47 protein-coding genes and 1 pseudogene are annotated in these 57,671 nt (G+C 40.9%); 26 read left to right on the forward strand and 22 right to left on the reverse strand.

The window, feature by feature from the left end; translation table 11 throughout:
- Positions 1–1,129 precede the first annotated feature (1,129 nt).
- Positions 1,130–1,327, forward strand: a complete 198-nt coding sequence (locus AC5JL8_RS21755) for a hypothetical protein (RefSeq protein WP_495881771.1) — start codon at positions 1,130–1,132, stop codon at positions 1,325–1,327.
- A 16-nt stretch (positions 1,328–1,343) separates the two neighbouring features.
- Positions 1,344–2,984 carry a PRC-barrel domain-containing protein gene (locus AC5JL8_RS21760; protein ID WP_495881772.1) on the forward strand — a complete coding sequence of 547 codons (1,641 nt, stop codon included), beginning with the start codon at positions 1,344–1,346 and terminating at the stop codon, positions 2,982–2,984.
- 161 nt (positions 2,985–3,145) lie between these two features.
- Here AC5JL8_RS21760 and AC5JL8_RS21765 read toward each other — a convergent pair whose 3' ends face one another.
- Together AC5JL8_RS21765 and AC5JL8_RS21770 are read right to left on the reverse strand one after the other, a co-directional pair.
- On the reverse strand, positions 3,146–3,574 hold the full coding sequence (locus tag AC5JL8_RS21765) for a transposase family protein (RefSeq protein ID WP_495881842.1): 429 nt from the start codon (positions 3,572–3,574) through the stop codon (positions 3,146–3,148).
- A complete protein-coding gene (locus AC5JL8_RS21770) occupies positions 3,487–4,083 on the reverse strand; it encodes a helix-turn-helix domain-containing protein (RefSeq protein WP_495881773.1) in 597 nt (198 codons plus the stop codon). The genes AC5JL8_RS21765 and AC5JL8_RS21770 overlap by 88 nt, the downstream gene beginning before the upstream one ends.
- 85 nt (positions 4,084–4,168) lie before the next feature.
- Between AC5JL8_RS21770 and AC5JL8_RS21775 the strand changes: the two genes are divergently transcribed.
- Positions 4,169–4,678, forward strand: a complete 510-nt coding sequence (locus tag AC5JL8_RS21775; protein WP_495881774.1) for a transposase — start codon at positions 4,169–4,171, stop codon at positions 4,676–4,678.
- Here the strand turns inward: AC5JL8_RS21775 and AC5JL8_RS21780 are convergent.
- The gene (locus tag AC5JL8_RS21780) at positions 4,667–4,855 is read right to left on the reverse strand and encodes a hypothetical protein (protein WP_495881775.1); all 189 of its coding nucleotides are present in this window, start codon (positions 4,853–4,855) and stop codon (positions 4,667–4,669) included. The genes AC5JL8_RS21775 and AC5JL8_RS21780 overlap by 12 nt on opposite strands.
- Before the next feature lie 350 nt (positions 4,856–5,205).
- Between AC5JL8_RS21780 and AC5JL8_RS21785 the strand changes: the two genes are divergently transcribed.
- Positions 5,206–5,913, forward strand: coding sequence for a Uma2 family endonuclease (locus AC5JL8_RS21785; RefSeq protein WP_495881776.1), 708 nt, complete (start codon positions 5,206–5,208; stop codon positions 5,911–5,913).
- A gap of 373 nt (positions 5,914–6,286) precedes the next feature.
- On the opposite strand, the gene AC5JL8_RS21790 is transcribed toward AC5JL8_RS21785, so the two are convergent.
- From AC5JL8_RS21790 to AC5JL8_RS21800, 3 genes and pseudogenes are all read right to left on the reverse strand, one after another.
- Complete coding sequence (locus tag AC5JL8_RS21790; protein ID WP_495881777.1) at positions 6,287–6,658, reverse strand: hypothetical protein; 372 nt, start codon at positions 6,656–6,658, stop codon at positions 6,287–6,289.
- 657 nt (positions 6,659–7,315) lie between these two features.
- Positions 7,316–8,750: pseudogene (locus AC5JL8_RS21795) on the reverse strand (ATP-binding protein); the annotation flags it as partial.
- Positions 8,686–9,096, reverse strand: coding sequence for a GAF domain-containing protein (locus AC5JL8_RS21800; protein ID WP_495881843.1), 411 nt, complete (start codon positions 9,094–9,096; stop codon positions 8,686–8,688). The gene AC5JL8_RS21800 and the pseudogene AC5JL8_RS21795, both read right to left, overlap by 65 nt.
- 440 nt (positions 9,097–9,536) lie before the next feature.
- Between AC5JL8_RS21800 and AC5JL8_RS21805 the strand changes: the two genes are divergently transcribed.
- The 4 genes from AC5JL8_RS21805 to AC5JL8_RS21820 all read left to right on the forward strand — a co-directional run bounded on the left by AC5JL8_RS21805 (position 9,537) and on the right by AC5JL8_RS21820 (position 13,883).
- On the forward strand, positions 9,537–10,136 hold the full coding sequence (locus tag AC5JL8_RS21805; protein WP_495881778.1) for a cytochrome b/b6 domain-containing protein: 600 nt from the start codon (positions 9,537–9,539) through the stop codon (positions 10,134–10,136).
- Between the two features lie 41 nt (positions 10,137–10,177).
- Positions 10,178–10,894 (forward strand): molybdopterin-dependent oxidoreductase, encoded by a 717-nt coding sequence (locus tag AC5JL8_RS21810; RefSeq protein WP_495881779.1) that lies wholly within the window; start codon positions 10,178–10,180, stop codon positions 10,892–10,894.
- Positions 10,895–11,073: 179 nt separating this feature from the next.
- Complete coding sequence (locus tag AC5JL8_RS21815; RefSeq protein ID WP_495881780.1) at positions 11,074–12,507, forward strand: bifunctional orotidine-5'-phosphate decarboxylase/orotate phosphoribosyltransferase; 1,434 nt, start codon at positions 11,074–11,076, stop codon at positions 12,505–12,507.
- Positions 12,508–12,824: 317 nt separating this feature from the next.
- Entirely contained in the window at positions 12,825–13,883 is a 1,059-nt protein-coding gene (locus AC5JL8_RS21820; RefSeq protein ID WP_495881781.1) for a Rieske 2Fe-2S domain-containing protein, read from the forward strand.
- Between the two features lie 28 nt (positions 13,884–13,911).
- Here AC5JL8_RS21820 and AC5JL8_RS21825 read toward each other — a convergent pair whose 3' ends face one another.
- From AC5JL8_RS21825 to AC5JL8_RS21840, 4 genes are all read right to left on the reverse strand, one after another.
- The gene (locus AC5JL8_RS21825; RefSeq protein ID WP_495881782.1) at positions 13,912–14,412 is read right to left on the reverse strand and encodes a gamma-glutamylcyclotransferase; all 501 of its coding nucleotides are present in this window, start codon (positions 14,410–14,412) and stop codon (positions 13,912–13,914) included.
- Between the two features lie 254 nt (positions 14,413–14,666).
- Positions 14,667–20,708: a hybrid sensor histidine kinase/response regulator gene (locus tag AC5JL8_RS21830; protein WP_495881783.1), complete on the reverse strand. Its 6,042-nt coding sequence runs from the start codon at positions 20,706–20,708 to the stop codon at positions 14,667–14,669.
- Between the two features lie 207 nt (positions 20,709–20,915).
- On the reverse strand, positions 20,916–22,349 hold the full coding sequence (locus AC5JL8_RS21835; protein WP_495881784.1) for a DUF8738 domain-containing protein: 1,434 nt from the start codon (positions 22,347–22,349) through the stop codon (positions 20,916–20,918).
- Positions 22,350–22,812: 463 nt separating this feature from the next.
- Positions 22,813–23,337, reverse strand: coding sequence for a hypothetical protein (locus AC5JL8_RS21840; protein ID WP_495881785.1), 525 nt, complete (start codon positions 23,335–23,337; stop codon positions 22,813–22,815).
- Between the two features lie 529 nt (positions 23,338–23,866).
- Between AC5JL8_RS21840 and AC5JL8_RS21845 the strand changes: the two genes are divergently transcribed.
- Entirely contained in the window at positions 23,867–25,117 is a 1,251-nt protein-coding gene (locus AC5JL8_RS21845) for a glycoside hydrolase family 10-like protein (RefSeq protein WP_495881786.1), read from the forward strand.
- Here AC5JL8_RS21845 and AC5JL8_RS21850 read toward each other — a convergent pair.
- Both AC5JL8_RS21850 and AC5JL8_RS21855 read right to left on the reverse strand, forming a co-directional pair.
- The gene (locus AC5JL8_RS21850) at positions 25,114–25,512 is read right to left on the reverse strand and encodes a hypothetical protein (RefSeq protein WP_495881787.1); all 399 of its coding nucleotides are present in this window, start codon (positions 25,510–25,512) and stop codon (positions 25,114–25,116) included. The two genes, AC5JL8_RS21845 and AC5JL8_RS21850, sit on opposite strands and share 4 nt — an antisense overlap.
- An 85-nt stretch (positions 25,513–25,597) precedes the next feature.
- Entirely contained in the window at positions 25,598–27,097 is a 1,500-nt protein-coding gene (locus AC5JL8_RS21855; RefSeq protein ID WP_495881788.1) for a site-2 protease family protein, read from the reverse strand.
- Positions 27,098–27,666: 569 nt separating this feature from the next.
- Between AC5JL8_RS21855 and AC5JL8_RS21860 the strand changes: the two genes are divergently transcribed.
- The 8 genes from AC5JL8_RS21860 (at position 27,667) to AC5JL8_RS21895 (ending at position 36,215) form a co-directional block, all read left to right on the forward strand.
- A complete protein-coding gene (locus tag AC5JL8_RS21860) occupies positions 27,667–30,033 on the forward strand; it encodes a heavy metal translocating P-type ATPase (protein ID WP_495881789.1) in 2,367 nt (788 codons plus the stop codon).
- Positions 30,034–30,047: 14 nt separating this feature from the next.
- Positions 30,048–30,593, forward strand: a complete 546-nt coding sequence (locus AC5JL8_RS21865; RefSeq protein ID WP_495881790.1) for a cupredoxin domain-containing protein — start codon at positions 30,048–30,050, stop codon at positions 30,591–30,593.
- 93 nt (positions 30,594–30,686) lie between these two features.
- Positions 30,687–31,100: a heavy metal-responsive transcriptional regulator gene (locus AC5JL8_RS21870; RefSeq protein WP_495881791.1), complete on the forward strand. Its 414-nt coding sequence runs from the start codon at positions 30,687–30,689 to the stop codon at positions 31,098–31,100.
- Positions 31,101–31,422: 322 nt separating this feature from the next.
- Positions 31,423–31,800 carry a hypothetical protein gene (locus AC5JL8_RS21875; RefSeq protein WP_495881792.1) on the forward strand — a complete coding sequence of 126 codons (378 nt, stop codon included), beginning with the start codon at positions 31,423–31,425 and terminating at the stop codon, positions 31,798–31,800.
- A gap of 36 nt (positions 31,801–31,836) precedes the next feature.
- Positions 31,837–32,013 carry a hypothetical protein gene (locus AC5JL8_RS21880; RefSeq protein WP_495881793.1) on the forward strand — a complete coding sequence of 59 codons (177 nt, stop codon included), beginning with the start codon at positions 31,837–31,839 and terminating at the stop codon, positions 32,011–32,013.
- A 388-nt stretch (positions 32,014–32,401) separates the two neighbouring features.
- Entirely contained in the window at positions 32,402–33,115 is a 714-nt protein-coding gene (locus tag AC5JL8_RS21885) for a 2Fe-2S iron-sulfur cluster-binding protein (RefSeq protein WP_495881794.1), read from the forward strand.
- Positions 33,112–34,107, forward strand: a complete 996-nt coding sequence (locus AC5JL8_RS21890) for an FAD binding domain-containing protein (protein ID WP_495881795.1) — start codon at positions 33,112–33,114, stop codon at positions 34,105–34,107. The genes AC5JL8_RS21885 and AC5JL8_RS21890 overlap by 4 nt, the downstream gene beginning before the upstream one ends.
- Positions 34,104–36,215: a xanthine dehydrogenase family protein molybdopterin-binding subunit gene (locus tag AC5JL8_RS21895; protein WP_495881796.1), complete on the forward strand. Its 2,112-nt coding sequence runs from the start codon at positions 34,104–34,106 to the stop codon at positions 36,213–36,215. The genes AC5JL8_RS21890 and AC5JL8_RS21895 overlap by 4 nt, the downstream gene beginning before the upstream one ends.
- Before the next feature lie 94 nt (positions 36,216–36,309).
- On the opposite strand, the gene AC5JL8_RS21900 is transcribed toward AC5JL8_RS21895, so the two are convergent.
- From AC5JL8_RS21900 to AC5JL8_RS21910, 3 genes are all read right to left on the reverse strand, one after another.
- Positions 36,310–37,362 carry a methyltransferase gene (locus tag AC5JL8_RS21900; protein WP_495881797.1) on the reverse strand — a complete coding sequence of 351 codons (1,053 nt, stop codon included), beginning with the start codon at positions 37,360–37,362 and terminating at the stop codon, positions 36,310–36,312.
- Between the two features lie 244 nt (positions 37,363–37,606).
- Positions 37,607–38,641 carry a methyltransferase gene (locus AC5JL8_RS21905; protein ID WP_495881798.1) on the reverse strand — a complete coding sequence of 345 codons (1,035 nt, stop codon included), beginning with the start codon at positions 38,639–38,641 and terminating at the stop codon, positions 37,607–37,609.
- A gap of 237 nt (positions 38,642–38,878) precedes the next feature.
- Positions 38,879–39,904, reverse strand: a complete 1,026-nt coding sequence (locus AC5JL8_RS21910; RefSeq protein WP_495881799.1) for an NAD-dependent epimerase/dehydratase family protein — start codon at positions 39,902–39,904, stop codon at positions 38,879–38,881.
- A gap of 910 nt (positions 39,905–40,814) precedes the next feature.
- On the opposite strand from AC5JL8_RS21910, the gene AC5JL8_RS21915 reads away from it, so the two are divergent.
- Positions 40,815–41,987 (forward strand): XdhC family protein, encoded by a 1,173-nt coding sequence (locus AC5JL8_RS21915; protein WP_495881800.1) that lies wholly within the window; start codon positions 40,815–40,817, stop codon positions 41,985–41,987.
- A gap of 40 nt (positions 41,988–42,027) precedes the next feature.
- The gene (locus AC5JL8_RS21920; RefSeq protein ID WP_495881801.1) at positions 42,028–42,630 is read left to right on the forward strand and encodes a Uma2 family endonuclease; all 603 of its coding nucleotides are present in this window, start codon (positions 42,028–42,030) and stop codon (positions 42,628–42,630) included.
- A 169-nt stretch (positions 42,631–42,799) separates the two neighbouring features.
- Here AC5JL8_RS21920 and AC5JL8_RS21925 read toward each other — a convergent pair whose 3' ends face one another.
- A complete protein-coding gene (locus AC5JL8_RS21925) occupies positions 42,800–43,783 on the reverse strand; it encodes a Rieske 2Fe-2S domain-containing protein (protein ID WP_495881844.1) in 984 nt (327 codons plus the stop codon).
- 60 nt (positions 43,784–43,843) lie between these two features.
- On the opposite strand from AC5JL8_RS21925, the gene AC5JL8_RS21930 reads away from it, so the two are divergent.
- Entirely contained in the window at positions 43,844–44,638 is a 795-nt protein-coding gene (locus AC5JL8_RS21930) for a TetR/AcrR family transcriptional regulator (RefSeq protein ID WP_495881802.1), read from the forward strand.
- The gene (locus AC5JL8_RS21935) at positions 44,635–45,288 is read left to right on the forward strand and encodes a nucleotidyltransferase family protein (protein ID WP_495881803.1); all 654 of its coding nucleotides are present in this window, start codon (positions 44,635–44,637) and stop codon (positions 45,286–45,288) included. The genes AC5JL8_RS21930 and AC5JL8_RS21935 overlap by 4 nt, the downstream gene beginning before the upstream one ends.
- Positions 45,289–45,352: 64 nt before the next feature.
- Here the strand turns inward: AC5JL8_RS21935 and AC5JL8_RS21940 are convergent, their stop codons facing one another.
- Entirely contained in the window at positions 45,353–46,192 is an 840-nt protein-coding gene (locus tag AC5JL8_RS21940) for a prephenate/arogenate dehydrogenase (protein ID WP_495881804.1), read from the reverse strand.
- A gap of 82 nt (positions 46,193–46,274) precedes the next feature.
- Between AC5JL8_RS21940 and AC5JL8_RS21945 the strand changes: the two genes are divergently transcribed.
- The 3 genes from AC5JL8_RS21945 to AC5JL8_RS21955 all read left to right on the forward strand — a co-directional run bounded on the left by AC5JL8_RS21945 (position 46,275) and on the right by AC5JL8_RS21955 (position 49,458).
- The gene (locus tag AC5JL8_RS21945) at positions 46,275–47,840 is read left to right on the forward strand and encodes a pentapeptide repeat-containing protein (RefSeq protein WP_495881805.1); all 1,566 of its coding nucleotides are present in this window, start codon (positions 46,275–46,277) and stop codon (positions 47,838–47,840) included.
- A 66-nt stretch (positions 47,841–47,906) separates the two neighbouring features.
- The gene (locus AC5JL8_RS21950; protein ID WP_495881806.1) at positions 47,907–48,500 is read left to right on the forward strand and encodes a DUF1517 domain-containing protein; all 594 of its coding nucleotides are present in this window, start codon (positions 47,907–47,909) and stop codon (positions 48,498–48,500) included.
- A gap of 70 nt (positions 48,501–48,570) precedes the next feature.
- Entirely contained in the window at positions 48,571–49,458 is an 888-nt protein-coding gene (locus AC5JL8_RS21955; protein WP_495881807.1) for a hypothetical protein, read from the forward strand.
- 240 nt (positions 49,459–49,698) lie between these two features.
- On the opposite strand, the gene AC5JL8_RS21960 is transcribed toward AC5JL8_RS21955, so the two are convergent.
- Positions 49,699–50,112, reverse strand: coding sequence for a hypothetical protein (locus AC5JL8_RS21960; RefSeq protein WP_495881808.1), 414 nt, complete (start codon positions 50,110–50,112; stop codon positions 49,699–49,701).
- Positions 50,113–50,785: 673 nt separating this feature from the next.
- Here AC5JL8_RS21960 and AC5JL8_RS21965 point away from each other — a divergent pair.
- Complete coding sequence (locus tag AC5JL8_RS21965; RefSeq protein ID WP_495881809.1) at positions 50,786–51,391, forward strand: transposase; 606 nt, start codon at positions 50,786–50,788, stop codon at positions 51,389–51,391.
- A 176-nt stretch (positions 51,392–51,567) separates the two neighbouring features.
- Here AC5JL8_RS21965 and namA read toward each other — a convergent pair whose 3' ends face one another.
- Positions 51,568–52,635 (reverse strand): NADPH dehydrogenase NamA, encoded by a 1,068-nt coding sequence (gene namA, locus AC5JL8_RS21970; protein ID WP_495881810.1) that lies wholly within the window; start codon positions 52,633–52,635, stop codon positions 51,568–51,570.
- Positions 52,636–53,596: 961 nt separating this feature from the next.
- Between namA and AC5JL8_RS21975 the strand changes: the two genes are divergently transcribed.
- Positions 53,597–54,673: a phosphatase PAP2 family protein gene (locus AC5JL8_RS21975; RefSeq protein ID WP_495881811.1), complete on the forward strand. Its 1,077-nt coding sequence runs from the start codon at positions 53,597–53,599 to the stop codon at positions 54,671–54,673.
- A 29-nt stretch (positions 54,674–54,702) separates the two neighbouring features.
- On the opposite strand, the gene AC5JL8_RS21980 is transcribed toward AC5JL8_RS21975, so the two are convergent.
- From AC5JL8_RS21980 to AC5JL8_RS21990, 3 genes are all read right to left on the reverse strand, one after another.
- Positions 54,703–55,098, reverse strand: a complete 396-nt coding sequence (locus tag AC5JL8_RS21980) for a hypothetical protein (protein ID WP_495881812.1) — start codon at positions 55,096–55,098, stop codon at positions 54,703–54,705.
- A 109-nt stretch (positions 55,099–55,207) separates the two neighbouring features.
- Complete coding sequence (locus AC5JL8_RS21985) at positions 55,208–55,741, reverse strand: HAD-IIIA family hydrolase (RefSeq protein WP_495881813.1); 534 nt, start codon at positions 55,739–55,741, stop codon at positions 55,208–55,210.
- A gap of 258 nt (positions 55,742–55,999) precedes the next feature.
- Positions 56,000–57,043: a hemerythrin domain-containing protein gene (locus AC5JL8_RS21990; protein ID WP_495881814.1), complete on the reverse strand. Its 1,044-nt coding sequence runs from the start codon at positions 57,041–57,043 to the stop codon at positions 56,000–56,002.
- Between the last annotated feature and the right edge of the window lie 628 nt (positions 57,044–57,671).

Here is a 57,671-nt window from a genome sequence, read left to right on the forward strand (position 1 = left end):
TGATTTTCACCTCCACTTACTAGTTCATCTGTTCTTACAAAGCTGAGATGCTCCCCAAAAAGCAGAAAATCAGATTTTTTCTAGTAATCGAATCTTCATTGAACACATAATTCGGCTTATCAAGATTTTCCGCATTGCCTCTTGACGATTTCGACTTCATTCTCCGGTGTACGAGCAAATAATTTTTACTGTTTGTGGTTTAGTTAGATTAAGAATTGGTAGTTTAGTTTTACCAACTTAATCAAAAGTGATAATTACATGCTCACACAAGATAAAGGGGGGGCATATTTTTTGGTCTAAACTATCACTAACTATCTTTAACCGTGATTACTACGTTTCTATGAAGATATCAAAGCTGGCTTTCAAAGCTTTGCACAGACACGCTTGTAAATTTTCGGACAGGTCTATTGATCAAGAATAACATTATTAGAATCTATCCCACTAATACCAGCAATATGATAATCTGCTGTTGATGAAGGTAAGTTGTATTAGGGTATGGCTGGGCGATTTGAAGGATTAAGCGACCAGTCATTACAGTTGTTTGAAGATATATTCCCCAAGGAGCCAGAAAAGAAAGGGCGGGGAATGCCCCATCGATGATTCTTTTATAGAGGATGAAAACCAATCGAGTAAGTGGGTGACATATTTTTTCTTTTTCTATTTGAAGGCAAAACAATAAAGCCACTCTGTCCCTGAATTCGGGAATTTTTTACTTTAAGCCACAATATCTTCGCTACTTTTACACCTTTTTGGTCAGTTTTTGCTTCTAAGCAAACCCTGCTGTTTGAATTAGGTTTAAGGAAAGTATGAATAGCCTAAAAGATGTATATCGTGTACTAAAAAATTAAATTTTTAACAAGAGCATACCAGTAAATTAACTAAAATAATCTTTTAAGTACTACAATAGAGTTATGGCTAAAAATATTAATTTTGAATATAGATTCAACAGCTTGAAATCAACTAAATCAAAAATCTATATTGAGAAATATATCTTTTGAATTTATTTTCAAAAAAAAGTGAGCGAAGGTATATTCCGAGAAATAGATAAATTATACTCTTTTTGTAAATAATCTTGTCTAATATTGACAGCAAGTTTAGCTATAAAAACAACAATAAATAAAAGGAAAAAATGCCAAGACTCGTAGGAAATCGCTCTCATGCTGGAGCAAACATCACCATTATCATCATCCTGATCGCCACGTTTGGGGTACTCCTCGAATACTTTGGCGTGGTTGACATTGTTCCTGGTTTTGGTCGAGAGGGACGATATTTTCAGCTAAAAAGTCAGCTAACTAACGAACAAGTCACTGAACAACCCAATCAATAAAAACTGCGAGGAATAAATGCGTAAAGGTAGTGATATTATCGATAAAGTGGTCGTCACATACGACGCTGGTAAGAAAATTGAGCGAATTCGAGATTTAATTTTCGATCAAAAACGCAATCAACTTTTGGGCTTCTTGGTAAAAGAGAAGGGACTGTTTCGGGATGCAAAAGTGATTCCTTTGCAAGAGGTGCAAGCTATAGGATTAGATGCGATCGTAGTTAACTCTAAAGAATCTGTTGTTGAGGCACATCGTGTTCCGGCAATTAAAGAGATTTTGCACCAGAATATCGTGCTCAGAGGCACGAGAATTCTGACTACTCAAGGACTCGATCTTGGCGGACTGGTTGATTTGTTCTTTGATGAGCACAGTGGACTGGTGGAAGGATACGAAGTTTCCGGTGGTGTGTTTGCCGATGCTTACTCTGGGCGATCATTCGTTCCTGCTCCCGAAACGCTGAAAATTGGTGACGATGTTGCTTTTGTGCCTCCAGAAACTGCTCAAATGATGGCAGAACAGGTCGGTGGTATCCGAGGAGCCGTTAACGCAACTGAAGATAGATTCCAAGACTCGGCTGAGACTGCTAACCGCAGACTGCAAACAGCAGTTCAAACCGTAAATGAGCAACTGCAAAGCTCGGTAGAGAACGTGAACCGTAGTCTACAGGAAGCAAGGCAGAATGCAAGTGAGCAATTGCAGACGGCAACTGATGCTACTAGCAGCAAACTGCAAGACCTGAATCGAGATGCGACTGCTTCGCTGACTAATAATTTGGTTGACCCTGCGGAGCAAAAGGTATATGTGATTGGCAAGCACGTTGAGCAGGATGTGCTGACTCCAGACGGAAATGTATTGCTACTGCAAGGGCAGGAAGTCACCCTAGTCGATGCAGAAGCGGCTGATCGCCTGGGTATCCTTGATGAACTCTATCGAGCCACCAATGGCAGTCTAACTGCAAACATCAGCCGCAATATGCAAGCAGCAATCGAATCTACTAGCAATCGAATTGGGAGCGCAACTCACAGTAGCGTCGCTAATCTGCGTCACTCAGTTGATGGGCTGGCTGCACATGTAGCGATCCAACAAACAAAAGGGCGCAGAGTCTTGCAAACAGTGCGTGCTAACGAAGGCTTAATTATTGCAGCATCTGGGCAAATTGTGACCGAATCCGTTCTCGATCGTACCCAGACTTACGGTAAAGAAGCAGAATTACTCAATGCTGTCGGTCTAGATTTGGCAACCGTAGCCCGTTCTAGCGCTAATGACACTTGGTTAGAAACCAAAGTTCAACTGCGCGACGGAGCAAGCATCGCCCAAAAGAACCTCAACAGTTTCTGGCAAGCCTTGAAAAAGCAGTCTGAAAAGCTACAAGGACGCAGCACACGGGCAATGAAGAAGCAACGAATTGAACAAGCATTGGGTCGTCCAGTTACCCGTGTCATTCTTGACCCAGAAGACAACGTAATTCTCAATGTGGGTGAACTAATTACCCATCGCGCCGTCCGTCAGGCTGAAGAAAGTGGAGTTCTGAATATCTTACTGAGTTCAGTCTATACCAAGGAGCCAGAAATCTCTGACAAGGAGTTACGTGCTTCAGAACACGGAATGGCAGCCTTAGTGCATCACGGTAATGGGCGATCACAACTTGAATCTAAATAGACTTGTCCGAAAACTCCTTGCGCCAGAGTGTTCAAAGCTTTGAGACAAAACTTTGAGATTTTTGCGAAAACGCAGTTACAAGGGTTTGATATAGTTAGTGATAGTTTAGAGGCATAAAAATAAACTCCTAGTTTCTAAAAATTTATGATTATTGTTACTAATTAAGTTGGTAAAATTAAACTGCCTATTCTCAACCTAACCAACCCACAAACTGTTAAAATAATCTGCTCATAACTATCAATTTTTAAGCGGAATCTTTGTGAGACTATGCGAAATATTTTGAGTAAACGAATCAAATGCTCAATAAATATCCGATTACTAGATAAAGCTTTGTTTTCATCTTTTTGTTGTTGGGTTAGTTCTTGTTTCGGTTTTCTTTTATGAGGAGTAATAATATTCTCACCACCTTGATACGCTTTATTTCCTGAAAATGGCTGAGATTTATCAAATTTCTCTTGAGATTTACGAAACAACTTTATATCTGCTGTTGGCCCACGAGCGCCTACTTCTGCCTGACAATATCTTTGGCTTCTGGTAGCCCAATTACTTGACTTTTTAAAGTATGTTGTCTCTTCTTTCCAGAAAAATATTCTTGTTGCTCTTTTTGGCCGGAAGGTCTATATATTAACTGTTCCAGGCTATCGACTAATAGCCTAAAATTCGTTAACACTTCTTGAAAAAATAGTAAATTGCTTTCATTATCTGAGACTTGTTCTAATAAACTAGATGGTAAGATATCTCGAAGGATTGGTACCCAATAATGGAATGTATCATTAGCTTCTGTCTTAGAAACTCCAAACAACATTCCTAATACTTGAAATGTCGGCATCTGCCGTAAATAAAATAAGCATAAACATACTGGCTCTTGGATTAATAGTAATTCTTTGCGCCCCCCGCCAGCCGCATTGATTCTGATTTTATGGCTTGACTGTTTAGTTTTAATTTCGTTGTGACGATTTCTGGCACAATTTAGCAGCGATTGTAATTGTTCGTAACTAATCCCTAAAATTTGTTTTGTTCGTAGTGGATACTTTTGGATATAATCAAAAACCATAACTAATATTGAAAATGGTAGACACTCATTTAAACGTTTTACCATTTTTCTTTTCCTAAGTTAATATTTCGGACAAGTCTACTAGGAATTGCTCAAGAGAAGGGTTTAATTAACTGGAGTTACGGTGCCGTTGACGGGTCTTTTTCCCCCTGGAAAAGGTGGCGGTGAGGGTGTTAAGTATGGCCATAAAGGCAAAGGGATTTTGATACATACGCTAACTGATGGTAATGGTATGCCTTTGGCCAATCGCACAACTCCAGCCAACGGTAGCGAAAGAGATCAAGTTATACCACTGTTAGATAGTGTCAAAGTCAACACGAACAAACCCGGTAGACCGCGTAAACGAGTAAAAGTGTTGGCGGCAGATAAAGGTTACGATTCCAAAGATAAACGTGCTGCTTTGCGTAGACGCGGTATCAGACCACAATTACCCAAGCGTGTTTGGAAGAGCAAGAAGAATCGCGGCAGACCAATTAAAATCTCAGTTCCACGTTTTCAACAAGAGCGTTGTTTCGCCTGGTTCCAAAGAAAATATCGCAGGCTTGTGGTTCGATGGGAGCGGATTTCTGCCTGCTTCAACGCTTTTCTTTCTCTAGCTAGAATTCACATTTGGATTAATAGAATTTTATTAGTGGGATAGGTTCTTAGCATCTTCACCCCATCCCAGTCCAAGAATAAGACCATTAGCATAAGCTTTATCTCCAAGTTCAGCTATTTCTAAAATTAGAGATTTATACTTAGGTTCTAGTTTTCCTGCTTGAATCATCTTATCTAATCTGGCTTCAAATTCGGTGTATGATTCAATCTTCTGGGTCATTGTTTTGAATTATATTGTAACTGAGATTTTGTGACGATACTCATCAACTTGGGTGAAACAATCTTTGCCACAATCTTGTGTAACGTGCTGATCATTTATAATCTACACAGCCAGGGATACCATTTTTTTGGAACCACTAATAATTATTAGCTTGGTAGCATACCTAGAATCTGAGTTATGAATTGTGCTGGCAAATGCCAGTAAGGTTTCAACTATGTATATTATTAGTAATAGCGATAGCAATTGATCAGGAAAAATACTTCAAATCCTATCGAATGTGCAAATAGTAAATAAAACAAAAACAGAAATTACACTCAAAGGTACATACAATAAATTACGAGAATTGGCAAATGGTTAGAGAATACTCACCCCAAACACAATCCAATTCGCCTCTAGAAAATCTGCCCCCGCTTCAAAGTGGCGATCGCCTGACTCGCCCCGAATTTGAACGACGTTACGCGGCTGCTCCTCATATCAAAAAAGCAGAACTGATTGAAGGAATCGTTTACGTGGCATCTCCATTAAGACATGAACAGCATGGTAAACCTCACAGCCGGATGATAACTTGGTTAGGAGTTTACCAATCATTAACTCCTGGTATTGACTTAAGTGATGCTCCAACTGTCAGACTCGATTTAGATAACGAACCACAACCGGATGCAGTGCTGTTTGTTGAAACAGCTGCGGGTGGACAGACAAAATTGAGTAGCGATGGTTATATTGAAGGTGCGCCTGAGTTAATTGTAGAAATAGCCGCAAGTAGTGCCGCGATCGATAGGGGCAGCAAAAAACAGGTTTACCGCCGTAACGGGGTGTTGGAATACATAATCTGGCAATCTTACGAGAATCAAATAGAATGGTTTTACCTCAGTGATGGCGACTATCAATTGCTATCTCCTGGTGAAGATGGGATCATTCGCTCTCAAGTTTTTCCAGGGTTGTGGTTAGCTGTGGAAGCATTGCTAGACAATCAGATGGTGCGGGTGTTACAGGTGTTGCAGCTGGGATTAAATTCCTCTGAACATGGTAATTTTGTCGAGCAATTGGCGAACAGATAAATGCGCCATCGCTACCAGCCATGACAAAGTTTGTAGGCGGATGTCTATGGGACTTGTCTGAGACATTTTTTACCCGATCAAGGGAAGAATCTTAGACAAAATTAATTGGGAAGCAATGCGATTTTGTGAGGTGTTTCCAAAATTAGGGCGATCGCCAATCTTCATGCTTAAGCGCGAAGTACTTTAAAATACAATATAAAATTGTTCCAACTGTCTGCCATCCATCGACTTGGAGTCGCTCAATTTTTGATAAAAAAATACTCAAGCGCCAAAAGCCCGCGCTCCGGTTGAGCAACATATTAAGCTTACGTGTAACTCGATGGATGGGCTTGTACCTCAGCCCATCCACCGCACTTAAGTGCAAACGACATTCTTATCTCTGTTTGCAGCTTGCGGTAAGTTCTACATTGTAGAAAGTCCCTGGTTTGGGATTAATTGAACGCAACTCCTGAATAAAAGCATTAAATCTTGTATTGCTTGTGCCGAAGCCAGCTTCAGCACAAGCAGATAAACCTCCTTCGATGGGAATAGGAGATCCGACCCTGGGACTATATACAATGAATTTATCGACGGTGCTAGTGCCGACTGCAAACCCGATAACTTGGCGAATTGTTCGCAAAGCGGCATTATCTAAGGAACCACCAATACTGCCAATACTGATATTAACCGCACGATTTTCAGCAAAGGCCGGCGCATTAATCGACAATACTGCCCCGACAATAATGAAACAGGTGAACTTCTTCATTTTCCTCTCCTCCAAAAAATTGAAAAACTAATAATTAGGTTTCGACATGGATGAAGTACATCAGAGACTTTGCCATGTAAGGTTTTCAGGCATCGTGTTGTACCTCACTCGGCTGAAAACTTATGTAGGTAAAAATCGTGGAATAACTATTTATTATCCCTCTTTTGTTACCTTCGGCAAAGAATAATCTCAAACCCCTATTTTTACGTTTCTTTTCAACAAAAGAATTGGGTGCGGCTCTTTTAAAAATACGGTATCTTGAATAAGGGTAATTTAGGAGATGCTTGTCGAACAAAGGTATTGAAAAAATTCCCAGGTCTAAACTCCTTAAGTTCAGATAGTGTTTACAGCTATTTTCAGATAAATAAACCACATTTTTTTATCTCACGCAGAGACGCAGAGAGAAATATAAGAGTGTGGTCTAAATACATGAAAACTGCGTCAATTAATCCTTATAGCTACTCGGAGAATATTATGTTTTACTTTTTGCTTACTTCTGTCCCATTGCATAAGTAAAACTCTTATAATTAGGAAATGGCATTTAGTAAAATTTATGTTACGCGATCATTGGATAGGAGAGTTGAATGATTATTGCTCTTATTAAAAAGCTATAATCATGACTTCTTTTCCTTGTACCCTCTTTTTTCTTCCATACTGTTAATTTGGCAATTTATCAGTTAAATAAACTTGAATCAGGTGTAGAAAATCTTCCAAATCTTGGACTAATTTAGCTGTATCTTGAAGCTCTTGGGTATGGCCTAATTTTTCTAGTTGTTCTGCGGCTTGCTGCATAGTTGTAGCTCCGACATTGGCACTAGCGCCTTTGAGATGGTGCGATTCCTTAAGAAGTTGCTGAAAATCATTAGTCGCGATCGCAGTTTTGGCTGCTTCTAAATGAGACTGGCTATCTTCAACAAATAATTGTAGTAATTCCAATTCAAATTCTGCGTTATTTTCGGAAAGTTGATGTAGATGTTCTCAATCAAGGGGTAGGCCGAGTGCATCAGTATTTGTCAGAGATTCTATCTGCTCAGTTGTATCTGTATTTTGTGTTTTGAAAATTATACTTGTCCAATGCTCTAGCGTTACTGCCAATTTTTCTTTCATCACTGGCTTGCTGAGATAGTCATCCATGCCTGCATCTAAACACATTTGTCTATCTTCTTTCATTGCATTAGCAGTCATAGCAATATCTCAGCAATAGTAGAAGTTGCTTTAATCTGCGCTCCTAAAGCCATGCCATCTGTTTCGGGCATTTGCATATTAATTAAGATGACATCATAAGGCTGGTTTTGCTCACAAGCTTCTTGAATTACACCCAGAGCCACAGCAGCACTCTCAGCTTGATCTACTTGCATTCCCCAACGGGTAGCTTGATGGTAAATAATTTTGCGATTAGTAGCGTTGTCATCTACTACTAACAAGCGGCGATTGTTCAGCAGCCCGCGATCGCTTATTGTAGAAGCAGGCTGGAGTTGCTTGGCAAAAGTCACCTCAAACCAAAACTGCGAGCCTTGCCCCAGCTGACTTTCTACGCCAATTTCTCCTCCCATCAAAGTTACTAATTGTTTGCAAATAGCTAATCCTAAACCTGTACCGCCATATTTGCGGGTAGTAAAAGCATCAACTTGGGTAAATGGCTGAAAGAGTCTGCTTTGATTTTCTGGGGTAATGCCAAGACCCGTATCTGTGATAGCAAAGTTAATGTAGCTGTATTTGGAGTTTGCGAACGTAATTCTACTCGGATTAATATCTCCCCTGTGCTAGTAAACTTAATCGCATTGCTAATCAAGTTCATCAGAATTTGCCGTAAGCGTGTAGCATCTCCTTGCAGGTGGGTGGGAACGTTGCGATAAATTAATGCCGCAATTTCTAATCCTTTATTGTGGGCTTGGGGAGCCAACAAATCCAAAACTTCCTCAACACAGGTTGATAAGTCAAAGTCTAGAGTTTCGAGCATCATTTCCCCAGCCTCAAGTTTGGATAAATCCAAAATCTCGTTGATTAGGGATAACAAAGCATCTCCACTAATAGGTATAGCACAAGTGATAATTTCTTGGAGTTGTCGCCGTTCTCTTTCTAGCGAGATCCCGCGGTACATTGTCAATGACACATAGTGTTCCCAACCCATACCCCTCTGCGTTAATTAGAGGTACACCTGCATAAAAACGTACATGAGGATCTGATGTGACTAAGGGATTAGCAGCAAATCTTTCGTCAGTTGTGGCATCAGGAACAATAAAAATGTTTGGTTTGACAATAGCATGAGCGCAAAATGCAACATTACGGGGTGTTTCTAACGCCTCCAAACCGATTTTGGATTTGAACCACTGACGATTGGCATCAACCAAGGTGACTAAAGCAATAGGAGTACCACAAATATATGATGCTAAACGAGTGAGGTCATCAAAGGCAGCTTCAGCATTTGAGCCAAGAATTTGATACTACGAAAGTGCTTCAAGTCTCTGTGCTTCGTTATCAGGTAATGGCGCGTTCATTTTTAATTTAAAAGTAAACAAAATATTGTTAATTAATAGAGCTATTACTGGCTTACTATGTTTTGACTGTAACTACGAGCAATCAAGGACTGAGATTTACAATCTCTGATCCCATAACAAACTAATAAACGATATTAATAATTTTTTACTAATTTTTATTCAGTAATTTTACGGTAATGCTGAATGTATAGTTAGCATAAGGATGAATAGGCAATCAAAAACAGTCATTAATAATTGATGAGGCGATCGCAAAAAAGCATATGCTAGTTCAGTAGTACCCCTTCAATACTCACAAGCAATGCTTATTGCAATAGCTAGAAAAATAATCAACAATACAATTGCAATTGCACTTGAGGATAAAACAGCAAAGTAACTAAACTATGACTTCGACAATTCCCCCGAAAATGCGGAAGCTACCAACTCAAGCAATTCCAGCTAAGATTTTCCACTCTGGTAATATTGTCAGCTTGTTTATTATGCTTACCAGTGGATTACAAATTTACAATGCTAATCCTGTTTTTGGCGGGCGTGCAGGTTTCCATATTCCCCCCATATTTACATTAGGAGGTTGGCTGGCTGGAGGTAGACATTGGCATTTTTTTGCCATGTGGTTATTTTCGCTGAATCTCTTGTGGTACGGAATTTACGTTTTAATTACCAAACGCTGGCGACATCGGTTTGTGGGCGCTAATGATTTGAAAGCATTACAGAAAAGCCATAACTCGCAGCGCCTAATTTATGCTTGGCATCGCATTGTCTATACAGCGATTATTCCTATTTTGCTCTTAGCTTTAATTACTGGTATAGGAATGTATAAACCTGCTCAATTTCCTTGGATTGTAAATATATTTGGTAATTGGCAAGCATTGCGTATTGTTCATTTTGCTTCGGTGCCAATAGTTATTGTATTTGTAATCATCCACTCTTTATTAGGACGTAAAGCTGGAGGTCAGCAACTTACAGAATCTATGTTTTGGTAAACTTACTGCTGTTGCTGCAAATAAATTCGAGATTTTTTAATATGGGTTTAATTAGGAGAAATCAATTTACACGCCGCCAATTTTTCCAAATTTCTGGATTGTCTGGCGTAGGTTTTCTGCTTAGTGGTTGTGGCACACAGGGCTTTGAAGATTTGGTGGGTAAACTTTCTGAACCATTAAATCAGAAGGTAGAAGAGTTAATATTTAACCCACAAAAGCCAGTACCAGAATTTTTACCCAGTGACATTCAACCAGAGGCTTTAATAGTTAACACCTTTAGAGGTACTCCAATTATTGACCAGGAAAAATATCGGTTAATTGTTGATGGTGAGGTCAATAATCCTTTGAGTCTCAGTATGGCAGAAATTCAAGCTTTGCCCTTAACTTCCATGATTATTCGTCATGTTTGTGTGGAAGGTTGGGCTGCGATCGTACAATGGGGAGGCATAACTTTACAAGAAATTATTACTCTTGCTAGACCTAAAGCTAATGTCAAGTATGCTTATTTTAAATCAGCTGATGGCTATTATGAAAGTTGGGATATAGCATCAGCCTTGCATCCTCAGACTTTATTAGCCTATCAGAAAAACGGTGAACCTTTACCAGTTGATAACGGCGCACCCTTGCGTTTAGCCTCACCGATTAAACTTGGTTATAAACAAAGTAAGTGGGTAACTCGAATTACGCTGACTAGTTACTTATCACCTTTTAAGGGCTATTGGGAAGACCAAGGTTATGAATGGTTTGCAGGAATTTAAATATTTGATAAATTGACTCTGTTAGTTGTTTTTATTATTAATATAGTAACTCTACATGATTTGTAAAGAATATTTATTTGTGTAGCGTCGGCATTGCCCACCTAGTATATGTCAAAAAATAGATACAAATTATATATTAATAGCTGTAAAATACTAACAATCATTTATTTAAATTAAATATGAACTTTTTTGATAAGCTACATAATAATATTGCACAAAATCAAAGTTTACTATTTGTAGGGCTTGATCCGAATCCAGAGATGATGCCTAGCCGCTATCAATCTCAAGATATGATCGCTGGGTTATGGAATTGGTTGCAATTTATTATTAATGAAACTTCTAATTTTGTCTGTGCATATAAACCAACGCTGGGCTTTTATGAAGCGTTGGATATTCCAGGTTTAGAACTGCTACACAAAACTTTAGCAGCTATTCCAAAACACATTCCCATCATTTTAGATGCTAAACACAGTGACTTAAATACTAGTACAATTTTTGCCCGTACTGTGTTTACAGAATGGCAGGTAGATGCGATTACTCTCAGCCCCTATGCAGGGCAAGACCATGTAGCACCATTTTTGGTTTATCCTGATAAGGCTGTATTTATTTTGTGTTGTACATCTAATCTTGGAGCGCAAAGTTTACAGCAATATCCGACAAACGAATCACCACTATATTTGCAGGTAGTTAAAGAATCAAAAACCTGGGGTACTCCAGAACAATTGGGTTTGGAAGTAGGAACTACAAATCCTGAAGTTTTGGCGCTGATTCGGGCGGTTGCACCCGAACGAATGATCATGGCACGTAGCATTTGGGCAGAAGGTAGCAATCTTAACGAAATTTTAGCAGCAGGCTTGAATGATAATGGTGATGGTTTGCTAATTCCTGTGCCCCAAGATATGTTAGGGAACTTAGAATTATCTTCAGCAATTCAAAGTTTACGTGCTGAAATTAATCAAGCTAAAACTAACATAATTGATGAGAATTCTACTTGTTCTGTGTGGTTGCCTGATGTATGTTTTTTAAATCAACATCCCCAGCAAGATTTAATTTTACAACTGTACGATATTGGCTGCATTATGTTTGGTAATTTTGTCCAAGCATCGGGAGCGATATTTCCTTATTACATCGATTTACGCAAAATAATTTCCGAGCCTCAAGTCTTCAATCAAGTTCTGAGTGCTTATGAAGAAATTTTGCAAAACCTGAATTTTGATAGGATAGCAGGTATTCCCTACGGTTCATTACCTACAGCTACTGGTTTAGCTTTACGCCTTCATTGCCCAATGATTTTTCCACGTAAAGAAGTAAAAGCACACGGAACTCGCAGGGTAATTGAAGGTGATTTTCATCCTGGTGAAACGGTTGTGGTGGTTGATGATATTCTCATCAGTGGTAAAAGTGTCATGGAAGGCTCTGAAAAATTGAAGTCAGCAGGATTAAATGTTAATGATATTGTGGTATTTATTGACCATGAACAAGGAGTAAAAAATAGGTTAAAAGAAAATGGTTACCGCAGTTATGCAGTTTTAACTATTTCAGAAATTACAGAAACTCTCTATCAAGCAGGACGAATTAATGAGGAGCAATTTTTAGCTTTTAAAGAAAGCTAGTACCGCTATGCAGAATTAAAAAATTTAATGTTGAGAGATACAACTTTTGCCTCTAATACCAAATTTGGGATAGCTAAGTAGCGCTCATGAACTGCGATCGCCCTAAATTTCACAGGTCATGGTATTTTTACTCGTAACACATCTTTAGCAACTCACTAATCAACCTCCAAGATATTGACAAATTTGGCATCATTGCAGACCTCACCAACACTTCTAAATTTTTTGATTGTTCAAAGCAGCAGGAACATATCCGACTCTAATGAATCCTTTGTTCTCAAGCAGTTTTTGCATTACAACTACAGACTGTCCAGTTAGTTATGACAGATAACCACAACTTCTTTTTGCGTAACGTTTGGTACTATGCTCTGCCCAGCGCTCGGCTCAAACCCGGTACAATGGTTGCCCGCACCTTCTTGGGAGAACCAGTACTGCTGTGTCGCAGTCAGGAAGGAAAGATATTTGCCGTGCGGGACATTTGCCCTCACCGTGCTGTGCCTTTGAGTTGTGGTCGATTCGATGGGCAAGAAGTAGAATGCTGCTACCACGGTTGGCGCTTTGATCATGCTGGACGCTGTGTTGCAATTCCATCTCTGCTGGAAGAACAGGATCAGGATTTGAGTCGCTTCAATGTCCAGTCCTACGAGGTGCGCGAAACTCAGGGAAATATTTGGATATATATGGCACAACCGGGTAAATCTCAATCTTCTTCTAGGATGGAGATTCCAGAGATTCCAGAGGTTCCTGGTTTTGGCGATCGCCCACCGCAGCTTGTGGAGGTCATGCGGTTTCCCTGTTTTGTGGATCATGCAGTGTTAGGACTGATGGACCCTGCACATTCACCTTACGTTCATCGTGTATGGTGGTGGCGATCTGGAGAACTCCACGAAGAAGTAAAGCAATTCGACCCCTCTCCCTTCGGGTTCACGATGCGACGACACCAACTGCCAGCGAATACAGGCAAACTATACTGGCTGCTTGGCGGTATTCCCGAAACCGAGATTTCTTTTCGATTACCTGGAGTGAGAGTAGAAGAGACAACGACTACAAAGCATCGGGTTTGTAATTTAACAGCAATTACACCCATTTCTGACACAGAAACCGAAGTTACCTTTGCTCTTTACTGGACACCCTCTTGGGCAAAATGGGCCAAACCTGTGATGCATTTACTAACACGAGCATTCCTTAATCAAGACCGTGCAGTAGTCGAAAAGCAGCAGATAGGCCTCAAGCACAATCCAGTGCTGCGACTAATTAAGGACTCAGATATGCAAGCGCAGTGGTACTACCAGTTAAAGCGTGAGTATGCTCGCTCTCTGGCAGAAGAGCGACCATTTGTAAACCCTGTCAAAAGTCAGTTACTTCGCTGGCGTGCTTGAGAGTTTAAAGACTGATACTAAGTTGCGGTCAAGCTGATCGTATTATTTGCTGTTCTTTATGATGCTGTTGTAATCGGTACATATGATTAAATAAATTCCAGCAATATTCTTCCGGGAGTCCGCAAGTGATAGCGCCCCGCAAAACAATATTAAAGTACCAATCATTCGGTGCGGCTTCTTCTGCAAGCTTGTTCACGACAACATAGGTGCGAACGTTTTTGTATATTTGGTTTTGACAATTAATATCTACTAATTCATGCTTATAAACGCTTTGAAATATGCCTTCTCTTTTATCTAAATAATGACTTAATCGCCAGGGTAATTGATACAGTACACCTTTTACACTCGTGTTAGGGTCTTTGACTACATCCAAAACACCAGATTGGCGAGTGGCAGAATAAAGATAAAAACCTAGCCGATAGCCCTTCAGCATTCCAGCCCCAACGACATAACGGTAGGTACTTTCTCCAAGCGATCGCTTCAGATCTACTGGACACATACACGAGCCATAAGCAAAATAGTAGAACATTGGCTCTTTTTGGGGCCGATGTTGTAATTTCAACTCCAAACTTGCAAAATTATGAGATTTCACCCAACTGTTCTCTAAGCGTATACTCTAATATGTCATCTATCCCTGGAAGTATACTCTAAAAATCAAATTTTACTATCAAAAATCAAGTAGGGTGGGCGATGCCCACGCTACTGTATTTGGATGAAAACTATATATTTCAGTTGTAAAAGCTATTGTAAATACCTAAATAGCGATCGCAGTAGTCAATTACGTCAAAAATTTTGATATCTTCTGATAAAATCCCGAATTTGTTTGCTTTTAAAACCTTTAGCAAGTTGGCGCAAATTAGCGGCAAAAGGTATAAACTGCTTATTCAATTTCTCTAATTCTGCTGCTCGTTTTGTAATGCCTGTAAGATCGCCTCTCATTGCCAAATCGAGCAAAATTGCAATTTCTTCTGCTGGTGGAGCAATCAATTGTAGATTTTGAATTTCGGATGTTGGATGAGCATCTTCTGCCTCTTGCCTATTGCTTGTTGGTTGTTCATAAATCCATTCCAACCCCAAGTGAACTTGTAATATTTCTAAAAGCTCTACTTTTTGAATTGGTTTAGCGAGAAAATCATTACAACCGACCTGGCGGCTCTGCTGCTTATCAAATTCAAAAACACTAGCAGACACAGCAATTACTACTACGTGCTTGAGATCTGGTAACATTTTGAGGCGACGGGTAGCTTCAAAACCGTCCATCACAGTCATGACCAAATCCATAAAAATGACATCAGGTTTAAATTCGCGCGCTTTATTAATACCATCTAAGCCATCTGACGCTTCCAAAACTTCAAACCCTAAAGGCTCTAGTAAATTGACTAAAACAGAGCGATTTGTCGATTTATCATCTACTACCAAGACTTTTCGTTTAGGGTCTAAAAAACCAATGATGTTGCGTTTTTCGTAATTTTTGATATCAAGTTGAGGAATCACTTCAGGTAATTCTAAATCTAGCCAAAAAATGCTGCCTTTACCTAAAGTACTCTTTACCTTTAGTTCGCCACCCATCATTTGAACTAACTGACGACTAATTGCCAATCCCAATCCTGTTCCTTCAGTCTTACGGCTATCTTCACCCACTTGCTTAAATGGTAAAAATATCTCTTCTAATTGCTCTGGTGCAATGCCAATACCTGTATCTTCGACTTGAAACCGAATTTTGGGAATTAGAGATTGGGAAGAAATCTCTCCAGGTTCCATCAAATAACCTACTTTGAAAGTTACGCCACCTTTTTCTGTAAACTTGACAGCATTACTAAGTAAATTAATCAAAACCTGACGTAACCGTTTTTCATCGGCGCAAATGAATTGTGGTAATGGGGAAAGCGTTGTGTAAATTAATGAAATTCCCTTTTGTTCGGCATGGATATGGCAGATTTGGACAATACTCTCTAGAAATTCTGAAAATTGAAAACTTTTAGAATAAAGCTCCATTCTCCGAGCTTCAATTTTGGAAAGGTCTAAAATATCGTTAATAAGTGTCAGTAAATGTTCGCCACACTCGTGAATGATGTTTATACCATTCTTTTGCTTCTCTGTGAAAGTCTTATCTTTTTGAAAAATTTGAGCATAACCCAATATACCATTGAGCGGAGTACGGAGTTCGTGGCTCATGTTAGCCAAGAATTCGCTCTTAGCGCGGTTGGCGGCTTCAGCCGCTTCTTCTGCTCGTTGGCGTTCGTGAATTTCTTGCTTGAGTTGCAAATTTATCGCTTCTAGCTCTAGCGTTCGCTCTTGTACTTTTGCTTCTAAAGTCCGATTATAATCCTCTAAATCGTTGTAGAGACGGGCATTCTCAATTGAAATTGCTGCTTGTGAAGATAAAAGTTGTAAAACTTCCAATCGCTCTGGTGTAAAAGCACCTGTTGTCAAATTATTTTCTAAGTAAAGAATGCCAATGAGTTTACCTTGATGGACAATTGGCATACATAAAACAGATTTTGGTTTGTAGTTGATAATATATGTATCCGTGGCAAAAACGCCCTCAAGGTTAGCATCGTTTAGTACTACATTCTCCTGAGTGCGACGTACATAGTTAATGATAGATAACGGTAGCTGTTGACTACTTTCAACAGGTGTTGATTGCTGTACAGTTATCTCGTCTTGAGCCACGCTTCCAAAAGCTTCTATTAATAGGTTTCCAGCTTTTTCTAAAATCAAAAATCCAGTTTCTGCTCCAGCATTTTCTAGTACAATTTTCATCAGCTTATTTAGTAAATTGCCTAGCAAGATTTCCCTAGAAATAGCTTGTGAAGCTTTCATTATTGCATCTAAATCAAAAACTCCTAAACTGCCTTTATCCGTAGAGCTAATTGTGCGATTTACCTCTATTTTTTTATGGTTATCTTGCAGTATCTGGGAAAGAAATTGAGGATATTTTGCTTCTAAATATTTGACCTTGGCAATAGCTCCCCAGCGAATATATCCATAATAGGATTCAGTAAGATAAATCTGAGCAAACTTTTCTTTGCCAAGGGAGAAATAAAATTCTGCTGCCAGTTCCGCAGATAGTGCTTCTTCTTGGATATATCCATGCTCCCTTGCTCCTGCGATCGCACGGTCATACAACTCCATTGCTTCTACAATTTGCCCCAAAACCCGTGCTTTCTCTGCCTCTACAAGCTCATACTTATGCTGAAAATTCATGGGGGCATGGCCAGCCCACTCTTGCATCTTTTTCTGATTATTCATCACCCTGCTCAAGAGGCTTTCTTGGCGTGAGTGTGGCACTGATAGATATATTGCTAGTTGTGCTAAAGAATCATAGAAATAAAACAATGGTACAATCAGCCACCCTCTTACACCGTCTAAATATTGTTCGGCTTTTACTGCATTTTCTACCGCTTGAGAAAACTCACCAAACAGGTAACAAAGGATTAATTTATTCAGAAATACATAATGAACTAGAGTTCGCTCATTAAATTGAATATGAAGTGATAATAATTGCTCTTCATTGTAAGCGTCACCAATTAAAATCCAAGGGGTTTCAGCTAATCCTATTAAATTCAAGACTACCTGATGAAATATTTGATGCCACTTTAAGGCAACTTCTTGATTAATTTGAGCGATCGCTTTACTATACCGAGCCATTTCCTGTTCCAGGCTATTTAACTCCCAACCGCTCCAATATGAATATTGACACTTCAGACTTGCTGAATATCCAGTATGTATTAAATCTCCATATTCTAGTCCGCTATAGTAAGCAGCTTCTAAAAGTGGCAAGGTTTCTTTAACATGATGTTTCCAATGTAGTATAAAGGTTGAAACTTTAAATAAAGTCTGACTTCTAGCCTCATGAGCATCTAACCGTTCTAATAGGCTTAACGCTAATTGTCCGAATTTATCAGCAGCTTCAATATCTTGTAACAATCCGCTAAAAACTATTCCATAATCAGCAAACCCGCAAGCTGACAAAGGAGTGTTCCCATGTAGAATAGATGAATTGACTTGCTGGCAAGCCATTAGGATAAATAAAGCAGGTGCAGATTGATATGCAGCAGGAACTAAACTTACTATAAGTCGTAGGGCTGCTAACTTATTCTGATCTGTCATTTTTGGCAGATTAATTAAATCATCTATTCCTTTGCCTGCTAAATTTGCTGTTGTTTCCTCGATAGCTTTGTTAGTATCTAATAAAGTTGGTGATTCAGTCAGTTTTACTCCTAATATTTCTAAAACTTGTAAACCAAGCTTCACTGCTTCAAGTAGCTTTCTTTGCACTTGATAAGTTTTGATTTGTATCTCATAAACTTTTACTTTGTCCAGTTGCGTTTTGGCTTGTTGCAGTACTCTCTCAGCCAGTTGCTTCATTTGTTCAAAATCACCGCAAAGAAATGCTGCTTCTGCTGCTTCCTGATGTAGAGCTAATGTAAGTTCATATTGTTGTTGCCAGCTAGAAGTTGCCAACAGGCTCAAACCAACTTTAAGATAACGGATAGCAGACTCATACGCAGTTGCTGCTTTCGCTTTTTGACCCGCGATCAAATTGAGTTCAGCCAACTCATATTTTTCTGGTTCAAACGCAAGTAATTCGATTCCACAGTTAAGTTGGTTAACTAAAGCGAAAATATTTTCTTTTCGTTCGGTAAGCGTAGTATTTTGTAGTAGCAATTGACCAATCTGGAGGTGAGTTGCTTTTTTTTGATAATCTGGAATAAGAACATAAGAAGCTTGCTGTACACGGTCATGTAAAAATTTGTAAGCAATAGTAAATTGTTCGCTTTGCTCAACAGTCACAATTAAGGGAATTTTATAGGATTGAGTTAAGGGTATAACCAAACCTACCTGTAGAGATTCCCACAAATCTGCCGCTGTTTCTGATAAAGATTTTTGATTAACAATACTTAGAATATCTAAAGTAAATTTATCTCCTATACAAGCAGCTAACTTTAAGACATTCTGCGTTTTGGGTGACAGCTTTTGAATTTGATTGACCATTAATTCAACGACATTATCGGTGATATCAATGTCTTTAAGTAGTTCATTATCCCATTGCCAGTAACCTGCATCAAAATTAAATGTTAACAGGTTTTCCTGATAGAGAGATTTAAGCAGTTGAGTTAAAAAAAAGGGATTTCCCTGAGTTTTGTTAAATATTAACTTAGCTAGAGGTTTTGACTTTTCTTGATCAGTCCGTAGAGTATCGCTGACTAACTGGTTGACATGAGCAATCTGCAAAGGCTGGAGAACAATATTATTGATAACTGCATCCAATTCTTGAATTGCTTTTAAGGTCAACATCAACGGATGCGTCGCGTTAACTTCGTTATCACGATACGCTCCAATTAGTAATAGATATTGACTCTCTATGTTGCTTAAGAGCAATTGAATTAATTTTAGAGAAGCAGAATCTGCCCACTGCAAGTCATCCAAAAACACTACCAGCGGATGTTCTCTTTGACAAAATACATGAATGAATTGTTGAAATACCCGATTAAATCTGTTTTGGTATTCGGTTGGCCCCAATTGAGGAACAGTTGGCTGAGAACCAATAATCAGTTCGACTTCGGGAATAACATCAATCATGATCTGGCTATTGGAACCAAGAGCTTCTAAAATTTTCGCTTTCCAAATTGCTATCTTTTCATAACTTTCTGTTAATAATTGTCGTATCAATTCTTGAAAAGCTTGAATCAAAGAAGCGTAAGGAATATTTTGTTTAAATTGGTCAAATTTACCGGAAATAAAATACCCCCGTTGCCGCACGATTGGTTTATGAACTTCATTAACTAAAGAAGATTTGCCTATTCCTGAATAACCACTTACTAAGATCATTTCAGTGGCACCTAGACTCACCCGCTCAAAGGCATCCATTAAATTGGTAACTTCTTGTTCACGACCATAAAGTTTTTGCGGAATCAGAAATTGACTGTATAAATCAAGCTGACCAACAATGAAGTTGTCAATTCTCTCAGTTGTCTGTAATTTTATTAGGCATTCTTCTAAATCGGCTTTTAGCCCCAAGGCGCTTTGATATCTCTCTTCAGCGGTCTTGGCTAATAATTTCATGACAATATCCGACACCGCTTTCGGAATTTTTCCCTGCACTCCTGCTGCCTTTTCTTCTATTTCCTCTGGTGATACTGGTGTTTTAGCAATATGGCAATAAACTAATTCCAATGGGTCGGTAGCTTGAAAAGGTAGCTGTCCTGTTAGCAATTCATAAAAGGTGACGCCTAGTGAGTAGAAGTCAGTTCGATAGTCAATCGAGCGGTTCATTCTTCCAGTTTGTTCTGGTGAAATATAGGCGAGGGTACCTTCAAGTAAATTGGGATTACTAACGGTTAAATTTTCTCTTGATAGGCGTGATGAAATGCTAAAGTCTATAATTTTAACTAAACCTGTTTTTGCATTTATAAAAATATTTTGTGTTTTAATATCTTTATGAATAATATTATTTTGATGTAGCTCTGCAAGCGTTGAAGCTAATTGAATAGCAATCTGCAAAAAATTGTTTAACTCAAAGTTTCGTGAATTAATAAAATTTGTCAGAGGTTCTCCCCCAAAATCTGACAATATGAGTGCCAAACCATTTTGATAGCTTTCTAAAGCTAGGGGCTTCACAATTCCTGGTAATTCCAGTTCTTGGAGTATTTTATATTCGTGTCTTAATCGAGCGAGTTGTTCTATTGTGGGATACTCAGCTTTGAGAGTTTTAATCATCACCAAAGTTTGCTCTGGCTTTTTCAAAGCACGATAAATCCAGCTTGTGGTGCTGTCATAAAGGACTGCGAGGAAGTGGTAATCGGCGATGGTAAGACTCATTTTTATTGTCTCGCTCGTGCGAGATGAATATCAGCTATAACTTCCATAATGATGATAAGTTTTCTTAATGTTGACTGTAAAAATATTATTAATTGTTGACATAGTTATTAGCTACAAATGGAATGAGCGATCGCCTTAGTCTTGGTGGGGCGATCGCTCATTATGTGTGTACAATCTGGTTTACAAGTTTTGTCCTGCAAATCGCTGTCAAGTTTGGGCACTGGTAACAAGCTGATTCCAGGCATTGACTACTTCCTGTAAATTCTTCGGCAGAGAATTTTGCGAAATATCGTTATACTGAATCGTCCCCTCTTGGTTGGTGAGAGTGTAGGTAATATAATCAGCAGCTCCTTGCGGTGCGGGGTAATTCAAATTTTTGAATTTACCGAATCTGGATTGTTTCACTAATTGCAAAAATTGTTGCACCTGCTGAGGAGAAAGGCGGTGAACACTACGCTCAGAATCGTTAGCATCACCAATTCGCACCCGAATCAAACTCCCATCATTGAGTAAAACAGTTTCATAGGTTCTACCAGCAAAACCACCACTAGAGATTTGCCGAAACACCACACCTCTATCTAAAGGTGCTGGTAACTCACTAGCGGGAATTGGTAGCGGTGTCAGTTTGCCAGAATTACCACTTGAGCTATTGTTGTTGGCAAGCTTAATTTGGGAACCAGTTTCATCACTCAAAAAGACCCAAGAGCTTTGTCTGTTAGATGATTGTACAGATACTTCCCAGCCAGATACTAATATTTGATCGCAAGGATAGGGAAAAGTTGAGCGCTCACAACCTTGAGCTATTTTTGTTTGTTTATATCCTACGATTTTCAGCACTCTTATCGGTAGCCCTGACACCTGGGAAGCTTGACTCAAAACAGCATTTCCAACTCGTTCAGGCAATTTCTGCCCCGAAATTTCGCTGGCTGTTTCATTTAACCTAACTGCGGAACCCGTTTGATTAGTGTGATAAACCAAGGTTTGACCAACTGATCCCACAACTACCCGCCAGCCCGGTACTAAAGCTTGTGTACAACCTTGATTAGCATCAGCCAATTCTAAACAGCCATCTCTCCAAGTTCGTTGTTGAGCTTGAATGATATTTAGCCGAGAACTTGGTTGTTGTAAACGTGCAGATGCAGCTTGCAAAACCGCAGTTTTGACAGATTGAGGAAATTTACTTGATAGGTTGTTTGTGGGAATTTTTGCAGAAGCCAAGCGTAAAGACCGCCCGTTGCTATTGGTGTGATAAACCCAGTTTTGTTTACCATCAGAGACTACAACTCGCAAACCAGGAACTAACGCTTGGGTACAAAGTTCATTCGGCTGCGGTAGTTCTAAGCAACCATCGCGCCAAGTCTGTTGGCTGTAATCAATAATTTGCAATTTTTTTCTTGAGATTCCCTCTCTGCGCGCTAAATCTCGTAGCACTGCGTTAGCTACTGGACGTGGTAATTGGTTTTGTCTGCGATCGCCTTTGATGACTTCATTTGTTGTCTGTGCTGAAAGTTGTGCAGAAGCTGCAATACTACTTTTGATTAGTGTTAAGCCACTACCAACAGCTAAAATTCCAGTTAAAACTAAGGCAGTAAAAATTCGCGCTTGATTGCTGCTACGATAATTAGTTAATGAATTTTTCATAGTAAAATCACAAAATTAACATTTAGCCAGTACTGATTAGTTGCTAGTCATAATTGGCTAGCAACTAATTAGAAATAGAGCATATAATCCCAAAACTTAACTACTTGCAACTAAACAAGCGTCTGTCTTCTGAGCTAGATGTGAAGATAGACGCTGATATATTTTTGATTTGTTCCTGAATCTTACAATATGATTTATACAAGGTGAAGATACTTCACCCTACTGGCTTAGTCATCTGAGTGGCTTTAACCAAACCAGACTTACAACATCAGCAAATATAAATAAAATCCAAAATAATATTAAGCACTTAATAATTAAAATCTACTAACGCTAGCCACCTATATAGCAATCCGATTTGATTTCTGAATCACTCGTAGAGGTAAGGGACTGGGGATTAGGGACTGGGGACTGGGAAGAAGGAATAAAGGTGTACTGAATTTTGTTCAAAAATCAAATATGAGTCCTATATCACTAGGGGGCAATAGCTGAAAGCCGTAAGGGGTTGTTGCTCAACTGACTGATTATTCGGCGCATCAAATCTAATAGTACTAGCTGCCCAGTCTTTTAAATCAGGTGCCAGCCAGATTAGTTTGCGGAGAATTTCATCATTAACCCACAACACCAAGGGGCAATGAAACTGTTTACGGAACTCATCTCGCATGAGATTGGTACTAATGATGAGTTCATTAATATCTACTACAGATTCCAGACCTCTGATTATCAAAGCATCAGGTTGGCTAACACCAACTGAACTTGTGATGGTTGTATACAGTGTGTCGTCTCCAGGCGAGAGCATAATTTCTCGAATATCTGCTGATGAAATCTCTGTTAACAAGTTCAGCACCTGCTGTTGCTTGTTACTAGAGTTACAAGACGCCAATATTAATGAAAATGCACCAGCAGAAACCATCATCGCTCTGGCCAGCCTCTTAGTAGCAGCGACGGTGTTCCCCATACCGTCTTGTGAATTATTTAAGCTGCTAATCATGATCAAATCCTGCCTTTGGTCTTTAAAAGTACCTTAGCCTTTTTAGTTTAATTCGCTCATCAACTCTTTATCCAAAGTATTTTTAGGTAAAATTCGATAAAATTTATTGATGTGCTTACAGTAATACTACGCATTATTTCATAAGCAAGGATGTGGTGTGCAACCCCACATTTACGGGAAATTAACCGTTGGCTATGTGATGTAAGTCACAACAAAAAATAAATCTTAGTTTCAATAATAGTCGCTTAACTACCTTCTACAGGGCTTTTAGGTTGCCAAAGGCGTTACCGTAAAGGCGCGGTTCGTGTCTTGCCACAAATGCAAGTAAAATAACGATTTTTGCTCAGTTATTAGTACTTGAAAAACTTTAAATAATATTAATAAGTCTCTCATACAAGTTCATAAATTTATTAAGAAGCGTAAATTCACAACAATAATTTAGTATAAGTAGCTATTCAACAGGCAATAACGCAACTTCTGTCATCTATCCTAGTCATGATTCTTAATTTAAGAATGCCTGTAGTCAATAATGAAAAAACTTGTAAAGTGGTTTATGAATTTTTCACGCTGGAATGTTTACCCTAGCCGAAAGCGGGCACTATTTGCGATGATGACCGCCTTAAGCTTGATAGCTACTGCAATGCTATCGTTGCCCTTAAATGCTCAAAATGTTCCTTTACGATCGCCAGCATCTGAGTTGAGGGGCGTATGGTTAACAAATATAGATAGTGATGTGCTGTTTGAGCGCGATCGCCTGAAAAAATCTTTGCAACGGCTAAGTGAACTCAACTTTAATACTGTGTATCCTACAGTTTGGAATTGGGGCTATACGCTGTATCCTAGCAAAGTCGCAGCCAAAGTTATCGGGCGATCGCTCGATCCCACACCGGGGTTGCAAAAGCGAGATATGCTCAAAGAAGTTGTCGAAGAAGGACACAAAAAAAATTTAAAAGTCATTCCCTGGTTTGAATTTGGCTTTATGGCTCCTGCTGATTCCCAATTAGCCAAACGTCACCCCCAATGGCTGACTAGTTTTAGGAACGGTAAGCGAATCGTCAAAGAAGGTACTCATGACCGGGTTTGGCTAAATCCCTTTCGCCCAGATGTGCAAAAATTTATTCAAGATTTAATAGTTGAAATCGTCAAAAATTACAATATCGACGGCATTCAATTTGATGACCATTTTGGTTTGCCATCAGATTTAGGTTACGATGCTTACACTGTTGCCTTGTATGCAAAAGAACACAAAGGCAAAAAGCCCCCCAGTAACCCACGAGATCCAGAATGGGTGAGGTGGAGAGCTAATAAAATTACCGACTTTATGAAACGGGTATTTACAGCCATCAAAGCCACTAAAAAAGGCTGTATCGTTTCCGTTGCGCCCAATCCCCAACGTTTTTCCTATGAGTACTTTTTAGCAGACTGGCAAAGATGGGAACGTATGGGAATCGTAGAAGACTTGGTTATCCAGGTGTATCGCAATGACTTGAATGTCTTTATCAGCGAATTAGAATATCCAGAAGTCAAAGCAGCACAAAGTCATATTCCTGTAAGTATTGGTATTTTGACTGGGCTGAAAAACAGATCTGTATCTATGGAACAGATTCAGACACAAGTACAAAAAGTACGCGATCGCAATTTTGCCGGGGTAGCATTCTTTTTCTATGAAACTCTATGGAACATGAGCCAAGAAAAGCCCATAGACCGTCAGACAGCCTTCCAGAAGATCTTCCCCACACCAACGGCATATCCTAATTTGCTCGCGGGTTGGAAACCTTAAAAGAAGCAGGGGAGCAGGGGAGCAGAGGGGAGGAAATCCGAATCTGTCTGATCGCAACATAGTATGAGTGCTGAGTGCTGAGTGCTGAGTTCTGAGTTCCGAACACAAAGCTTTGAGTAAAGAGCTAATCGTTCCGAGTTCCAAACACGACGTTTCGAGTTCCAATCTCGGTGTTTCGAGTCAAAAGCTCGACATTCCAAGTTCCAAGCTTGAAGTTCCGAGTCAAAAGCTCGACATTCCAAGTTTTGAACACGAAATTCCGAGTTCCAAGCTCGAAGTTCCGAGTTTTGAGCGCTGAATGCTGAGTGTTTAGTTCCAAGTAACGATTTATAGCAGTTGCCGGATAGATTAGGACAAGGATTAATCATCAAACATGGACAATAAGCGACTTTCAAACCTGTTCCCTGCTCCCTGCTCCCTGCCCCCTGCCCCCTGCGTTCTTAATGATAAGTCTTTAACCGGACACGATATGAAACGGTATTAACCCCCGATTCCCAAACGTCCAGCCAAGGCTGGAGTCAAGGGCAGGAGCGTAGCAATCATTAAGAACAAAGCTAAAAGACCTAAAGCGGCTCTAGCATCATCAGGTTCGCTAATTTCATTCAAGCTGGGACGTTCTAAATCTCGTTGTAAGAACAGAATCAAAATTGCCCAGTACATAGCCAAAGGATTAAAAAGTGACACTAGCCCCAGGACAATTAAAGTTGCCAAGGTCGTCCTTCCTGCGGTTTTGCGTCCATAAATCGCTTGGACAATGCGGCCACCATCTAATTGTCCGGCTGGCATCAAGTTTAAGGCAGTGATGACTAACCCTAGCCAACCAATCACTACTAGGGGATGAACACTCACCAGGGGTGACTGTAAAGCGGAACCCAGGACAACCCGTGCCAAGCTACCCACCAAAATAGAACCTTGGAAAAACTGATTTGGCAGTTGAAATAAACTGCCTGGATGGGAAAGCAACAACCCAATTATCAGCATTAACAAAGAAACGATACCGCCAGCGGCTGGCCCTGCCAGAGCGATATCAAATAATACCTTACGGTTAGGTAGTAAAGATTCAAAGCGGGTAATGGCACCGAAAGAGCCAATTTGTATAGCAGGTAGAAAGAAAGGTAAACTCAGACGGACTTGGTGGCGTCGGGCAAGTAACCAATGACCGATTTCGTGCGCTATCAAAATTGACCATAACCCAATGGCTATGGGTAAAGTTTCTGACAACCGTTCTAGGTGGTCAAATAAATCAAAATTCAGCAGTATTCCCGCAGCTTCCAAACTAGTAGCAAGAGCTGCCAGGAATAAGATGCCCGCAAACGCTTTTTGGGCTAACGACATCCGGCGCGGGTCATTGCGGCTGGGTAGAACAATCACCACAGGTTTTCCGTCTGTATTCTCTACCAAAAACAGGCGATAGCGATCGCCCAGACGTTCCTGCAAACTCCTGCTCAAACGGTTGTGAATCTCCTGTGGTTCTCCCCGCAGATTACCTTTGAAAATCGCTCCTTCCTGGTAAGGGATTGTTTCTGTGGCAAAAAATGTATCAATTCCGAAAATGCCTTTAATTGCATTCAAGTCATCTTCTGGAATAGGCATTAACTCAAGTTTTAGCTCTGCACCTTCTGTGGGGGCGTTGGAGCTTTGTGTAGAATTCAGTTCAGGTGAAGAATTATTAGCCAGCCTTTCTGTTGCCCTTTGTTTGAGTAACTCATCTTGTCCAGCTGAACGTAACTGCTTTCCCAAAAAGATATAAAGTCCAGCGGAAGCTACCACCAAGAACAATATACCTACTATATTGATGTAAATCCCTGCTGCAAACAAACCAAAGAACAACAGCCAAGGAGTCATCAGCACCACCGACTGTAACCAGGCTAAAATTCCCAGTTTCCCAAAAGGTCTGGCGCGATAAAAGCCCCAACCCAAAATGCCGAAAGCTACCAGCACAATTGTTGCAACGATAGAAGTTTCTGATAAAGTAAACATCTCCAAACCTTCGCTTTTGAGACCGAGCTAGTACAAGTCCGGTATTGCAGATACATTAATTAATCTATAACGCCGTCTGTGGCTTGCCCAATAAAAAAATTTCACCCCCAAAGGAGTGAAGCTCAAAGACGAAAGACACGGAGATTGATGTGCAGTGAGATTTTAGGAATCAGTATTAGAGATAGCCTAATTCAATTTGAAGTTAACTTAAGGTAATAAACGAGAAGTCTTGAGCCACCGTTGGAGATTTCTAGAACAGCCTAGTACAGTTGCGCGAAATTCAAAATTCAAAATACTCTACAAAAAGCCACCTTTGGGGCATATCAGCAATTTATAATTTGCTCTTTTAACATTTAAGTACAAAAGAACCTAATCGCCACAATCATTCTGTCTTGAAAGTGCTGAATGCTAAGTCCTGAGTTAGAAAGTTTCTTTCTACCTCCCCTGCTCCCCTGCTCTCTGCCCTCTTCTCCTCTGCCTTATTCATCAAGACCCCTTGACTCTCCAGTAAACTGGAGCATTCAAAATGAAATCAGTTGTTAGCACCGCTTGGTAAATGGAGTAATGAAATGGAGAATGCCACACTGAAACTGCGCGGGATGAGTTGTGCCTCCTGCGCCAGAAGTGTTGAAGATGCAATTCTTTCGGTTTCTGGCGTTAATGAATGTAGCGTGAATTTTGGGGCAGAGCAGGCAACAGTAAACTATGATCCCAAAAAAACTGATTTACAAGCTATTCAAGATGCAGTAGATGCAGCTGGTTATTCTGCTCATCCACTCCAAGAAAACTTGATGGCGGGAGAAGATGACGCCGAGAAAACGGCTCGTTTGCGAGAGTCGCGCTACCTACTGCGGAAAGTTGTTGTGGGTGGGGTGATTGGGGTTCTGTTAGTAGTTGGTTCGTTACCGATGATGATTGGGTTGCATTTACCCTTAATTCCAGCATGGTTGCATAATCCTTGGGTACAGTTCGTACTGACAACCCCGGTGCTGTTCTGGTGCGGTGCTGATTTCTTTAAAAATGCCTGGAAAGCTTTGAAACGACACACTGCAACTATGGATACTTTAGTTGCTCTTGGTACAGGGGCAGCATATATCTATTCGATTTTTGTCACAGTTTTTCCTGGTTTGTTTGTAGCTCAAGGATTAACGCCGGATGTTTATTATGAGGCAGCAGTTGTAATTATTGCTTTACTTCTTTTGGGACGGTGGTTAGAAAATCGCGCTAAAGGACAAACTTCGGAAGCAATTCGGCAACTCATTGGCTTACAAGCCAAGACTGCACGTCTGATTCGCAACGGACGTGAAGTAGATGTTCCCATTGCAGAAGTACAAATTGGTGATGTAGTGCTTGTTCGTCCTGGTGAGAAGATTCCCGTAGATGGGGAAGTAATTGAAGGAGCATCCACAGTTGATGAAGCGATGGTAACTGGGGAAAGTCTACCTGTGAAAAAGCAACCAGGAAATGAAGTTATTGGAGCCACGATTAACAAAACTGGGAGTTTTAAGTTCCGCACAACACGAGTTGGCAAGGATACGGTGTTAGCGCAGATTGTGCAATTAGTGCAGCAGGCTCAAGGAAGTAAAGCCCCAATTCAACGTTTAGCAGACCAAGTTACCGGATGGTTTGTGCCTGTGGTAATTGCGATCGCTATCCTTACTTTTATCTTATGGTTCAACTTCATGGGCAACCTCACTTTAGCTTTAATCGCAACAGTTGGGGTACTGATTATCGCCTGTCCTTGTGCTTTGGGTTTAGCCACACCAACTTCTGTCATGGTAGGAACAGGTAAAGGAGCCGAAAACGGTATTTTAATTAAGGGAGCCGAAAGCCTAGAATTGGCACACAAGATTCAAACAATAGTATTGGACAAAACAGGAACAATTACGCAAGGTAAACCAACAGTTACAGATTTTGTGGCAGTAAACGGCACTTATAATGGCAATGAAATCAAGCTGCTACAACTTGCAGCATCAGTAGAACGCAATTCCGAACATCCACTTGCAGAAGCGGTTGTCAGATACGCCCAATCCCAAGAAGTAGGACTAGCTGATGTTAAAGACTTTGAGGCAATTGCAGGTAGTGGTGTACAAGGCTTTGTTTCTCACCGTCTTGTACAAATTGGTACACAACGTTGGATGACAGAATTAGGAATTGACACCCAAAGCTTGCAAAACGACAAAGAGCGCTTAGAATACTTAGGTAAAACTGCAATTTGGATTGCAGTTGACGGAGAAATCAAGGGATTGATGGGGATTTCTGATGCTATTAAACCCACCTCCACTCAAGCAATAAAAGCATTGCAAAAACTCGGTTTAGAAGTAGTGATGCTCACAGGAGATAATCGCCGCACCGCAGAATCCATCGCCCGTGAAGTTGGTATAGAACGCGTCTTAGCAGAAGTACGCCCCGACCAAAAAGCGGCGGTGATTAAGTCTTTGCAAGCAGAGGGGCAGAGGAGAAGGGGGCAGGGAGCAGGGGAGCAGGGGAGCAGGGGAGGTAGAAAGAGACTTTCTGACTCAGAACTCAGCACTCAGCACTCACAACTGGGCACTCAGCACTCGATTGTTGCAATGGTTGGTGATGGTATCAATGATGCACCAGCCTTGGCTCAAGCCGATGTTGGCATAGCAATTGGTACTGGAACAGATGTGGCGATCGCAGCTAGTGACATTACACTCATATCTGGTGATTTGCAAGGTATTGTCACTGCCATTCAACTCAGTCGCGCCACGATTCGCAACATTCGGCAAAATCTATTCTTCGCCTTCATTTACAACGTTGTTGGAATTCCCATAGCTGCTGGTGTTCTCTTCCCCTTCTTTGGTTGGTTGCTTAATCCAATGATCGCAGGTGCAGCAATGGCATTTAGCTCTGTTTCGGTTGTCACAAACGCTCTACGTCTGCGTAAATTCCAAGCTAAAGCAATTGTATAAATTAGGAGACAAAAATGTTGAGTAAAAAGGCAATTATCGGCAGTATAGCTAGCTTGGGATTTCTGTTTGGTGTAACCTCAAGTACAGCATTCGCAAACAGCAACCACGAAATGCCAGTTTCTGAGAACTTACAAACGACAGCTTTTAAACCCATTCAACAACCGCTATTAATTAAAGGTGCAGTCACAATTGGAGGCTTGGCGTTAATTGGATTAGAGTTATGGTGGTTTCTTCTGAGTAAACCCAAATCCCAAAAAGCCGAAGCCCATAACGGTATTCAAGAAGTAAACATTACTGTAGATGGCGGGTACGAACCTAGCCGAGTTGTAGTCAATGCTGGTCAACCTGTTCGCCTTAACTTTCTGCGGCGCGATCCTAGTAGTTGTCTTGAAGAAATACGGCTACCTGATTTCCGTATCGCCCAAGACTTACCGCTAAACAAAGTTACAGCCATTACTTTGACACCCGCTCAACCAGGTACTTATACTTTCACCTGTGGGATGAATATGTACCGTGGTGTTGTAGAAGTGAAACCTGTTATGCCATTAACTAGTAAATAGTTAGCCAGATGCTTTGTTTATTCTTGACTCTCCAGTGGGCTGGAGAGTTTAAAATTGAGTAGACATTGATATTTAGCAGAGGGGCAAGTAAGTATGTTAACCCAAGAAGCTCCAAAACTCATTGGTTCAGTTGCCAAAGAAAGCGGTGTCCCAATTAAAACTATTCGCTACTATGAAGAGCTTGGTCTACTCAAAGCATCAGGTAGAACCGAAGGTGGATTTAGAATATTTCATGCTGATGTTTTCGCACGTCTAAACTTTATCAAACGCGCTCAAAGTTTAGGTTTGACATTATCAGAAATTAAAGAATTTTTGAATGTTCATGATGGCGGTGAATTACCTTGTGACCATATCAAAATTAAGCTGCAAGATAAGCTAACAGCTATTGATGAACAGATTCAGCAATTACTGATGCTAAGACGAGATTTAGAAGATTTGCTTGTTGATTGGGAAACAACTCCTGAAAATGTTGAACAAGCAATTTGTCCGATTATTGAAAAATTTTAAAAATTTGAGAAATTCTCGCTTTATTACTGTTATGTTATGGCGCAAGGTGATAAATATAGTCCCAACAAATATTTTTGCCGTAATGCACTTTAGATGAATAATGCGTTGCGCTGTGCTTTAACGCACCTGACAACCGGAACGGCCACATTACGCAGTTTTCAGTTATTTCGACCACACTCTTGCGTTCTTCTGTGCGACTCTGTGACTTTGCGCCTCTGCGTGATCCCAAAAAGAGGAATAGAAATGATGAGTTTGATGAAAAAAAATGAAGCTAAGTTGAGATAAACGGTACACTGGAAAAAATTTCTTTGAGGAAGGGTTAATGGCACGGTCAAACGGAGCTAAAAGTGAAACATCGGCACAGGAATCACCTGTGGTTTCAGATACTGAAGATACGGTAACAATTCAAGATTCACCTGAATCAGTAGAAGATACCCAAGATATTGACGACATCTTGAACTCTCTAAAAAGTTTACTTAGTAGCGTGGAGAAGCTCCAAAAAGTTCGCCAGGAAGTGGGCGACATCAAACCTTTAATCGGACGGATGCTTGATGGAGAATTAGTTGCTGGTGAAGAGCTTGAACAACTCAAGTCAGGTGTAAGCGGTCTTTTGCGCTTGGTTCGTGCTTACAATGACCACCAAGCAGCACTGGCTAAAGCACAACCTGCAAGAAACTTGCTAGACGAAATACTGAAATAGCGTCAAGCTCGCTGAAACTTCCTTCCCTCTTGAAACATGACTAGTAAACCTGACAAGTCTCGTCTACAAAACGCAATGAGCGCAGCTTGTAAGGTAGCCAAGCAGCAAGGTCTAAAATTTGATGAGGCGATCGCTCTACAAGACAAAAGCAATTTAGTCATTAAAGCAAAAAAGAAGTATGTAGCGATCGCTGTTTATCCTATTGCACTGTGAGGCGATAAAATAAATTTTCTTAATCTTTACTTAAGAATATAGAGTTATTCTATCTAAAGCTATTTTGTAATTAATAACTTGGTAAATATATTAAGTTTCTTACAGTTTGTGTCATCTAATTGAAAAATCATCATTTAACCAAAACCTTTGAAAAGCTTACTGTGTCATAAACTTTTAGAATATAAGACCATAGATAGATTGCAATTTTTTTTAGGGGATGTATCACGCTTCATTCACGAAAAGAATCATTAAAGAAAGCGTAGATAAATCGAATGAGGATACATTTTTCTGCAAAATTCTTTCTTAGATAAGGATTAAAACCATGTTTGAAAGATTTATGCCCTGATATTTTCAGAAGGTCGCATTTGACAATTTAAAGGTACAAATCATGCAAAATAAAAAGAAGGCGGGGAAAACGTCCCGGCGCAGTTTTTTGGGACAAGCACTGACTGTAGCTGGAACCGCTATAGCTGCTCCTTCATTAGTTAATCAAGCAACCGCAGCAAAAGATACTGTTCAAGGTTCGGAAGGGGAAATGAACGTAACACTTAAGATTAATGGTGAGCAGAAAACCTTAAACATTGAGCCGCGCGTGACACTTCTGGATACTCTGCGCGATCGCCTGGGATTGGAAGGCAGCAAAAAAGGGTGCGATCATGGTCAATGTGGAGCTTGTACTGTTCTAATCGATGGACAGCGAGTTTATTCTTGCCTGACTTTGGCAGTAATGCAAGAAGGTAGAGAAATTGTCACCATTGAAGGGCTGGCAAAGGGCGATACTCTCCATCCAGTGCAAGCGGCGTTTATCGACAACGATGGCTTTCAGTGCGGCTATTGCACACCAGGGCAGATTTGCGCCTCTGTTGCTCTACTTGATGAAGTTAAAAGAGGTTGCGCCAGTTCTATTACACCAGATTTAACAACTCCTCCCCAACTAGCTGACCTTTCTGAAGCTGAAATTAAGGAGCGTTTGAGTGGTAACCTCTGCCGATGTAGTGCTTATAACGGCATTGTGGCAGCAGTACAGCAAGCAGCAGGACAAAAACCGCCCTCTCCGGCGGCAAATGTGATGGTCAGTGAACCTAAGGAGACACCTGTATGAACAACTTCACCTACATTCGCGCTACTTCGGTGAACGATGCGACTAAACGGGCAACTACCGACCAAAAGGCCATGTTCATTGCAGGTGGTACAAACTTGGTTGACCGTCTCAAAGTCTTCCTGGATGAGCCATCGCAACTGATTGACATCTCCAGGTTGCAAATGCAGCGCATTGAGAAAATCAATGGCGGCGGTTTGCGGATTGGCGCGCTGGTATCAAATACGGCAATGGCAGACCATCCCGATGTCCGCCGCGACTATCCCATGCTAGCCCGTGCGATTCTCTCTGGTGCGTCTCAGCAAATTCGCAACATGGCGACTGTCGGCGGTAACTTACTGCAACGTACCCGTTGCCCCTACTACTACGATACAGCCTTCCCCTGCAATAAACGGCAGCCTGGAACTGGTTGCCCAGCAGCAACGGGCATCAACCGTATACACGCCATCCTGGGTGCTAGCGACCAGTGTATCGCAGTTCACCCATCGGATATGTGCGTACCTCTGGCGGCGTTAGATGCTGTGGTTGAGGTAGAAAGTCCTAAAGGCAAGCGGCAGATACCTTTTATAGATTTTCATCGCTTACCAGGAAATACACCCCAACGAGACACGAATTTAGAGCCGGGTGAATTGATTACCGCTATTATCTTGCCACCAGTATCGTTTGCTAAGTCAGGAGTTTACTTGAAATTACGCGATCGCGCTTCTTATGCTTTTGCTTTAATTTCGATAGCGGCGGCGGTTGATTTGACAGGCGACAGCATCAAAGATGTACGTTTAGCAATGGGCGGTGTAGCTCATAAACCTTGGCGACCAAAGGAAGCTGAGAAGTTTTTGATTGGCAAGCCTGCCAACGCGCAAACATTTCAACAAGCGGCAGAAATTGCACTTCAGGGAGCCAAACCCTTAACTCAAAACGGTTACAAAGTTGACTTGGCAAAGCGGGCAATTCGTCGTGCGCTTACGGTTTCAGCTAAAGGAGGAGGCGTAGCATGAACAAAATAATTGGAACTGACGTCAGCCGTAAGGATGGACGAGCAAAGGTCACGGGTACAGCAACCTATGCAGCCGAACATCAAATTCCAAATTTAATTCATGGTTATCTCGTCACCGCCAGCATTGCCAATGGGCAAATCAAAAGCATTGACACCGGCGCAGCAGAAAAGGCAGTAGGCGTAGTTGCGGTTTTTACGCATAAAAACGCGCCCAAGGTGTTTATGCCAACCAACAACTTTATGACCTCGAAAATCTACGAGTCTCGTTTGCCGTTGTCGGATGACAAAATTTACTACGCCGGGCAAATTATCGGCTTAGTAGTAGCAGACACCTTCGAGCGGGCACGTGATGCGGCGCATTTGGTAAAGGTCGAATACGCTAGCCAACAGCCAGTTGTAGACGCCAAAAAAGCCAACTTCAAGGAAGCTCCTCCTTTATTTGGAGAAGAACTGAAGTTCGAGAAGGGGAATGTGACGGCTGCTAACTCCGCCATAGCAAAGATTGAAGCCACCTATAAGACTGCCACCGAACTACACGCACCGATGGAACCCCACGCCATCATTGCCCACTGGCAAGGGCCAGACTCGCTCACTGTCTACGAGCCATCTCAGTGGATATTGGCAACTCAGCGCACTTATGCAGAACTCTTTGGATTGCCAACTGAGCGAGTTCGTATTGTTACACCCTTTCTTGGCGGAGCTTTCGGTTCCAAAGCCTTCCCCTGGCCCCACGGTGTTCTTTGTGCGGCGGCGGCGCGGAAACTCCAGCGTCCTCTGAGAGTTGTTCTCAGTCGGCGGCAAATGACGATGAATGCCGGACACCGTTCCGAAACTGAGCAGACGATTCGTTTGGGAGCAAATGCTGATGGCGGTCTGATTATGATTGACCACGAGGCGAAATCCTGTACCTCGCCTGTAGAAGTTTTTCCAGAACCTTGTACAGGTATCACACCAGTTATGTACAGCGCGCCGAATATACGGCTAAAGCAGGAATTGGCAGTGATGAACGTCGGCACACCAACATTCATGCGCGCACCAGGAGAGAATCCGGGTATGTGGGCAATGGAGTCGGCGATGGACGAACTCGCTTGGGCGCTCAAGATTGATCCAGTAGCACTGCGCTTAAAAAACGAAACCAAAGAGCATCAACGCAAAGGTCAGCCATTCTCAGCCAAGCATTTTGCTGATTGTTTGCAAGTTGGTGCAGAGCAATTTGGTTGGAAAGATAGACCAAAACAACCGCGATCGCTCACCCGTGACGGTAAACTGATCGGTTGGGGAATGGCAGCAGCAACTTTCCCTGGTATGAGGAGTTCAGCATCAGCCAAGGTGCGGCTTTTACCAGACGGTAGTGCCCATGTCCTCACAGCTGCCAATGATATGGGTACTGGCTCATATACAGTTGTTGCGGCCACAGCAGCAGAGATATTAGGACTACCTGTAGAGCAAGTACGGGTGGAAATAGGCGACTCTTTGCTACCGGATGGCGGCTTGGCGGGTGGTTCTCAAATGACAGCAAGCCTTGTACCTGCGGTGATGTCAGCTTGTAAAGAAGTCCTCAAAACTGCTAACGCTAAGACTGCACAGGAAGCTTTTGCAAGTTTGCGTCAATCCAAAAGAGCAGCTTTTGAGGCTACAGCATCCTCCGCTCCCGGTGCTGAGGCGAAGAAATGGGCATTCCAATCTTGGGGCGCACATTTTTGCGAAGTCAGCATTGATGAAGAAATCGGACGCTTGCGAGTGACGCGCTGGGTATCGGTAATGGATATCGGACGAGTCATCAATTCTAAAACAGCAGCTAGCCAAGTACGTGGCGGTGTGATCATGGGTATTGGGCAAGCTCTCATGGAAGAGTGCCACCTTGATCCAAATATTGGCTATCCCGTAGTTTATGACCTTGCTACCTATCACTTCCCAGCCCACGCAGACATTCCTCGCATTCAGGTAGCTTTCGTTGGCGAACCTGATCTGAACTTTAACCCAGCAGGTGCAAGGGGTGTAGGTGAGATTGGCATCACAGGTGTTTCAGCTGCGATCGCCAACGCAGTTTACCATGCCACAGGTAAGCGCATCCGTGATTTACCGATTACACCCGAAAAGTTGTTGTAATAATGCTTCGTTCCCTGCTTTCAGAGAAAGCAGGGAAGGTGGCTGGCGCTTTCAAAGAAAACTACCCCAGAAGCGAGCCTAAAAACCCAAAAATTTATTTCGGCTTTTGGCCAGTAACAATACTCCAATAACCAAAAGTTGATTTAACTTCAATATCAACAAAACCAACCTCTGCCAGCATAGTAGACAGTTCTAACCCAGAATATTGCTGTCCTCCAGCACACCAAAGGAGCATGATTAGGTTATATGCTGCTGTTGAAAGCGGTTCGGTTCGCTCGTCATTAAACAGCCATTCATGAATAATCAAGCGTCCACCAGGCTCTAAACTGTCAAAGCTTTTTTTTGTCAGTAAGAAGCATTGCTCTGGTGTCCAATCATGGTAAATCAGGGAATAAAAATGTAAATCAGCTGAAGGAAAATTGTCTTGCCACATATTGCCAACATGGGTGCTGATGCGATTTTGTAACCCATGTTGATGAATAAACTCTTGTGCTACTTCGCATACAGGTGCTAAGTCAAAAATGGTAGCTTGTAAACTCGGGCACTTTAAGGTTGCACCAATGCAATGAGCGCCAGAACCACCAGCAACATCTAGCATTTGTTTATAGCTAGAAAGGTTAATTGTTTCTGGCCACGCTAGAGCAGCAGAAATGCTAGCAGAGTGCATTGCTCGTGTAAATTTCCGTGCCATTTCATCTTTTTGTTCGTGAACTTCAAAGACATCCTCGCCATTGTAAATCTGCGTTGCATCGGTCAAAACCGCTTTTTTAATTGCTTCATAAGAGTAGGAAGCAGAATTGGCAATCATTAAATCGAAATAACCACAAAAAGAAGTTGGGCTAGTTTCCAGCAAGTACTCACGAGCTACAGTGGTGAGGGTATAATAGTTATCTTTAAATTCAACCAAGCCTAAAGAAGTGCATATAGAAACAACCGCGCTAGCCGAACGGTTTGCAAGGTTAAGGCTTTGACAAATATCCTGAAGAGTACGGGGGGCTTCAGCTAACAGCGGAAACAATTTTAGTTCATGAGCTACTAGAAGGGTTGGATAAGCGTGTAAACCTATGATGACATCCCAAACTTGCCTACCGTTTGTTTGTGGATTGTCAATAGTACTAAAGATAGGTTTATCAATTTGTTGAACCATTTTATTTCTCTCACTTTTGTAAGCTTAAGGAGCGATACAGTTCTAAATAGAAGTCGTTATTTGAGGTGATCGCTTGATTATAAGATGCCCGAACAATTAAGCTTTTTAACAGACCAAGCAAGCTGTCTAAATTCTTTAACTGATATCCGTAGGGTGGGCACTGCCCACCCTACAAAAATAGCAATAGAGCAACTCGTGCAAGATGTGAATTAGATAAATTCAACAGTTTGTTGCTGTTAAATAATCATGGCTTTGTACCACTAATTAGAGAATAATAACCGTAGGTTGGAGTTATTAATATATCTGCAAATCCGCATTCTGTAAGAAGCTGATGAAGTTCGCCTGCTGTAAATTGCTTACCTTCAGTAACCCAAACCATGCACATTGAAAATGAAGTTGCCACCAAAGGATTATCTTTGGTATCAGATAGTAAGATTTCGTGAAGATAAATACGACCTCCTTTTGGCAAAGCTTCAAAGCTACGACGCGCTAAAAGAAGACATTTTTCTCTTCCCCAATCATGAAAGATATTACCGAAGACAATTGCATCGTAACCTTCAGGAAAAGGATCTTTAAAGAAATCTGCTGCTTTGGTATCTATTTGTTCTTGCAGTCCAGCAGAAGCAATATATTCTTCTGCTATCTTACACACCACTGGCAGTTCTAAAATTGTGCAACAAATTTCAGGATAGCGTCGAGCTAATGCAAAAGAAAAAGCACCAGAACCACCACCCACATCAAGAAGACGTTTGACATCTGTAAAGTCACCCCTAATTGCAGCACCTGCGGCAGGAGAGACAGTTTGACTGTGCATATGCCGAGTAAAGGCTTTGGCTTGTTCCGGTTCTAGCTCATGAGTTTCCCAAATATCTTGGTCATCATAGATAGTAGACTTATCTGTTTGCAATGCCTCTAGTAGTGATGAGTGGGATAGTGGAGTACTTCGCATTAAATGCAATATTCCGCCCCAGTAGTAAGGACTGTTAGGAAGGAGAAAATTTCGAGACACCTCGGTGATATGAAACTTCCCACTTTGCTGAACTAGATAACCGAGTGATGTCATTACTCCCAATAGCGCTTCAGTAGAACGGTGGCTTAAAGAAAGGCTTTGGGCTACTTCAGCAGCCGTCGCTGGAAATTTATCTAAAAGAGGAAACAGCCCTACCTCATCTGCAACAGTTAGCGTAGGAAAATGGAACATGGACATCCATGTATCCCAAAGCAATCGATCATCACAAGTCGGTAGAGACACATTTGTTTGTTGATTGTTTAGTAACATAAGTTACAAACCTTAGAGTTAGTATTTGATGTAGATAGCAATTCTCATCAATCCAAGCTTGATTGAAATCTTAAGTTATCCCTGTAATCTGGAGAAATCGCCGAATTTTTACCAGTTATTGATTTTGTAGATGTCTGCATTCCGCTAATGAAATTTGCGATTAAATCATGGTTGAGGCATTTCAGCATGAAATTTCAAAAGACTTGAGCCAAGTAGGACTAGCAGATAGCCAAGAAACTAGACACCCGCTACTAATGGAGTTCGACCATTGGCAAGAACTGAACCGCATAAAAACTCCACATACCACTCAACAGTTTCTCTGAGTCCTTCATCAAAAGAATAATAGGGAGTCCAACCAAGAACTTTTTGTGCTTTCTGTGTTGAGACGTGCTGATGCCAGATTTCTCCATGAGTTTGAGGTACAAGCATCGGCTCTATATCCTCACGATTCATAATGCGCTGAATCTTCTGTACTATCTCCAGCACTGTCCAACTACCGCCCATTGCAAAGTTAAACGCCTCTCCATGCACATCTGGATTCTCCAGACCTTTAAACATTGCTACATAGGAATTTACAGCGTCTTTTACATATAGAAAGTCCCGCATAAAACTTCCTTGAGTAGGGACACGAACAATAGGTGGTTCATTTTTTAGCAAGCGACGAATGGTATTTGGTATTAATCGATTCAAGTTCAAGTCCCCACCGCCGTAAATATTGCCAAACCTACCTACTGCTACTGGTAATCCATAGCTGTGAGAATAAGTACGAGCAATCATATCAGCGCAGCTTTTAGAAGCATCGTAAGGATTTTTACCCACTGTAGGGAGGTCTTCTGTATAAGGTAAAACAGGGCTATCACCATAGGCTTTGTCACTGGACGCTACAACTATCCGTTTGACTACATCAGAATGTACACGACAGGCTTCTAAAACGTTATATGTGCCGCGAATGTTAATTTCAAATGCTAATCGGGGCTTTTCAAATGCTAGGCCTTCAACTGATACCGCCGCTAGGTGAAATACTGTATCAATACCGCGATCGCCAATCAGCTTTTCCAGCAAATTGTAATCCTCTATTGAGCCGATCACATTTTGAACACGTTGAAATATCCCACTACGCATAAAATAACTGTTTGGGTTCCAGTCTGCCAGTATTGTTGTTACCGTTGCTCCTTGGTCTAGCAGATACTTAGCCAACCACGAACCCATAAAACCAGATGCTCCGGTTACTAGCACGCGATGCTCACGCAGAATATTATTCATGACTACACCTGATAGAAAGACTAATTTTTAGACAAACTTGACTGTCACCACACTGAACTAAGCCGGAGCTTTACCCCTCCGACTTACTATATATAGAGTCTATAAATTGCCCTACCTCTACTTTTTGTGGTGTTTTAAATTACTTTGTATCTAGTCAAAATCTCTGTGACTGCAATGATTGTTAAATAAATTTGAAGAAAATGTGATAGGGAATATACTTAATTAATTTATGACAAATTAATTATTTTATACAATGTATAAAAATATTCAGCATTTTTATACATTTAGCTCATTTTTGTATTAGATATTAAGATTTGCTTAGTCAATTTTCTTTACTAAAATTGTATAAACTTTAAACATTGCAGTATACGTGCTGGCACAAAACCTTTATACTCTGTTTTGTTTAAACTTCAAGTTGATGTCATAAAATCTTTAAATGCTGAGGTTATAGAATACTAACTCAATAAGTGTAATAACTTAAATGTTATAATTCCTTGACTTATTAGGCATGATAGAAGTTTATGCTTACCCACCCAAGACTTATGCAGAAATACTTTTTGTTGAGGCAGGGTGTAAGGATGTGATGATTTAGGGGTTTACTCTTCCCCATAAATTGCTGCAATTTTTGATTTCTCGTTAAAACTTAGAACGACCTTTAACAGCTGCACTTATACATCTATCTAAAGTATAAATTAAATCAATACAAAACATCATACTTAATATCTAATAATTCTATAACCTAGTGTAGATGCAAAAGTATTTATAATAATGTAAGAGAGACAGCCTCAAAATTTTTAACTCACTATTCTTCCAACCCTTTAGTATTTAAGGGTTACATTTTAGTTAGCACTATTGGACTTTGAGTCTAATCTAGTAAATTTAAGCTACTACTGTCAGCACACATAACAATATGAATGAGCTAAATGCTATTTTGAAAGCATTTAAAGAATGTCAGCACAATGCTGAACCTGCATTTCTTGCCACTATTGTTAATGTTAAAGGCTCTACCTATCGGCGACCTGGGGCCCGAATGTTGATGACACAAGCAGGCCATATGTTAGGAATGATTAGTGGTGGTTGCTTGGAAAATGATGTATTTGAGCATACTCGCTGCTCAATGCTAGATGGACAACCAATAGTTGTCACCTACGACACTACAGCCGATGAAGATATTGTTTGGGGGTTTGGGCTGGGCTGTAACGGAGTAGTGCAAGTCCTGATTGAACGTTTAGATACTAATGATCCACTTAACCCCTTGGCTGTGATTAATCAATGTTTTTGCAATCAGCAACCTGGTATTATTGCCACTGTTTTTGCTGTGGAGGGTATAGCTAACGTCAAGGTTGGGGAACGCTTGTTACTTAATACAGACAGTAATGTTACCAGTAATATCGCAGAACCTGCATTAACTGCTGCCCTGATTAAAGATGCTCAAGTCGCTCTGCAAAATCAACGTTTAAGTGTTAACAAATACCAACTTTTATCAGGTAGTGTTGATGTCTTAATCGAACTAATTCAACCACCTATACAACTGATAATTTTTGGTGCAGGTCATGACGCTGTACCAGTAGCTCAGTTTGCTAAAAACTTGGGTTGGCACGTCACTATTGTTGATTGTCGAGCAAGTGAAGCAACCAAAGAGCGTTTTGCAATGGCTGATGAGGTAATTCTTAGCCGCAGAGATATTTTACACAAACAAATAAGTGTAGATGAACGCACTATAGCTGTAGTGATGACTCATAATTACCTCGACGATTTAGAAATCCTAAAAATATTATTGCCATCTCCTGCACGTTACTTAGGTTTTTTGGGGCCGAAGCATCGCACTGAAAAATTACTTCAAGATTTACGTGCAGAAGAAATTAATTACACATCAGAACAGCTACAAAGGTTGCATGGCCCCATTGGTATTGATATTGGGGCTGATACACCAGAAGCGATCGCCTTATCTATTATTGCTGAAATTCAAGCCGTACTAACAAACCGTTGTGCTGGTTTTTTGAAAGACCGCACAGACCCAATTCACCACAGAAATGAAGTCAAGACCACCAAAATTGAGCAATTAGAGGAGTTGAAAATATGACTTCGTTAATATAAAACCATCTCCACCCGAAACATAAACTATGACCTACACTCCACCCCAACTCTTCACTTTCGAGCAGTTTTTAGCCGAATACGGGGATAACCCCCGTTACGAACTCATTGACGGAGAACTACGTGATATGGAAGCGACAGGCCCTCATGAAGAAGTTTCAGGAAATATTGCTGGTAGAATTTATGCTGAAATTCTTCGTTCTAATCTTAACTTGCTGGTTCCAAAAACTTGTTTAATTAAGCCACCTAACGCTGAAGCAACAGTGCTACGTCCAGATGTAATTGTTCTAGATAAAGCAAAACTTAACAACGAAGCGCTTTGGCAAAAAAGACCGATTATCTGTAATGGCAATACAATTAAGCTCGTTGCCGAAGTTGTTAGTAAGAATTGGCAAGACGATTATGCTAGAAAAGTAGAAGAATATGCTTTCCTACAAATACCAGAATATTGGATTGTAGATTTTTGCAGTTTAGGCGGGTTACAATTCATCGGTAATCCTAAACAACCTACCTTTACAATCTGCCAACTCATTAATGGTGTATATCAACAGCAACAATATCGCTTAGGATATGCCATTTCTTCTTTTATATTCCCCGACTTACAACTCAAACTCGACGACGTTATGCCATAGTGTCCACACAGGTGCAACCCCAGAGGCAGAATCCGCACCCTATCGAAATGTTGGGAATAGGTTCTTTCTGAGTTGGGTGGCAAATAAAAAGGAATATAAAAATATAAAGACTCCTAGATATTTTTCATTATTGAACGAAAGTTTTGCTACAGGTTTTAACCCTCACTGTTTACTTTGAAAGATTAGGTTCTACAATGTTGGGGAAATTCTCAAAATTACGTCGCACCCAATCCATACCTACCTCATTGTTAAGTTTAATTTTCTGAGACGTATTCGGATAAATTTTTCCTAAAATATCTGCATCTTGATTCACTATAACCTCACCAAACTTGAGATATGTACTGCCAAATATCTTAAATATAGGATGCTTGGCTTGACCAAATAACAAAATATAAGTCCGTGTCCGATTAGAAGTTTCTGGGACAAATATATGGCACTGCGCGGCTTTACCTAATGGCATTTCTCCATGAAAAATCACCAAGGCTGGGAAGTGATTTTCTAGGTGCGCTTTAATGGTGTTGGGCAATAAAAGCAAATCGGGTTTCTTCAGCTTTTCTCCTAAGGTGTAAGGTGCTGTAGGCAGATCATAAAACGCATGAGAATGATGCCCCTGATCAATAAATTGGTGAAATTCTACATTTGTAATGCGAAACAAGTCTCGGTGAGTACCATTTTGATGATTGTAGTCGTGCATATTCAGCAGCATGGTTAGCAAGTCCGTCTCTACACTTCTATCTGCTGTATGCCCAATAAAGTAATATGTTTCGGCAATCTCATTCAGTATTGTGGGGATAGGTATTTTTGGCTCGTATCCACCATAAGACCAAATAAAATCTCCTTTAATTATTAGCTCTAAGGGTTTGAGTTGTGACAATGTTTTCTTGTTAGTTCCAGGTAAAACAGTGCAGCCTGAACCATCAAACTCTAGAGCATGAAACGGGCAAACTACAGTACTTCTGCCATCACTTTGTGCTTCGCACCATCCTTCTGACAACATTGCTCCCATGTGTGGACAAGCATTGGGAAGCGCATATATAGCTCCGGTAGAATCTTTCCACATTACATAGTCAGTTCCATACAAGGAAATTTTCCGAGGTTGGTTTACTGCCAGCATCGATTTGTGCGCCAACAACCAAGGCGCACCAGGAAGCATAGACTCCATGATGTTCTCCGCTAGATATAAAATTGTGAAAAATCCGTCGCCTTTTAATATATGACAGAATATTCACATTCGTCAAGAAATCTACGTCGTCAACCTAAACAACAGCGAGGAAAACAACGAGTTGAAAAAATTTTGGATGCAGCAGCAGCAGTGTTTGATGAGGTGGGCTATGAAGCTGCTACCACCCATCTGATTGCTGCAAAAGCAGGGACGGCGATTGGTTCTGTATATCAGTTTTTTCCTGATAAAGCCGCAATTTTTCAGGCGATGGAGTTACGCCACGTCGAGCGGGTCAAAAGTATGTGGGCGCAGGTGAATATACCAGAAATTGTCCAGTTATCACTGCGTGAAATGATTCATGCTCTTGTAACTTCTGTCTCGCAACTATTTGAACAGCCAGTATCACGGGTGGTATTTGTGCAGTTTTTTATCGCACGTCAGATTTTCCAATCGATTGATGAAAGCATGACCACTGAAGCGATTAACTTTATGACAAGTATCTTGAAGCAGCGAAACCCAAAATTGAGTGAACTAGAGTGCAGCCTGCTTGCAGAAGTTTGTGTTCACAGCAGCAATGCTGTATTATTATCGGCACTTCGCAGCCGAGATCAACAACATCGGCAACGACTGACGCAGCAAATTGAAGACTTGCTTGTGTCATATTTAGAGCCGTATGTCGGAGATCATCTGTTCGGCAATGTAATGAAAGTAATGAAATGTCTATATTGTCAATCACAGCGGCTATCTAAAAATGGGTATCGCAGAGGAAAGCAGTGCTATCGTTGTAAAGACTGTGGTAAACAGTTTGTGGAAGGTTCTAACCGAGCAGAGCAGAAACCAGCTTGATTTGTAACTTTTTAAATCCCAAATTAGAGAATACTAAATCAAATGTTGCCATCATTATTCTGGCAGCAGGTGCATCAACCCGCATGGGTACATCTAAGCAACTTTTACCTTATCAAGGAGGTAGCTTACTTCGCCATACACTTGAAAGTGCAATAGCCTCAGTTTGCAAACCAGTAGTGGTGGTTTTAGGAGCAAATGCCGAACAAATACGTTCTGAAGTCAGCTTACCTTCTGTACAGGTGGTTGAAAACTTGCAATGGAATTTGGGTATGAGTTCTTCAATTCGTTGCGGAATTTCATCATTATCAAACTGTTATGAAAGCATAGATGCAGCAGTTATTACTGTTTGCGATCAGCCATTTATTTCTGCTGAAATTATTAATCAGCTAGTTGCGGCATATCACTCTACAGGGAAACCGATCATCGCTTCTCAATATGCACAGACTTTTGGCGTACCAGCTTTATTTAGCTATCAATTTTTCTCAGAACTAGCAGCCTTAAAAGAGACTGTCGGTGCAAAACATTTGATTAAGCAACATTTCAATGAAGTCTTCTGCGTTCCTTTTCCATTAGGCGCAATTGATATTGATACACCAAAAGATTACGAGCAGTTGCAATACTTGCATCAATCCCAACAACCGCGATCATAAGGGCACAACATTGTTGTGCCCCTACCCGCTACCTGTGTACTTCATTTAGCTGAAAAATGCTGTATTACTCAACAAATTCTCGTCTTGCTTTTTGAGTTAATTGCAGCTTCTCTTCTAATTTCAGCCAATTTTCTTGCTCAATTAAATTAATCAATTCGTCGAGGTTGTGGCGATATTGTTGCAATGACCCCAACAATGCTTGTCGATTAAATTGCGCCATCATCACCCCTAACTCTGGATTTCCGCCACCTACACGGCTGGTATCTCGGAAACCTGAACTAGCTAAGTTTTGAGCTAATTGCAAAACATCGGGGTCAGTTTCGCTCAGACAAGCAGCTATTAATGAAGCACTTACCATCACGGGTAAATGAGAAATCCAACTCACAGCGCGGTCATGTTGCTCTGGTTGACAATGGTAAATGTTAGACCCAAGCGATCGCACAATTTCCTCAACCACCGAAATTGCCGTCCTTGGTGTTGTATGTATTGGTGTCAGTACATAAGGCCGATTCACAAATAAATGCCGTTGTGCGGCTTCTATTCCACTATCTGCTGTTCCCGCCATCGGGTGACCACCGATAAAATGATCCCAAAGGGGGGATATGGCTTTAACGATTGGTGCTTTGACCGAACCAACATCGGTGACTATCGTAGTGGGAGACAAATGCTCAATCAACTGTTCAACTTGGGGAACAATAAGCCCTATAGGTGTACAAATAAATACAACTTCTGCGGTAGCCAAGAGGCTCATATCAACTGATGCTCGATCAACGCTACCTAAAGCGATCGCTTTTTCACAAGTTGATTGACGACGGCTAACTCCTAAGACATGATGTCCTTGCGATCGCAAATCAAATCCCAAAGACCCACCTATCAGTCCAAGTCCTAAAATACCAATTTTCATTTTTAATTTTGATAGTCCTTCTTTTAAATATTTTCTGCATACTTTACCTATTATCAAAGTTGGCATCCCAGAGGTAGCATTCATGACTGTAGAAGAATTGCTGGAAAAATACGCGGCAGGAGTTCTAGACTTTACTGGTGTTGACCTCTGTGAAGCTAACTTGAGCGGTGTCAAACTTAATGGTGTAAATCTCAGCCATGCTAATCTCAGTGTGGTCAATCTCAGTGGTGCGAATCTCAGTGAAGCTAATTTGAGCCATGCCAAACTTAATGTAGCCAGACTCAGTGGCGCGAATCTTACTAGCGCCATCCTCAACAACTCCAGCCTTAACGTAGCTAATTTGATTAGAGCCGATCTCAGCCGCGCCCAACTCAGGGAGGCTACATTGATCCGCGCCGAGTTAATTCGGGCAGACCTCAGCCGCACAGATTTATTCGAGGCCAACCTCACCAGTGCTGATCTGCGAGAAGCCACACTCCGACAAGCAAATCTACGCCGTGCCAACTTGAGTGAAGCAACCTTAAGAGGCTGTTCTCTAACGGGAGCAAACTTAGAGACGGCGAATCTCAACGCTACAGATATGGGTCGTGCGGATCTCAGTGGTGCAAATTTGCGAGATGCAGAACTTAGACAAGCAAATCTCAGCCGTGCTAACCTCAGCGGCGCAGATTTAAGCGGTGCAAATCTCCGTTGGGCAGATTTAAGCGGCGCAAATCTTCGTTGGGCAGATTTAAGCAATGCCAAGTTAAGTGGAGCTAGCTTAATTGGGGCAGACTTAAGCAATGCCAATTTAACAAATGCTAGTTTAGTACATACTGATTTAACTCAGGCCAAATTAATTAAGGCGGAATGGATAGGAGCCGACTTAACAGGAGCAGTGTTAACCGGGGCCAAACTTTACGCCACCTCCAGGTTTGGTTTAAAAACCGAAGGTATAACTTGTGAATGGGTTGACCTCAGCCCTACGGGCGATCGCTCTATCATCCAAAAGTTCAACTCTGAAGATTCAGGAGACTTTTTTAATGAAACACCGCCAACAATTCGCATTATCGTCGATGCAGCCTTAGAACACGACGCAAATTTTGCCCTAGCTGGCTCTTATTACGAAATTTATCGAGAATATCGGAAATTAAAACAGCCTCCAACTATAGAAATCGGGCGTCGTCGGACTATTTTGACTTTTCGGGTAGATAGTGACCAAGATTTGTTTGCCACAGCTTATATTGCGATTCTTCCCTTTATTGATGCCACCAACACACAACAAAACATTGACAGGCTGCTGGAAATGATCAGGGGCGAAGATATATCTCTCTTGGGGCTAAAAACACCCCATCGGGTGAGGCAATTAAGGACTTTGATCGAGGAAGCTAGAAATCAGGCTCAGATCATTAGAGATATGCGAAAAAATTTAGAACTAGCAGCAAAATTAAATTTTTTTAAAGCTCCTACCCAGACAATATTAACAAATTCTAGCGCTCAAACTTTGATTTTGTATGATAATCCCTACTTCGGTAAACGATTTATTAATCCCCTTGATGCTAATGCTACGTTTTTTGATAATATAACCAGTGAATCTGCTCAATATATGCTGCCTTCGTTAAATATGGTTGTAGATTTTGTTAAAAGTTTTTATTACATTGAACAATAGTTATTCAGGGTTTTTGTGCAAGAGGAATTAGGAACTTAACAACTAAAAAATTTATGGAGGAAACAGATGCGCGATACATTTAATAGGATGGTTGGCCGGACTCGCTATGTTGTCTTTCGCCTATTCTTGCATTTAGGAGGAACAGAGGTAGCACCAATTTTGGGCGTATTAAATCATGCTGCACGGGAAGCGATCGATACAGATGGCGACTTGCAAGTTATGGGAGAAGAACTGGTAGAAATCTGCCAAACACTGCTGCAATATGATGATTCTTGGCTGTCTGCTGCTAATGAAGGTGACGTATTTTGGAATGAGGGTGAAGCAGGAGATTATGTAAATGAATTATTTACTGACTCCGCCCAAAGATATCTGAGTGAACCAGATTTGAGTTCTGATTCTGGACTTGATGACCCTTTATCTATACCTGTGACGCGCAACGTAATTGTAATGATTACAGTTGCTTATGAAGGAGAAGTACCAGATTTAGAAACCGACTTGTCTAACATTCAGGCTTTGAAACAAGCTTTGAAAGCTTTAATTAATTTGCACTATAACAATAAACTCAAGGCCATACAGGTGCATTTCTCGCCAGCGCAGTTAGGCGATGAACTCACTAACGATCAAGTATTACAATACTATCCCGAATTGATTCCATTGTAAGTTGTTGGGTAGTCCGTACTTACAACGTGTACTGTGAACTTGTTAAGCTCGAAGATAGGATACTAATGCAATGCTCATGAACATACTACGTAAGTTTACAGTAGTTTTTTTAGCGATGAGTTTATGCTTGACAACTGTTGGTTGTGGAGGTGGTAACCAAACTACACCCCCAGCCCAGAATGTTAGCCAAAGCTCGTCGGCTGCCACCAAACTCAGTGATGGTCAGTATCAAGTACAACAAGCAACTTATGACGATGCCACTGGGGAATATACCCTGTTTTTAATTGGCAGTAAACCCCCGACCTTTGTAACTGAAAATTTGCAAATGGCACGGCTGACAGATGAAGAAATTAAAGAGGGTAAGAAAAGTTACTTAAAAGTAGAAAACGGACAGCCCAGTTTATACTTGACAGAAGATTTTAAAATTGAGTACGTCCACAACGTCACTGAAAACAGAACAAATCCCCAAACAGGGCAACAAGAAACGGTCGTAGTCCGTCAACAAAGTGGCTTCTGGGCACCCTTTGCTGGGGCTGTGGCTGGTGGCGTAGCGGGTCAGGCGCTTGGTAGCCTGTTGTTTAGACCGCAGTATTATGTACCCCCTGTCTATCAACCTGGACAAGTGATGACTGGCTATGGTGGTTATGGCAGAAACTATGATCAAGCGGTTCAAAGCTACCGCAGTCGCTACAACGCGCCACCAGCAGCTGTGAGAAATCGCACTGCTTTCCGCAGTACGGGGACAATTAGAAGGTCATATCCCAATAGCTCAACTATACGCACTGCACCACGCACCAATACACGTAACCGTCCTAGTGGTTCTGGTTTTGGTAGTAGTGAACTAAGACCTTCCAATAGTTCTAGATCACCTAGACGCAATCCTAGCGGCAGTAGCTTTGGTAGTGGCGGACGTTCTAGTGGTCGTCGCGCACCTTCTTTTGGTGGCAGACGCCGCTAATCGCTAATTCAGTTACCTTTTTCTCAGCCTCACCCTACCCCTTCACTGTAAGGGGAGGGAATATCTACACTTCAGCAACAGCCTGACGTTGCGTTTCTCTTCTAGCCAAAATCCTGAGCCACAAGGACATAAGGTAAAAACCCTTTCTCCCCCTGCTCTCTTGCGGTCTTAATGATAAATCTTTAATCGAATACGATAAGCAACGGGCATCATTACACCGTGAATGATGCCCGTTGCTCGTTACGCCGTCTGTGTAGAAGCCGCTTTTGAGTCTGCGGTAGATTTTAACCGGGTAATAGTGGCTTTACGAATGCGTAGGCGTAGCCCGCCGCAGGCATCGCTTTTGCGTACTCCGCCTGTCATCTCGTATTCCCGGCTGTTTTTACCATACCTCGACGCCACGCCATTGACTAAGCGTTCTGAAGTTTCCCGAATGGTCTTTTCAAGGATTTCTATTTCTCCCTTTGCTGTGTCAAGGTCAGTTAGCATCATATTATACTGGTCAATCTGGTTGCGGAGTTGCCCAGTTAACTCGGTTAAATGGTTTAAACTGATGGAATCACCAAAGTCAAGGTTGGAATTAATCGATTTAAGTCCAATTAATCTCTTTTCGGTTTTTTCTAGCACGGTAGAGCTTCTTGTTTTGCGTGGCATCAATGGATACTTTTTACTAAACTCTATCTTTCTAGAGTGTCTCAATAGGACAATGTAGCGGTTCAGTAAAGCTTGCAAAATAAGGTGTTTTTTGTAATAAGATTTGATTTTTAGCTCAGTAATTGCACGACAATAAACAACAAATCGTTGAGAATGGACTTGCGTTGTGGATAAACGGATTTGTGTTGTGGATGAACGGACTTGCGTTGTGGACGAATGGACTTGCGTTGTGGACGAATGGACTTGTGTTGTGGATGAACGGACTTGTGTTGTGGACGAATAGAGAGACGCGATAAATCGCCGTCTCTACAATGCGTTTTTGTCATCTATTATAATTTTTATCAAAAAGCCTAATCCGAACCGGATTGCACGCAATTGAGAAACGTCATATTTATACCAATTTGAAAAAAGAATGTAACAAATAGACCATTTGTAGAGACTCGATTCATCGCGTCTATTTTCCGGTGATTCATCCCGTATTTACATACTGATACCAATTTGAAAAAAGAATGCAACATATGGGTAGGGGCAGTGCCGTGCCCCTACGAAGAATTTATGTGTCGCAAACATTATTTGAATTGGTATGATAATAATTCCGAGTTTTTTGGGTTGGCAATTACATCAATGCAAAGCAATAATTGCATAAATCTTTGTATAAATTAATCATGTAATCATGAATCATTACGATCCTCAACCAAAAGACAACAAACCGAAATACAAAGGTAAATATCGAATTGATTCAACACGTTTACCAGGATGGAATTATGCTAGTAATGGTGGATATTTTGTTACTATTTGCACGGATGGTAAAAAATGCTTTTTTGGTGAGGTTGTACAGGGTGAAATGCAGCTGTCACCAATTGGAGAAATCGCTCATAAATTGTGGTATGAGATTCCTAATAATTTTTCTAATTGCCAGATAGATTCGTTTTGCGTCATGCCTAATCATATTCATGGGATTGTGATTATTAATCAAACACAAGAAGACGCGATGAATCGCGTCTCTACAAGTCAACGGGGGGATGGGGAACGGGGCGGGGTTACTGGGTTATTTAATCCGATGTTGTCTAAAAATTCCCTTTCTAAAATTATTAGATGGTACAAAGGACGATGTTCATTTGAAATTAATCAAATATATGAAGGTTTTGGATGGCAAGAAAGGTTTCATGACAACATAATTCGTAATGAATTCGCCCTTGATCGAATTAGACAATATATTATCAATAATCCAATCAATTGGGAACGCGATCGCGAAGCGCGCCCTATGCCTGAGCGCTAGGATTGCGCTCCCCCAAGCTGCGCTTGGGGTAATGCAAACTCCGTTTGCATTGAAGCATATACGGGCGATCGCAAACAACCACCCAACTAATTCTTTCGATTCATTGCGTTTTCTTGCGATCGCCATAATTTATCTAGGCGTAGCGATCGCAAAACCCAATGTCAAAAAACCCAGCTTTAAAGCCAGGCTCGGTCATATTGAACAGGCCAGAGTTTATCATGTCCTAGTTGTTTGGCTGCTAGGTGTGGCCAGTAAGGATTGCGAAGTAGTTCGCGCCCTAACAGCACTAGATCAGCCCCTTGTGTACGAATAATTTGGTCAGCTTGTTGAGGAGATGTAATCAAGCCTACGGCTCCTGTATAGATATCGGCTTCACGGCGAATACGTTCAGCAAACTGAGTCTGATAACCTGGTTTTAATGGTATATTGATGCCTGGTATAATGCCCCCTGAGGAGCAGTCGATTAGATCCACGCCTAAAAATTTGAGTTTGTCGCTTAAGGCGATACTCTGCTCTACGTCCCAACCTTTATCTACCCAATCAGTCGCAGAGATACGTACAAATAGCGGATATGTTTCTGGCCAAACTTCTCGCACTCCCTGAACAATCTCCCTCAGTAGTCGGGTACGGTTTTCAAAGTTACCACCATAATCATCTGTTCGAGTGTTAACCAGTGGTGAGAGAAACTGGTGCAATAAGTAGCCATGAGCAGCATGGATTTCAATGACTTTGAAACCTGCTTTTAAAGAACGTTTGGCAGCTTGAACAAAAGCATTAATAACTTGCTGAATTCCTTCGATGCTTAGGGCTTCTGGTACAGGGCTATCTTTACTAAAGGCGATCGCACTGCTTGAAACTAGAGGACGCCACCCTTCTTGAGATTCATCCAGTGCTTTTCCTCCCTTACTTGGTTTGGCAGTACTTGCTTTTCTGCCTGCATGAGCGAGTTGAATACCAGCAACCGCACCAAAGTTATGAATTAATTGCACAATCTTGGCTAAATTTTCTATGTGTTCATCTGTCCAGATGCCTAAATCTTGTGGACTAATGCGCCCCCCTGGTTCTACAGCTGCTGCCTCTGTCATTACTAACCCGCAACCGCCAACTGCACGAGAAGCTAGATGAATTTTATGCCAGTCATTAGCATATCCATTTGTACTCGAATATTGACACATAGGTGAAAGGGCGATGCGGTTACGAAAGGTAACTTGACGAATCCTGAATGTTTCAAACAGGTGTGCCATTAGTATTGATTCCTTTTCTTGGTAGGTAAAAGAAATTACGACAGAGTTGCACAAAAGTCTCACATTGGCTTAAACATCTGTAGATGTTCTCCTGAGCTAATTGCGGTCAGCGATGCAGCCACAACCAGTAGGAAGAATCAGACAGTATAAATACCATTTCACTGCCATACTCCCCAGTTATCAGTAGTTAGAGCGCTCTTCTTTAGTATTGATTTAAAACTTCAATACTAGCTAAATAACTTGGCGTAAATAAACATAATCATCAATATCATACTAACTACTGAGCTAATTTTGAACTAATTTATTTATGTCTCCTTAATGCCATCACTGCTATGACCATCAAAATTCGGATAGCTAAGATTTTCGCTAGGATGTTCGTGTTTCTGGAATTCCCAGATATCGCGCTTTCCTTGCTGTTGATCCACTTGTGAACGAGACCTAAATACCTTTGTGAGTGCAAAGCTTTTTAAGCTTTCATATTTACAATGTGTTTACAGCTTACCTATGATTGCTGTAATTTATGAACAAATTAAAAATATCTTCAGATATTCTTACTATTAAAATTCAACGATTTTTATACGTAATTACAGTAATCACATTGAAAAACGTTTATTTTTTTACTTGTTTGAATTTTGCATTTGATTGGCAAGTTTACTTTGATTCCAATAACAGCATTTAATCTTTGTAGAATATGTAACAATAAATTATTTCAAACCTCGATAGTTTGCAGAAGTATAATTATTACTACGAAAACCAAAATGAAGGACAAATACGATATCTGTCCTTAAAATCAAAAATATGCAAGTTAAATGTGCATTAGCTTATCTACTACCGATGATGCTGAGTGTTATGCTACTCAGGACTGTTTCGGGAACTAAAAAAATCAGTAATGTATAAAGAGTTCACAATACTTCCTTGCATAAGGAAGTTATCTAACAGCAGTTATCTAGTAAACTGAAAAATGGGCACTTCTAATTTCGAGAAATTCGTCGGTGATAATCTTTTAGTTCGAGCAATACATACCGCTGTCAAAGGAAGAGCTAGGTATAAAGTCGATGGACTTTATGGTTCGCAAGCTCTCAAGCAATACCTGGAATTAAGATTGTCAAAGGAAGAAGGAATCGCACAAGTTAGCGCTAACAATTTGACAGGAAATATTCTTGTTATTTTCCACCGAGATCAGAGTCCAAGTGCGATCGCCTGGCTGATCTACGATATTGTCTTAGATTACAGAAAAAAGTTCATAAAATTACCTGTAACTAAGAATGTTATCAGCACAACACCAGCAGCAAAAAAATTACCTATAAACATCTCAGCCATATTCCCCCAAACGCCTATGCAAAAATTAGGCAGAGCAGGTAGCCAACAACTTGTACTGGTATCGGGGGCTGTTTGCGCTCTGGTATGCGGCCTCGGACTGTTGCACATATCTGGTCTTGACGAAAGGATTTTGCTAGCTATTCAAAAGCTACACACGCCAATAGGCGATCGCATTATGCTCGGTGTTACTTTCCTTGGCGAGCCGCTACCCTTGCTGTTAATTTGTTTGGGATTGGGAATTTGGTCAACATATAATAAGCGTCTTTGGGAAGCAACTACCTTAGGTATAACCGCAGTTGGCGCAATGGGCTTAAATTATTTGTTGAAAGCGCGGTTTGGTAGGGCACGTCCAGCACTTTGGGATTGGATTATTGATGTTGCTCACTACAGCTTTCCTAGCGGTCACGCAATGGCGTCAATAGCGATTTATGGTTTCATTAGTTACACTTTGGCAAAGCAATTTCCTCAATGGCAAGGACGAATATTTTCCTTAACCATGGCCTTAATTGTGGCGATAGGTTTTAGTCGGCTTTATCTTGGCGTACATTGGCCTACTGATGTGGCGGCTGGCTATGCTCTAGGTTTAGTGTGGTTAATTGCCTGTATTCTCAGCTTGGAACTGTGGCAACAATATCAGTTGTCAGCGAAGAGAACAAAGGAAGCGGGGAAAGCTTTTGAAGCTGTGGTGTTCCTACCTCAGCTTCAAATACAAGCTTGAGATTTTAGAGAAAATAACCTTTATCTAGATTATTCTGGAAAATTAGTTTCAGGATCAATCGGCATCCCAACAGGGTCAGTATTAGGCAAAGTTCCTTGCATCTCATCGCTTGGAATATCTGGATTATTCTGGAGGTTGACAGAACCCTTTTCTGAGTTCTGCTCATCTGTAGAATCAGGCCCCATGATAGTAGAAGCTCCAGCAGTTTTAGGATCGCCACTTACACCAGCTTTTGGAAAGTTGGTGGCAATAGGAAAGTTAGTTGGATCTCCCTCTGGTTCGTTTCCTCCTGCTGCGGCTTGTGCATCTAGCATTGCACTTCCTGCAACATTAGTAGGTGTATGAGGTTGAGCTTGTTGGGATGCAACAGTAGATTGATCTGGAGTAATAGCTGGATTTGATAAAGATGGGTCGTTCTCGCTCATATTGTTATCCTCAATATTAGTAGTAGGAAAATTAGTGTCATGTTTAGCTATTAATTATTCATTAATGTTCTGACTTAATTTTTTGGTTTCTGAATTAATTGTTTACTATTTAGATTTCTGCAAGTTGAGAGATAATCGTCGCCTGATGTTGCTCAATCCAATCCTTTGCCCATTGGAAGTGTACCCCTGCACGACGGGCAGCAGCTTCATCTTCCGGGCGATCGCCCACATAACAGCTATTTTGCGGAGTATGTTTGTGCCGAATCATTGCCAACTGCAACATTCCAGCTCCGGGTTTGCGATATTGTCCAGACCATTTAGTTTTACTGTGGTTGTGGACATTGTGGCGAGTGACGCGGAAGCATTTTTTGCCTTCAAAGTCAGGACAGAAGTAAATTTCCCTTAATTCTGGAAATAGCTCAAGCGTGTACTGCTGTTCCCTGACACACTCTTGAATAGACTTGTACCCTGCGGCAACTCCGCCTTGATTGGTGATGCCAACAATAATCCAATCATCTTTGTAAGTACCAATAGCAACTTCAGCACCCATAATAATTTTTTGGTCTTGAGGATGTTGAAAGTATTGTTCACCGCTGAGTGGTTCTCGAATTGTGCCGTCTAAGTCTATCAATAATAGGCTCATCGTTTTTGTGTAGAATTCTCCTTCTGTCTCCTTCTGTTTGATATCTTAAGCTGTTAAATACTACCTTTCCTCTGGCTAACGGAAGGCGCTATCACAACGGGTGTTCGTCCTCCAGATTGAGGAAATTATCCTTAAAATCGTAACCTTTGTCAGCCGCAAGTACTTTTACTCGTTTACGTTAGCGAAGCGGGACATTGTAAACAGCGCAATAATTATTTTTATTAGAAAGTTTCGCTTGAAAGGTGGAAGAGTTCATGTTTAGGTTGCAGTTGGGTTAAGTGAAGCAGCCATCTGGTCTTGGAGCTTGCTTTTAACTGTTTTAAACTCAGTAGCCATTTGCTTTTGCTGTTCATGGCTAAAGTTGTGACGGAGTTGAGGAAATATATCTTTCTCTTCTTGATTAATATGAGTTCGCACCGCAGTTCTTAGCTGCTCAACTTTTGCTTTGAACTCAGATGAGGAAGGGTTGAGAGGTTTAATTTCATCTAACATCTGTATCACTTCGTCGGTCTGAGCGTATATCTCCTGTGTGTGTTCGTAATATGGACGAACTGCTGGGTAAATTACTTCTTCTTCGGCCATCCCATGAACTTTTATATCTTTGTAGAGTTGCCCAAAATACTCTTGAATTTTTTGAGGATCGTCAGTACTGAAAATTTCTACAAACAAAGTATCGGACTTAGTATGATCCATGAGAAGCAAGTCACGGATGCTCATTTCGTCATCGGTACGTGTTACTACACTACCCACCACACCAGTTAAGGCTGCAACAGCATCTTGAACTCTTGCCCACAGCCCTTGCTTTGCCTCTTTTCCTGTTAGTTCACGAACACCCAAAATCTCTAGAATTCCTTTGAGCTGCTCTTGATGAGTGCGGTTTTCAAAGTTAACTGTATTTAAAGGAGTGATGGCAGCTTCAATATCAGCACCAACAACTTGGGCAGCTTTGTGGATTAGTAGTCCAGCCATCGTTTGTTTATGCTTGAGCAATTCATGCTCTCGTACTTTCTCAAACAAAGTTAGTTCGGAATCTTCCATGAGCTTTTGAACTTGCTCAATCATTTTCTGGGTTGTTTTGTTAGGTTCTCCTTTTACACCGTACTGAACAATTACAGTATCGATAACACCCAGGTTTTTTTGATCATCTTCGAGCATATCTTGTAGGCGATCGCAAATATCATCATCAGTGCAATCTTCGATGAATTGCTGCTCATTATTAATCAGCAGATTTTGGAGTAATTTCATATCTGCTAATTGTGCTGCAATTGCAAGGCGCTTGCTGTCATCAAGAGTTGAACTCATTTTTTCATCACCTCTGTTTCATTTTGAAGCTGATAGCTGATGCTTGAATTCTTGGAGTTAAATTTGAACCTAATTAACACCTGACTTTTCTCGTTAAGTCCGAAACCATCGAAATAGCAAGGGTTTCGCGCCCTAATATATATATTCTCAAAAAATGAAATTCAATGACAATCAATCACGAAAAAATAGGACTTTAAGATAAGGGCATAATAAGCGATTGCACGGAGCGCAGTACCAAAGGCGATCGCCCTGCCAAATAAAATAACGGGAAAAGTCAGGACATAAAAGCTCTCATGACTTAAGCTTTATTAATTCTGCTAGCCAATCACTAATACCTTATCTTTTCAAGGCAGGGCCAAACTCACTTTTATACCAAAGCTTTCAACGTAGATTCAAACCAATTTATAGTTTGATGTATTTTTATTTTGATTAATCCAATTAATATTTAGTAGTATTGTGAACAATACTACTCTATTTATCTAACTTTATTATCTATCTAAATAAATATTAAACTATTTATTGTACTATCTCTTAGGTATAATAATTTTCTTAATATATAAATATTAAAACTCGTTTTCAATAAGATAAGGCAGTTAAATATAAAAGACTATATCAAATGTCTAAAGCT

This window comes from Mojavia sp. (assembly GCF_059505145.1).

What these genes read in the sequence shown, in the direction of transcription:
- AC5JL8_RS21755 (WP_495881771.1), top strand. Translation starts at nt 1,130, where the DNA reads ATGCCAAGACTCGTAGGAAATCGCTCTCATGCTGGAGCAAACATCACC.
- AC5JL8_RS21760 (WP_495881772.1), top strand. Translation starts at nt 1,344, where the DNA reads ATGCGTAAAGGTAGTGATATTATCGATAAAGTGGTCGTCACATACGAC.
- AC5JL8_RS21770 (WP_495881773.1), bottom strand. Translation starts at nt 4,083, where the DNA reads ATGGTAAAACGTTTAAATGAGTGTCTACCATTTTCAATATTAGTTATG.
- AC5JL8_RS21780 (WP_495881775.1), bottom strand. Translation starts at nt 4,855, where the DNA reads ATGACCCAGAAGATTGAATCATACACCGAATTTGAAGCCAGATTAGAT.
- AC5JL8_RS21785 (WP_495881776.1), top strand. Translation starts at nt 5,206, where the DNA reads ATGGTTAGAGAATACTCACCCCAAACACAATCCAATTCGCCTCTAGAA.
- AC5JL8_RS21790 (WP_495881777.1), bottom strand. Translation starts at nt 6,658, where the DNA reads ATGAAGAAGTTCACCTGTTTCATTATTGTCGGGGCAGTATTGTCGATT.
- AC5JL8_RS21805 (WP_495881778.1), top strand. Translation starts at nt 9,537, where the DNA reads ATGACTTCGACAATTCCCCCGAAAATGCGGAAGCTACCAACTCAAGCA.
- AC5JL8_RS21810 (WP_495881779.1), top strand. Translation starts at nt 10,178, where the DNA reads ATGGGTTTAATTAGGAGAAATCAATTTACACGCCGCCAATTTTTCCAA.
- AC5JL8_RS21815 (WP_495881780.1), top strand. Translation starts at nt 11,074, where the DNA reads ATGAACTTTTTTGATAAGCTACATAATAATATTGCACAAAATCAAAGT.
- AC5JL8_RS21820 (WP_495881781.1), top strand. Translation starts at nt 12,825, where the DNA reads ATGACAGATAACCACAACTTCTTTTTGCGTAACGTTTGGTACTATGCT.
- AC5JL8_RS21825 (WP_495881782.1), bottom strand. Translation starts at nt 14,412, where the DNA reads ATGTTCTACTATTTTGCTTATGGCTCGTGTATGTGTCCAGTAGATCTG.
- AC5JL8_RS21830 (WP_495881783.1), bottom strand. Translation starts at nt 20,708, where the DNA reads ATGAGTCTTACCATCGCCGATTACCACTTCCTCGCAGTCCTTTATGAC.
- AC5JL8_RS21835 (WP_495881784.1), bottom strand. Translation starts at nt 22,349, where the DNA reads ATGAAAAATTCATTAACTAATTATCGTAGCAGCAATCAAGCGCGAATT.
- AC5JL8_RS21840 (WP_495881785.1), bottom strand. Translation starts at nt 23,337, where the DNA reads ATGATTAGCAGCTTAAATAATTCACAAGACGGTATGGGGAACACCGTC.
- AC5JL8_RS21845 (WP_495881786.1), top strand. Translation starts at nt 23,867, where the DNA reads ATGAAAAAACTTGTAAAGTGGTTTATGAATTTTTCACGCTGGAATGTT.
- AC5JL8_RS21855 (WP_495881788.1), bottom strand. Translation starts at nt 27,097, where the DNA reads ATGTTTACTTTATCAGAAACTTCTATCGTTGCAACAATTGTGCTGGTA.
- AC5JL8_RS21860 (WP_495881789.1), top strand. Translation starts at nt 27,667, where the DNA reads ATGGAGAATGCCACACTGAAACTGCGCGGGATGAGTTGTGCCTCCTGC.
- AC5JL8_RS21865 (WP_495881790.1), top strand. Translation starts at nt 30,048, where the DNA reads ATGTTGAGTAAAAAGGCAATTATCGGCAGTATAGCTAGCTTGGGATTT.
- AC5JL8_RS21870 (WP_495881791.1), top strand. Translation starts at nt 30,687, where the DNA reads ATGTTAACCCAAGAAGCTCCAAAACTCATTGGTTCAGTTGCCAAAGAA.
- AC5JL8_RS21875 (WP_495881792.1), top strand. Translation starts at nt 31,423, where the DNA reads ATGGCACGGTCAAACGGAGCTAAAAGTGAAACATCGGCACAGGAATCA.
- AC5JL8_RS21880 (WP_495881793.1), top strand. Translation starts at nt 31,837, where the DNA reads ATGACTAGTAAACCTGACAAGTCTCGTCTACAAAACGCAATGAGCGCA.
- AC5JL8_RS21885 (WP_495881794.1), top strand. Translation starts at nt 32,402, where the DNA reads ATGCAAAATAAAAAGAAGGCGGGGAAAACGTCCCGGCGCAGTTTTTTG.
- AC5JL8_RS21890 (WP_495881795.1), top strand. Translation starts at nt 33,112, where the DNA reads ATGAACAACTTCACCTACATTCGCGCTACTTCGGTGAACGATGCGACT.
- AC5JL8_RS21895 (WP_495881796.1), top strand. Translation starts at nt 34,104, where the DNA reads ATGAACAAAATAATTGGAACTGACGTCAGCCGTAAGGATGGACGAGCA.
- AC5JL8_RS21900 (WP_495881797.1), bottom strand. Translation starts at nt 37,362, where the DNA reads ATGGTTCAACAAATTGATAAACCTATCTTTAGTACTATTGACAATCCA.
- AC5JL8_RS21905 (WP_495881798.1), bottom strand. Translation starts at nt 38,641, where the DNA reads ATGTTACTAAACAATCAACAAACAAATGTGTCTCTACCGACTTGTGAT.
- AC5JL8_RS21910 (WP_495881799.1), bottom strand. Translation starts at nt 39,904, where the DNA reads ATGAATAATATTCTGCGTGAGCATCGCGTGCTAGTAACCGGAGCATCT.
- AC5JL8_RS21915 (WP_495881800.1), top strand. Translation starts at nt 40,815, where the DNA reads ATGAATGAGCTAAATGCTATTTTGAAAGCATTTAAAGAATGTCAGCAC.
- AC5JL8_RS21920 (WP_495881801.1), top strand. Translation starts at nt 42,028, where the DNA reads ATGACCTACACTCCACCCCAACTCTTCACTTTCGAGCAGTTTTTAGCC.
- AC5JL8_RS21925 (WP_495881844.1), bottom strand. Translation starts at nt 43,783, where the DNA reads ATGCTTCCTGGTGCGCCTTGGTTGTTGGCGCACAAATCGATGCTGGCA.
- AC5JL8_RS21930 (WP_495881802.1), top strand. Translation starts at nt 43,844, where the DNA reads ATGACAGAATATTCACATTCGTCAAGAAATCTACGTCGTCAACCTAAA.
- AC5JL8_RS21940 (WP_495881804.1), bottom strand. Translation starts at nt 46,192, where the DNA reads ATGAAAATTGGTATTTTAGGACTTGGACTGATAGGTGGGTCTTTGGGA.
- AC5JL8_RS21945 (WP_495881805.1), top strand. Translation starts at nt 46,275, where the DNA reads ATGACTGTAGAAGAATTGCTGGAAAAATACGCGGCAGGAGTTCTAGAC.
- AC5JL8_RS21950 (WP_495881806.1), top strand. Translation starts at nt 47,907, where the DNA reads ATGCGCGATACATTTAATAGGATGGTTGGCCGGACTCGCTATGTTGTC.
- AC5JL8_RS21955 (WP_495881807.1), top strand. Translation starts at nt 48,571, where the DNA reads ATGCTCATGAACATACTACGTAAGTTTACAGTAGTTTTTTTAGCGATG.
- AC5JL8_RS21960 (WP_495881808.1), bottom strand. Translation starts at nt 50,112, where the DNA reads ATGCCACGCAAAACAAGAAGCTCTACCGTGCTAGAAAAAACCGAAAAG.
- AC5JL8_RS21965 (WP_495881809.1), top strand. Translation starts at nt 50,786, where the DNA reads ATGAATCATTACGATCCTCAACCAAAAGACAACAAACCGAAATACAAA.
- namA (WP_495881810.1), bottom strand. Translation starts at nt 52,635, where the DNA reads ATGGCACACCTGTTTGAAACATTCAGGATTCGTCAAGTTACCTTTCGT.
- AC5JL8_RS21975 (WP_495881811.1), top strand. Translation starts at nt 53,597, where the DNA reads ATGGGCACTTCTAATTTCGAGAAATTCGTCGGTGATAATCTTTTAGTT.
- AC5JL8_RS21980 (WP_495881812.1), bottom strand. Translation starts at nt 55,098, where the DNA reads ATGAGCGAGAACGACCCATCTTTATCAAATCCAGCTATTACTCCAGAT.
- AC5JL8_RS21985 (WP_495881813.1), bottom strand. Translation starts at nt 55,741, where the DNA reads ATGAGCCTATTATTGATAGACTTAGACGGCACAATTCGAGAACCACTC.
- AC5JL8_RS21990 (WP_495881814.1), bottom strand. Translation starts at nt 57,043, where the DNA reads ATGAGTTCAACTCTTGATGACAGCAAGCGCCTTGCAATTGCAGCACAA.